Annotated in this window: 53 protein-coding genes (1 of these 53 running past the window's edge); 22 read left to right on the top strand and 31 right to left on the bottom strand. The window is 71.7% G+C overall.

The features are described 5' to 3' along the window. The 11 genes from AW271_RS17955 to AW271_RS17905 all read right to left on the bottom strand — a co-directional run. On the bottom strand, positions 1 to 1283 hold the 5' portion of the coding sequence (locus AW271_RS17955) for a xylulokinase (protein WP_157554315.1). 28 nt of this gene lie to the left of the window's left edge; 1283 of the gene's 1311 nt are visible here — the first part of the coding sequence; its start codon is at positions 1281 to 1283; its stop codon lies off the left edge, out of view. A 15-nt stretch (positions 1284 to 1298) separates the two neighbouring features. Further along, complete coding sequence (locus AW271_RS17950; RefSeq protein ID WP_062338199.1) at positions 1299 to 2342, bottom strand: zinc-dependent alcohol dehydrogenase; 1044 nt, start codon at positions 2340 to 2342, stop codon at positions 1299 to 1301. 15 nt (positions 2343 to 2357) lie between these two features. Then, positions 2358 to 3131 (bottom strand): class I fructose-bisphosphate aldolase, encoded by a 774-nt coding sequence (locus AW271_RS17945; protein WP_063818015.1) that lies wholly within the window; start codon positions 3129 to 3131, stop codon positions 2358 to 2360. Then, the gene (locus tag AW271_RS17940; RefSeq protein ID WP_062338195.1) at positions 3128 to 4144 is read right to left on the bottom strand and encodes an alcohol dehydrogenase catalytic domain-containing protein; all 1017 of its coding nucleotides are present in this window, start codon (positions 4142 to 4144) and stop codon (positions 3128 to 3130) included. Before AW271_RS17940 ends, AW271_RS17945 begins: the two co-directional genes overlap by 4 nt. Before the next feature lie 108 nt (positions 4145 to 4252). Further along, positions 4253 to 5206, bottom strand: coding sequence for an acetylxylan esterase (locus AW271_RS17935; protein ID WP_062338193.1), 954 nt, complete (start codon positions 5204 to 5206; stop codon positions 4253 to 4255). 4 nt (positions 5207 to 5210) lie between these two features. Further along, positions 5211 to 6146, bottom strand: a complete 936-nt coding sequence (locus AW271_RS17930) for an amidohydrolase family protein (RefSeq protein ID WP_062338191.1) — start codon at positions 6144 to 6146, stop codon at positions 5211 to 5213. A gap of 2 nt (positions 6147 to 6148) precedes the next feature. Then, a complete protein-coding gene (locus tag AW271_RS17925; RefSeq protein ID WP_157554311.1) occupies positions 6149 to 6814 on the bottom strand; it encodes a type 1 glutamine amidotransferase domain-containing protein in 666 nt (221 codons plus the stop codon). Positions 6815 to 6822: 8 nt separating this feature from the next. Continuing rightward, the gene (locus AW271_RS17920) at positions 6823 to 7863 is read right to left on the bottom strand and encodes a phosphotriesterase family protein (RefSeq protein ID WP_062338189.1); all 1041 of its coding nucleotides are present in this window, start codon (positions 7861 to 7863) and stop codon (positions 6823 to 6825) included. 5 nt (positions 7864 to 7868) lie between these two features. Beyond that, positions 7869 to 8294, bottom strand: coding sequence for a DJ-1/PfpI family protein (locus AW271_RS17915; protein ID WP_062338180.1), 426 nt, complete (start codon positions 8292 to 8294; stop codon positions 7869 to 7871). 12 nt (positions 8295 to 8306) lie between these two features. After that, a complete protein-coding gene (locus AW271_RS17910; RefSeq protein ID WP_062338178.1) occupies positions 8307 to 8753 on the bottom strand; it encodes a GlcG/HbpS family heme-binding protein in 447 nt (148 codons plus the stop codon). 60 nt (positions 8754 to 8813) lie between these two features. Beyond that, on the bottom strand, positions 8814 to 9566 hold the full coding sequence (locus tag AW271_RS17905; RefSeq protein WP_063818028.1) for an SDR family NAD(P)-dependent oxidoreductase: 753 nt from the start codon (positions 9564 to 9566) through the stop codon (positions 8814 to 8816). Positions 9567 to 9747: 181 nt separating this feature from the next. On the opposite strand from AW271_RS17905, the gene AW271_RS17900 reads away from it, so the two are divergent. Continuing rightward, entirely contained in the window at positions 9748 to 10845 is a 1098-nt protein-coding gene (locus tag AW271_RS17900) for a C45 family autoproteolytic acyltransferase/hydrolase (protein WP_063818014.1), read from the top strand. A 17-nt stretch (positions 10846 to 10862) separates the two neighbouring features. Beyond that, positions 10863 to 11537: a FadR/GntR family transcriptional regulator gene (locus AW271_RS17895; RefSeq protein ID WP_062338167.1), complete on the top strand. Its 675-nt coding sequence runs from the start codon at positions 10863 to 10865 to the stop codon at positions 11535 to 11537. Here the strand turns inward: AW271_RS17895 and AW271_RS17890 are convergent. Both AW271_RS17890 and AW271_RS17885 read right to left on the bottom strand, forming a co-directional pair. Beyond that, positions 11524 to 13029: a serine/threonine-protein kinase gene (locus tag AW271_RS17890; protein ID WP_062338165.1), complete on the bottom strand. Its 1506-nt coding sequence runs from the start codon at positions 13027 to 13029 to the stop codon at positions 11524 to 11526. The two genes, AW271_RS17895 and AW271_RS17890, sit on opposite strands and share 14 nt — an antisense overlap. Before the next feature lie 41 nt (positions 13030 to 13070). Beyond that, positions 13071 to 13763, bottom strand: a complete 693-nt coding sequence (locus tag AW271_RS17885; RefSeq protein ID WP_062338163.1) for a Clp protease N-terminal domain-containing protein — start codon at positions 13761 to 13763, stop codon at positions 13071 to 13073. A 141-nt stretch (positions 13764 to 13904) separates the two neighbouring features. On the opposite strand from AW271_RS17885, the gene AW271_RS17880 reads away from it, so the two are divergent. Further along, entirely contained in the window at positions 13905 to 20348 is a 6444-nt protein-coding gene (locus AW271_RS17880) for a PxKF domain-containing protein (protein ID WP_157554309.1), read from the top strand. A 10-nt stretch (positions 20349 to 20358) separates the two neighbouring features. Here the strand turns inward: AW271_RS17880 and AW271_RS17875 are convergent, their stop codons facing one another. Together AW271_RS17875 and AW271_RS17870 are read right to left on the bottom strand one after the other, a co-directional pair. Further along, a complete protein-coding gene (locus AW271_RS17875) occupies positions 20359 to 20790 on the bottom strand; it encodes an SRPBCC family protein (protein WP_062338159.1) in 432 nt (143 codons plus the stop codon). Further along, the gene (locus AW271_RS17870) at positions 20787 to 21365 is read right to left on the bottom strand and encodes a TetR/AcrR family transcriptional regulator (RefSeq protein WP_062338157.1); all 579 of its coding nucleotides are present in this window, start codon (positions 21363 to 21365) and stop codon (positions 20787 to 20789) included. Before AW271_RS17870 ends, AW271_RS17875 begins: the two co-directional genes overlap by 4 nt. 98 nt (positions 21366 to 21463) lie before the next feature. Between AW271_RS17870 and AW271_RS17865 the strand changes: the two genes are divergently transcribed. Next, positions 21464 to 22552 (top strand): winged helix DNA-binding domain-containing protein, encoded by a 1089-nt coding sequence (locus tag AW271_RS17865; RefSeq protein ID WP_062338594.1) that lies wholly within the window; start codon positions 21464 to 21466, stop codon positions 22550 to 22552. A gap of 3 nt (positions 22553 to 22555) precedes the next feature. Here the strand turns inward: AW271_RS17865 and AW271_RS17860 are convergent, their stop codons facing one another. After that, entirely contained in the window at positions 22556 to 23260 is a 705-nt protein-coding gene (locus AW271_RS17860; protein ID WP_157554307.1) for a calcium-binding protein, read from the bottom strand. A 95-nt stretch (positions 23261 to 23355) separates the two neighbouring features. Between AW271_RS17860 and AW271_RS17855 the strand changes: the two genes are divergently transcribed. Continuing rightward, positions 23356 to 24117 (top strand): helix-turn-helix transcriptional regulator, encoded by a 762-nt coding sequence (locus AW271_RS17855; protein WP_062338153.1) that lies wholly within the window; start codon positions 23356 to 23358, stop codon positions 24115 to 24117. Between the two features lie 69 nt (positions 24118 to 24186). Next, positions 24187 to 24939, top strand: coding sequence for an SDR family NAD(P)-dependent oxidoreductase (locus AW271_RS17850; RefSeq protein WP_062338151.1), 753 nt, complete (start codon positions 24187 to 24189; stop codon positions 24937 to 24939). Here AW271_RS17850 and AW271_RS40755 read toward each other — a convergent pair. From AW271_RS40755 to AW271_RS17840, 3 genes are all read right to left on the bottom strand, one after another. Next, a complete protein-coding gene (locus AW271_RS40755) occupies positions 24825 to 25376 on the bottom strand; it encodes a flavin reductase family protein (protein ID WP_169806359.1) in 552 nt (183 codons plus the stop codon). The two genes, AW271_RS17850 and AW271_RS40755, sit on opposite strands and share 115 nt — an antisense overlap. Then, complete coding sequence (locus tag AW271_RS17845; protein ID WP_062338149.1) at positions 25373 to 26596, bottom strand: styrene monooxygenase/indole monooxygenase family protein; 1224 nt, start codon at positions 26594 to 26596, stop codon at positions 25373 to 25375. The genes AW271_RS40755 and AW271_RS17845 overlap by 4 nt, the downstream gene beginning before the upstream one ends. A 101-nt stretch (positions 26597 to 26697) precedes the next feature. Beyond that, positions 26698 to 27681 carry an AraC family transcriptional regulator gene (locus AW271_RS17840; protein ID WP_245653084.1) on the bottom strand — a complete coding sequence of 328 codons (984 nt, stop codon included), beginning with the start codon at positions 27679 to 27681 and terminating at the stop codon, positions 26698 to 26700. Between the two features lie 292 nt (positions 27682 to 27973). Here AW271_RS17840 and AW271_RS17835 point away from each other — a divergent pair, with 292 nt between their 5' ends. The 4 genes from AW271_RS17835 to AW271_RS43145 all read left to right on the top strand — a co-directional run bounded on the left by AW271_RS17835 (position 27974) and on the right by AW271_RS43145 (position 29462). Continuing rightward, the gene (locus tag AW271_RS17835) at positions 27974 to 28297 is read left to right on the top strand and encodes a hypothetical protein (RefSeq protein WP_157554305.1); all 324 of its coding nucleotides are present in this window, start codon (positions 27974 to 27976) and stop codon (positions 28295 to 28297) included. A gap of 169 nt (positions 28298 to 28466) precedes the next feature. After that, positions 28467 to 29063 carry a cadmium resistance transporter gene (locus AW271_RS17830; protein WP_062338143.1) on the top strand — a complete coding sequence of 199 codons (597 nt, stop codon included), beginning with the start codon at positions 28467 to 28469 and terminating at the stop codon, positions 29061 to 29063. Between the two features lie 29 nt (positions 29064 to 29092). Further along, on the top strand, positions 29093 to 29266 hold the full coding sequence (locus AW271_RS39770) for a hypothetical protein (protein WP_157554303.1): 174 nt from the start codon (positions 29093 to 29095) through the stop codon (positions 29264 to 29266). A gap of 55 nt (positions 29267 to 29321) precedes the next feature. Beyond that, a complete protein-coding gene (locus AW271_RS43145) occupies positions 29322 to 29462 on the top strand; it encodes a LuxR C-terminal-related transcriptional regulator (protein WP_218008097.1) in 141 nt (46 codons plus the stop codon). On the opposite strand, the gene AW271_RS17825 is transcribed toward AW271_RS43145, so the two are convergent. Beyond that, entirely contained in the window at positions 29440 to 30063 is a 624-nt protein-coding gene (locus AW271_RS17825) for a hypothetical protein (protein ID WP_062338141.1), read from the bottom strand. The genes AW271_RS43145 and AW271_RS17825 overlap by 23 nt on opposite strands. 32 nt (positions 30064 to 30095) lie before the next feature. Here AW271_RS17825 and AW271_RS17820 point away from each other — a divergent pair, with 32 nt between their 5' ends. Next, positions 30096 to 30515 carry a DUF1877 family protein gene (locus AW271_RS17820; protein ID WP_062338139.1) on the top strand — a complete coding sequence of 140 codons (420 nt, stop codon included), beginning with the start codon at positions 30096 to 30098 and terminating at the stop codon, positions 30513 to 30515. On the opposite strand, the gene AW271_RS17815 is transcribed toward AW271_RS17820, so the two are convergent. Then, positions 30443 to 33286, bottom strand: coding sequence for an AfsR/SARP family transcriptional regulator (locus AW271_RS17815; protein ID WP_062338137.1), 2844 nt, complete (start codon positions 33284 to 33286; stop codon positions 30443 to 30445). The genes AW271_RS17820 and AW271_RS17815 overlap by 73 nt on opposite strands. A 50-nt stretch (positions 33287 to 33336) precedes the next feature. Further along, positions 33337 to 33861, bottom strand: coding sequence for a TetR/AcrR family transcriptional regulator (locus AW271_RS17810; protein WP_062338134.1), 525 nt, complete (start codon positions 33859 to 33861; stop codon positions 33337 to 33339). A gap of 67 nt (positions 33862 to 33928) precedes the next feature. Here AW271_RS17810 and AW271_RS17805 point away from each other — a divergent pair, with 67 nt between their 5' ends. Then, entirely contained in the window at positions 33929 to 35113 is a 1185-nt protein-coding gene (locus tag AW271_RS17805; RefSeq protein WP_062338132.1) for an FAD-dependent monooxygenase, read from the top strand. On the opposite strand, the gene AW271_RS17800 is transcribed toward AW271_RS17805, so the two are convergent. Further along, positions 35110 to 35673 (bottom strand): hypothetical protein, encoded by a 564-nt coding sequence (locus AW271_RS17800; RefSeq protein WP_062338130.1) that lies wholly within the window; start codon positions 35671 to 35673, stop codon positions 35110 to 35112. The genes AW271_RS17805 and AW271_RS17800 overlap by 4 nt on opposite strands. Positions 35674 to 35798: 125 nt before the next feature. Here AW271_RS17800 and AW271_RS17795 point away from each other — a divergent pair, with 125 nt between their 5' ends. Together AW271_RS17795 and AW271_RS17790 are read left to right on the top strand one after the other, a co-directional pair. Continuing rightward, positions 35799 to 36083 carry a ribbon-helix-helix domain-containing protein gene (locus tag AW271_RS17795; RefSeq protein ID WP_062338128.1) on the top strand — a complete coding sequence of 95 codons (285 nt, stop codon included), beginning with the start codon at positions 35799 to 35801 and terminating at the stop codon, positions 36081 to 36083. After that, the gene (locus AW271_RS17790; protein WP_157554301.1) at positions 36080 to 36511 is read left to right on the top strand and encodes a hypothetical protein; all 432 of its coding nucleotides are present in this window, start codon (positions 36080 to 36082) and stop codon (positions 36509 to 36511) included. The genes AW271_RS17795 and AW271_RS17790 overlap by 4 nt, the downstream gene beginning before the upstream one ends. A 44-nt stretch (positions 36512 to 36555) precedes the next feature. On the opposite strand, the gene AW271_RS17785 is transcribed toward AW271_RS17790, so the two are convergent. Beyond that, positions 36556 to 39288 carry a discoidin domain-containing protein gene (locus tag AW271_RS17785; RefSeq protein WP_083976787.1) on the bottom strand — a complete coding sequence of 911 codons (2733 nt, stop codon included), beginning with the start codon at positions 39286 to 39288 and terminating at the stop codon, positions 36556 to 36558. A gap of 334 nt (positions 39289 to 39622) precedes the next feature. Between AW271_RS17785 and AW271_RS17780 the strand changes: the two genes are divergently transcribed. Next, entirely contained in the window at positions 39623 to 42235 is a 2613-nt protein-coding gene (locus tag AW271_RS17780) for a glycoside hydrolase family 3 protein (RefSeq protein WP_157554299.1), read from the top strand. Positions 42236 to 42324: 89 nt separating this feature from the next. Here AW271_RS17780 and AW271_RS17775 read toward each other — a convergent pair whose 3' ends face one another. Further along, positions 42325 to 43056, bottom strand: coding sequence for a hypothetical protein (locus AW271_RS17775; protein ID WP_157554297.1), 732 nt, complete (start codon positions 43054 to 43056; stop codon positions 42325 to 42327). A gap of 213 nt (positions 43057 to 43269) precedes the next feature. On the opposite strand from AW271_RS17775, the gene AW271_RS17770 reads away from it, so the two are divergent. Both AW271_RS17770 and AW271_RS17765 read left to right on the top strand, forming a co-directional pair. Continuing rightward, positions 43270 to 44016, top strand: a complete 747-nt coding sequence (locus AW271_RS17770) for an NAD(P)H-binding protein (protein WP_062338118.1) — start codon at positions 43270 to 43272, stop codon at positions 44014 to 44016. A 42-nt stretch (positions 44017 to 44058) separates the two neighbouring features. After that, positions 44059 to 44385: a DUF1877 family protein gene (locus AW271_RS17765; RefSeq protein WP_157554295.1), complete on the top strand. Its 327-nt coding sequence runs from the start codon at positions 44059 to 44061 to the stop codon at positions 44383 to 44385. On the opposite strand, the gene AW271_RS17760 is transcribed toward AW271_RS17765, so the two are convergent. Then, positions 44369 to 45238: a 3-methyladenine DNA glycosylase gene (locus AW271_RS17760; protein WP_245653098.1), complete on the bottom strand. Its 870-nt coding sequence runs from the start codon at positions 45236 to 45238 to the stop codon at positions 44369 to 44371. The two genes, AW271_RS17765 and AW271_RS17760, sit on opposite strands and share 17 nt — an antisense overlap. Before the next feature lie 10 nt (positions 45239 to 45248). On the opposite strand from AW271_RS17760, the gene AW271_RS17755 reads away from it, so the two are divergent. Beyond that, complete coding sequence (locus AW271_RS17755; protein WP_062338112.1) at positions 45249 to 45962, top strand: SDR family NAD(P)-dependent oxidoreductase; 714 nt, start codon at positions 45249 to 45251, stop codon at positions 45960 to 45962. Here AW271_RS17755 and AW271_RS17750 read toward each other — a convergent pair. From AW271_RS17750 to AW271_RS17740, 3 genes are all read right to left on the bottom strand, one after another. Beyond that, entirely contained in the window at positions 45959 to 46519 is a 561-nt protein-coding gene (locus AW271_RS17750) for an SRPBCC family protein (protein WP_062338111.1), read from the bottom strand. The genes AW271_RS17755 and AW271_RS17750 overlap by 4 nt on opposite strands. Then, positions 46516 to 46839 carry an ArsR/SmtB family transcription factor gene (locus AW271_RS17745; protein ID WP_062338109.1) on the bottom strand — a complete coding sequence of 108 codons (324 nt, stop codon included), beginning with the start codon at positions 46837 to 46839 and terminating at the stop codon, positions 46516 to 46518. Before AW271_RS17745 ends, AW271_RS17750 begins: the two co-directional genes overlap by 4 nt. Positions 46840 to 47031: 192 nt before the next feature. Next, on the bottom strand, positions 47032 to 50232 hold the full coding sequence (locus tag AW271_RS17740; RefSeq protein WP_062338107.1) for an amidase family protein: 3201 nt from the start codon (positions 50230 to 50232) through the stop codon (positions 47032 to 47034). A 110-nt stretch (positions 50233 to 50342) separates the two neighbouring features. On the opposite strand from AW271_RS17740, the gene AW271_RS17735 reads away from it, so the two are divergent. Continuing rightward, on the top strand, positions 50343 to 50972 hold the full coding sequence (locus AW271_RS17735; RefSeq protein WP_083976785.1) for an NUDIX domain-containing protein: 630 nt from the start codon (positions 50343 to 50345) through the stop codon (positions 50970 to 50972). Between the two features lie 41 nt (positions 50973 to 51013). Beyond that, positions 51014 to 51229, top strand: a complete 216-nt coding sequence (locus AW271_RS17730; RefSeq protein ID WP_062338105.1) for a hypothetical protein — start codon at positions 51014 to 51016, stop codon at positions 51227 to 51229. Positions 51230 to 51578: 349 nt separating this feature from the next. Here AW271_RS17730 and AW271_RS17720 read toward each other — a convergent pair whose 3' ends face one another. Continuing rightward, positions 51579 to 53426: an AMP-binding protein gene (locus tag AW271_RS17720; protein WP_062338590.1), complete on the bottom strand. Its 1848-nt coding sequence runs from the start codon at positions 53424 to 53426 to the stop codon at positions 51579 to 51581. Positions 53427 to 53471: 45 nt separating this feature from the next. Here AW271_RS17720 and AW271_RS17715 point away from each other — a divergent pair, with 45 nt between their 5' ends. Then, positions 53472 to 54227 carry an inositol monophosphatase family protein gene (locus tag AW271_RS17715; RefSeq protein ID WP_062338101.1) on the top strand — a complete coding sequence of 252 codons (756 nt, stop codon included), beginning with the start codon at positions 53472 to 53474 and terminating at the stop codon, positions 54225 to 54227. Between the two features lie 54 nt (positions 54228 to 54281). On the opposite strand, the gene AW271_RS17710 is transcribed toward AW271_RS17715, so the two are convergent. Then, positions 54282 to 54833, bottom strand: a complete 552-nt coding sequence (locus tag AW271_RS17710) for a hypothetical protein (protein ID WP_062338099.1) — start codon at positions 54831 to 54833, stop codon at positions 54282 to 54284. A 211-nt stretch (positions 54834 to 55044) separates the two neighbouring features. On the opposite strand from AW271_RS17710, the gene AW271_RS40750 reads away from it, so the two are divergent. After that, positions 55045 to 56341: glucuronyl esterase domain-containing protein (locus AW271_RS40750; protein ID WP_218008081.1), on the top strand; the 1297-nt coding region annotated here is incomplete at its 3' end.

Raw genomic sequence — 56341 nt, 5'->3', positions numbered from 1 at the left:
AACTCCTCGAAGAGCGGTTCGTACACGTTCGCCAGGTTCGGATCGGCGGGCACGGTCCTGGCGACCCGTGTCCACCGCTCGTGGGACGCCTGACCGGTCAGCGCCCGGTGGGCGATCATGGCCGTGCCGAGGAGCCCGGCCTCGGTCGTCTCGGGGACCGTCAGGTCGCGCTTCAGCACGGCCGCGAGGACGCGCAACCAGAGGTCGCTGCGGGCGCCGCCGCCGACCGCGACCAGTTCCGCCTCGCCGTGCTGGTCCAGCGCCGCGCCGGCGATCACTCTCAGCCAGTAGGAGGTTCCTTCGATGACGGCTCTCGCCAGATCGGGGGCGCCATGGGCCAGGGTCAGACCGTGCACCGACCCCCGCGCCGAGGGGTCGTGACCCAGGCCGCGTTCACCCATCAGGTGGGGCAGGAACACCACCCCGCGTGATCCGGGCGGCGCCGACTCCGCCGCCGCGACCGCTTCGGGGGCTCCTCTGCCGGTCAGCCCGCCGATCCAGTCGAGCGCCGACCCCGTCGAGGTCGCGGCGGCGAAACACCGGGGCTCGGTCAGCGCGGCGGCGGATTCGGCGGAGGCGAAGCCGCCGACCGCGCCGGCCGTGCCGAGATAGACGCAGACCCTGTGCGGCAGCACGGCCGACGCGCCGAGCAGGGTGGCCATCCAGTCGCCGGTGCCCATGACGACGGGGGTGCCTTCGGCGAGCCCGGTCGCGGCGGCGGCCTCCTTCGTGACCGTCCCGGCGATGTCGAGCGGTTCGCCGATCGGCGGGAGTTTCGCCACGGAGACGCCGGCGTCGTAGGCGACCGCCGGAGACCAGCCGCCGTCGCGCAGGAAGCCGGTGCCGCTCGCCTCGTAGCGGTCGGTGCCGAACTCGCCGGTGAGCCGCATCCGCAGGAAGTCCTTGACCGGCAGGTACCACCTGGTCAGCAGGGCCAGCGGGTCGTGCCCGGCCCACCACGCCACCCGGTCGGCCGCGCTCGGCCCGGCCGGACGCTGGTCGGGCCACAGCAGCGCGGGCCCGGTGACCTTGCCCTCGTCGGTGACCGGCACGACCGTGTGCATGAACCCGGAGATCGCGACCGCTCGTACGTTTTCGAGCGGCAGCCGGGAGACGCACCAGACCAGCGCCCGCCACCACATCTCGGGGTCGGCCTGCACGGCGGTCGTCTCGGGGTGGTCGACCGGCGTGCGCCGCGAGGTCATGGCGACGATGCGGCCCTCGCCGTCGACGACGGCGGCCTTCGCGCCGCTCGACCCCTGGTCGATCGCCAGGACGTGCATGCCGGTCACCTCCTTCTAGGGCTCGATCAGGACCTTCATGGCCAGCGACCGCTCCTTCTCGTCGGCGGCGGTGAACGCCTCGACGATCCGGTCGAGCGGGAACCGGTGGGTGATGAGCGGATCGGCCGCGACCCGGCCCTCGGCCACCAGCCGCAGCGCCTCGGCGTACGCGCCGGGGCCGTAGCTGTTGGACCAGTGGATGGACGCCTCCTTCACGTAGGCGACGTGGGGCTCGACACGCGGCGGGGTCGGGTAGACGCCGAGCACGCAGATCGGGGAGCCCTCGGCGACCGACTCGACCGCCTGCTGGAGCGTCACGTTCGGGATGGCGACGGCGTCGACGACCAGGTCGGCGCCCTTGCCCTGGGTGAAGTCCTCGATCTTTCCGCGCGCGTCGTGGGCGAAGGCCACCTCGTCGGCGGCGCCCGCCTCCAGCGCCAGGTCGAGGAACTCCTTGGCGGTGCCGGTGAGCAGGACCTCGATCCCGTGGGCGCGCAGCACCTGGCCCATGGTCAGGCCCATCGTGCCGCTGCCCAGCACGACCGCCCTGCTCCCGGCGGGCGTCCGCACCAGGTTGTGGGTGTGCACGCCGCACGCGTAGCAGTCGAGGACGGCCCCCGCCGCGAGGGAGACCGCGTCCGGCAACACGTGGACACGCTCGGCGGGGGCCAGGTCGTATTCGGCGAAGCCCTCGCTGGTCACGTGGACGTCGCCGACGTAGCCCCGTCGGCGGCACAGGTGCGACCGGCCGTTGCGGCAGGGCGGGCACTGGCCGCAGGCGATGAGGTGCTTCGGTTCGACGGCGACCCGCTGGCCGACGGCCAGGCCGGTGACCTCCGAACCGAGCGCGGCGATCTCGCCGGCCAGCTCGTGACCGTCCCGGCCGGGCTTCTCGGGGTTGTGCTGCCACGGGCCCTGGCCGCGGAAGGCCAGCACGTCGCTGCCGCAGACCCCGGCCGCGCCCACCCGCACCAGCACCTCACGGGGGCCGGGCAGCGGGATCGGCATCTCCTCGATCCGGATGTCCCGGCCGCCGTGGAAGACGGCGGCACGCATCATCTCGTCGGCTCCTTCTCAGAGAGGGATGTTGAGGTGCTTGGCGGCCACGTCGACGCTCGCGCCGCCGTGCACGATCTCGACCAGGGCCGCGACCATGCGGTCGGGGCGTTCGGCTTCGACGATGTTGCGGCCGTAGACGACGCCGCTCGCCCCGGCCTGGATCGCGTCGTGGGCCATCTGCAGCGCGTGCAGCGGGGTCGGCTTCATCGGGCCGCCGAGCGCGAGCACCGGGACCAAGCAGCCCTCGACGACCTCGCGGTACTCCTCGGGGGTGCCGGTGTACTGGGCCTTCACGAAGTCGGCGCCCGCCTCGGCCGACACCCGCGCGCCGTGGGCGATGTTGGCCAGCGTGTGGGCCTCCAGCGCCTTGAAGCCGACGGGGATCGGCTCGGCCATCACCGGCATGCCCCACTTGTCGCCCTCGGCGCAGAGTTCGCGCAGCTCGCCCATCTTGGTGACCTCGGGGTTGCCCGGGAACACCTTGAGCTCCAGCGCGTCGGCCCCCCACCGGACGGCCTGCTCGACGCCGTACCGCGCCGAGGGGATCTCGCTGTCGAGGGCCAGGATGAGGCCGGTGCCGCCGAGCTCGTCGGCCGCCGCGCGGGCCAGGCCGATGGTGGCCAGGATCGCGTCGACGCCGCCGTCGACGATGCGCTTGACCGCGGCGCGGCCCCGCTCAAGGCCGGGGGCGACGCCCTTGGTGATCCCGGCGTCCATGGCGGCGATCACGGCCCGCCCGTCGGGGGCGAAGACGTGGTGCATACGACGGCGGGGCCAGTGGGTGCTCATTTCTCTCCTTCTGCGACAACCAGGGACTTCAGGCCCAGTTGCTGTTTCGTCGTTTCGAAGGCCTCGGCGACCGCGTCGAGCGGGAACCGGTGGCTGATCAGCGGGGCGACGTCGACGTGGCCGAACCGGAGCAGGCGCAGGGCGGTCGCGAAGTCGTTGGGGATGAAGTCGTGGCTGCCGTTGACGGAGACCTGGTCGTAGTGGGGCACGTCGGGGTTGAGGGCGATGGCCCCCTTCGGGTGGGTGCCGGCGAACAGGTTGACCACGCCGTTCTTGGCCACCAGGCCGAACGCGGCCTCGATGACCGCCGGGACGCCGACCGTGACGATCACGACGTCGGCGCCGCGTCCGCCGGTGAGGTCGAGCACCGCCTCCCGCTGGTTCGCGGCCTCGGCGACGTCGTGCGCGCCGAGTTGCTGGGCGACCTTCAGCCGGTCGGCCTTCAGGTCGGTGACGATGACCCGGCCGCCCCGCGCCCGGGCGACCTGGGTGTGCAGCAGGCCGATCGGGCCGGCCCCGACGACCAGCACGTTCTCGGTCAGCGGCAGCGGCAGCGCGCGGTGGGCGTTGACGACGCAGGCCAGCGGTTCGGCGAAGCTGGCCGACTCGAAGCCGACGCCGTCGGGGAGCTTGCTGAGCTGCTCCACCGGCATGACGGTCGCCTCGGCGAAACCGGCGATCGGGTACTTGATCAGGTTCTCGCAGAAGTTGGCCGCGCCCCTGACGCACTGGTGGCAGCGGCCGCAGACGCCGCGCCAGTCGACCGCGACCCGGTCGCCGACCTGGAGGTCTCCGGTGTCGCCGCCGCCGAGTTCCGTCACGACGCCGGCGATCTCGTGGCCGGGCGTCCACGGGTCGCGCTTGGCGGCCGTCGCGGCGGTGTAGCTGCGGATGTCGCTGGGGCAGACGCCCGAGGCGTGAATCCTGATGACGGCCTGGCCCTCGCCCGCCTTCGGGTCGGGCCGGTTCTCTACACGCAGGTCGTTGTGGCCGTACAGCAGAGCTGATTTCACGCCGACCCCTTTCCCAGCAGCCGGTCAGGCTGCCTGCTTGTCTGGCAGGTTTGAAATGTTGCCTCGTGTTACAGAGCCGAACAAGGCTCCGTTTGTCACGATTTGGTGTTATCGGAAGAGTTCGCGGAGCACCCGGACGGTTCTGAGCTGGTCCTCGGGGCCGCCGCCCTCGTGGTTGTTGTACGGCCACACCGTGATGTCCTTCGGGCCCTGGTAGGCGTTGAAGGCGGCGTACACGGTGGAAGGCGGGCAGACGCCGTCCATCAGCGCGACCGAGAACGAACCACGGCAGGTCGCCCGCGCCGCGAAGGCGGTGGCGTCGAAGTAGGCGAGCGTGGCGAACGCCCGCTCCCACTTCGTGCGGTGGATCGAGCACCAGCGCACGATCTCGGCGTAGGGCTCCCGTTCGGTGATCGCGGTGCCCCGGCGGAACGCCGACAGGAACGGCACGTGCGGGATCGCTCCGGCGACGTCGTCGCGCAGACCGGCCACGACCAGCGACAACGCGCCGCCCTGGGATCTGCCGGTGACGGCCACCTCGGCCACGCCGGGGTGCTCCCTGACCGCGTCGACGGCTCTCACGGCGTCGGTGTAGAGGCGGCGGTAGTAGTAGTCGTCCGGGTCGAGGATGCCCCGTGTCATATAGCCGGGCACGGCCGGGCCAGTCGCCGACGGGTCGCCGGTGTCGCCGGCCCGCCACGAGCTGCCCTGACCCCGGGTGTCCATGACGAAGTGGCCGAAACCCGACGACACATAGGCCAGGGACTCGATCGGGAGGCCGCGCCCCGAGCCGTACCCGAGATATTCGACCGCCGTCGGGACGGGGCCGGTCCTGTTCGCGGGCAGCAGCAGCCACGCCTTGATGGGGTCGCCGCCGTAGCCGGTGAACGTGACGTCCCAGGTGTCGACCGTGGTCAGGCCCGCGTCGTGGGGCTCGAAGGTGACGTCCACGGACGGCTGTTCGGCGAGGGTGCGGGCCCAGAAGGCGTCGAAGTCGGCCGGTTCCGGTTCCGGGTAGCGGTATTCGCGCAGCTGCGGGAGCGGGAGGTCGAACTGCGGCACTGTCTCACCCCTTCAGGTTCGGGAAGAGCCGGGCGGGATTGTTCTCGGCGACGGTGGTCAGGTCTGGGCCCAGCAGGTCGGCCGCTTCGCGCAGGCAGGCCGCGACCGTCTTCTCGTCGACGAACGGGAAGTCCGAGCCGATCAGGAACCGTTCCGGACCGGCCAGCTTCAGCGCCGAGCCGAGCGCGTAGGGCGTGGTGGCCAGGGCGAAGTCGTAGTGGAACCGCCGGAGCGCCCGGTGGACGCCGCCCTCGCCGACCTGCTCCAGCTCCGGCAGCGGTTCGGCGATGGCGAGACGTCCGGCCAGGTAGGGGGCGGTGCCGCCGCAATGGGAGAAGATCCAGGTGATGCCCGGATAACGGTCGTGGGCGCCGTTCAGCAGCAGGTTGACGACGGCCCGGGTGGTGTCGAAGACGTACTCGATCAGCGACGGCCGCAGCTGGAGCTCGGCGGCCGGGTAGTGCACCGGCAGCTGGGGGTGGACGTGCACCACCGCCTGCCGCCGGTCGAGCTCGGCCAGCACGGGCTCGAAGGCCGGATCGCCCAGATACCGGCCCGCGTAGTTGGTCAGCAGGCCGACGCCGACGAACGCGTCATGACCGGCCCACCGCTCGATCGTGTGCAGCGCGTCGCCCACCGACGGCAGCGGCACCGCGACGAACGCCCGGAACCGGGTGGGGTGCGCGGCGACCGTCGCGGCCAGGTCGGCGTTGGTGCTCTCGCAGAGCTCCCGGGCGAGCGCCTGGTCGCCGTCGAAGAAGAACCCGGGCGACCCGGCGGACAACACCGCCAGGTCGAGGCCCAGGTCGTCCATCATCGAGAGCGACGCGCCGACCGACCATCCGGGCAGGCCGACGCCCGGCTGGGCCCCGATCCCGAGCCCCCGCAGCACCTCGGCGTAGGCCGGGAAGATCGCGTGGTGATGGACGTCGACGCGCATGGTCACGCGTCCAGGACCGCGTAGGCCCGGTAGTTGGACGAGCCGGGGCCCGCCGCGCGGTTCTTCATGATCGCGGTCGCCGTGTAGGCGGGGGAGGAGTTCGGCGGCTCGTTGAGGGCCGGGAGCGGGCCGCCCTTGGCCGGCTCCCGCGCTTCGAGCGCGTCCTTGATCGCCGCGCAGAACTCCGGCAGGTCGTTGGGCAGCCGGGAGGTGATCAGGTTGCCGTCCACGACGACCGGTTCGTCCCTGAAGTTCGCGCCGGCGTTGATGACGTCGTCCTTGATGGTCGCCACGCACGTCGCGTCGCGCCCGGCCACGATCCCGGCCGTGGCCAGCATCCAGCCCGCGTGGCAGATGGCCGCCACGACCAGGTTGCCGGCGTCGGCGTCCCTGACCAGCTTCACCATGGCGGGGTTGCGCCGCAGGTACTCGGGCGAGAAGCCGCCCGGGATGATCACGGCGTCGACCGAGTCGAGGTCGACGTCGGCCACGGTGAGGTCGGCGCGGGCGGGGTAGCCGATCTTGCTGGCGTACACCTCGTCCGTCGACGGGCCCACCACCCGCACCTGCGCGCCGTCCTCGCGGAAACGCAGGACCGGATACCAGAGCTCCAGCTCCTGGTAGAGGTTTTCGACCAGCACGACGATGCGTGCCTGGGAGAGTTCCACGTTGTTCCTCAGACCTTGATGGAGAAGATGCGGGCGGCGTTGTCGCGGGTGATCGCGTCGATCTGCGCGTCGGTCACGCCCTTGCTCTTCAGGCGCGGGATGAACGAGGTCCACATGTAACCGAGGTCGACGCGCTCGTTGGCGAGCTGCGGGTCCGACTCCGTGACGTCGGAGCGCGGGTTGTAGAACCAGCGGTCGTACGAGAGCACGAGCTGGCTGGTGAAGCCCTCGTTGATCAGGCCCACGAACGCGTTGGCCATGCGCTCGTCGAGCTCCTCGACGGTGTCGACGCGCCACGGGATGCCGATGTGGTCGAGCTGGAGGTTGGCGCCCCGGTTGAGGATCTCGTGCAGCTGGCCCTCGTCGGGCTCGACGAAGGCGTGCCCGATGATCACCTTGGCCGGGTCGGCGCCCTCCTCCTCAAGGATGTCGAGCTGCTCGATGCCGGGGTTGGTGACGCGGTAGTCCATCGGGTCGGTGTGCGTGTTGATCGCGCAGCCGACGATGCGGGAGGCCCGCCCGGCGGCCCGGATGACCTTGTCCTCGACCTCGTGGATGCGGCGGCCGTTCGGCCCGATCGGGCTCGGCTGCGGCGTGACGCTCTCCTGCCCGGTCGCGATCTTGATGGCGCCGGCCTTGTACGGCGTCTGCTGCCAGGCGAAGACCATGCCCTCGGTGAGGTCCTTCACGAAGAAGTCGGTCAGCTCCTCGACCGTCTGCCGCCGCCAGTAGTAGGGCACGCCCATCCGCTCGGGGAAGAAGCCGGTGATCGCGATGACGTTCATGCCGGTCCGGCGGGCGACCTCGGCCATCAGCTCGGGGTGGCGGCCGACCTCCGGCGGGGTCATGTCGACGAGCGTGCCGAAGCCCCAGTCCGTCATGCCGTCGGCGACCTGCTTGGCGATGAACGCGACGTTGTTCTCGTAGTCGAGCACGGTCCGGTGGTCGAGCTCCGCGCCCGGGTAGCCGTAGAGGAGGTGCTCGTGGGTGAGGAACCGGCCGGACGTCTCGGGTGAGACGTCGCCCAGAACGGTCCTGAAGACTTCCATCGGATTCAGACTCCTCTGCGGATGGTGGCGAACAACTCGGCGAGGTCGTTGGTGCCGTCGGCGGACACGACCCGTTCGGCCTGCTCGCCGATGGCCTGGGCGACCACCGACGCGCCGTTGCCGACCGAGGCGACCCGCCCGCCGGCCGCGTGCACGGCGGTGACCAGGGCGACCTGCGCGCCGCTCGGCTGGGGGAGGTCCCACGGCGCGACGCCGGGGGCGATGATCACGTCGACCGAGGCGGGGTCGAGGTCGGCGGCGTCGGTGTCGGGGATGACGGGGTAGCCGAGGATGCTCTCCGCCCCCGCGGCGGCGGCCACGATGTGGACGGTCGCGCCCTCCTCGCGGCCGCGCAGCACCGGATACCAGAAGTCGAGCTCCTGGTATCCGGAGTAGGCGAGGACCACGACCTTTTGCTGGGCCAGCGACATTCTTCGGGCTCCTTAAACGGCGGGATGGGACGAGGCGAAGGAGTCGACGACCTCGGCGCACGACCGCAGCGCGTGCAGGGCGACCGAGTTGTCGACGTGGGGGGCGGCGCCGCTCACCCCGATGGCGCCGATCAGCTCACCGTCGCTCCGCAGCGGGAACCCGCCGGCCAGGATGACGATGCGACCGGCGAGTGCCGAGGTGAGGCCCCAGTCGGCCGCGCCGGGCTTGGTGACCTCGCCCCACGCGTCGGTGGGCGCGTTGAACGCGGCGGCGGTGAACGCCTTGTCGACGGCGAGGGTGAGGGCGACGTGCGAGGCCCCGTCCATGCGCGCGGCGGCGACGACGTGGCCGTGCCGGTCGGTGACGGCGATGGCCATCGGCTTGCCCGCGCCGTCCTGGGCGGCCCTGATGAGGCGGTCGGCGAGTTCGAGGGTGACGACGGATTCGGTGCGGATCATGTGGACGACCTCCCGAGGCGAGCGGACGGCCGGGGACTGGTGGAGATCATGTGCCTGGCCTCATGAGGCGAGCAGGCCGCCGTCGACGACGAGGGCCTGGCCGGTCAGATAACGGGAGCCGGGGGAGACGAGGAACTCGACGACGGCGGCGACGTCGTCCGGAACGCCCTGGCCGCCCAGGGGGATGCGCGACTCCAGCGCGGCGACGTTCCCGCCGTCCTTGCCGCCCACGCGCCGCCAGTAGGGGTCGTTGAACGGGGTGTCGATCCAGCCGGGGCAGACGCAGGTGACGCAGACCCCGTCGGGGCCCATCGCGACCGCGAGTGACCTGGTCAGCGCGACGAGACCGCCCTTGGAGGCGGCGTAGGCGAAGCTCCCGCCGCCGCCCCGGAAGGCGGCGGTCGAGCCCGTGAGCACCACCCGGCCGTGCGGCGACGCCGCCAGGTGGGGGGCCGCGGCCTGGGTCAGGAAGAAGGGGGCCCGGAGGTTGAGCGCCATGGTCCGGTCCCATTCGGACGCGGAGAAATTTGCCAATTCGGTCTCGACGAGAAGGCCCGCGCAGAAGACGATGGCATCCAGGCGGCCGTGCGCCTCGACGGCGTCGGCGACCGCCTGGGCGGGTCCGTCGGCGGTGGCCAGGTCGACGTGGCTCGCCGTCCCGGAACCGGGGTGGGCGTCGAGGGCCTTGACGACCTCGGCCGCGCCGGCCGCGTCGAGGTCGGCCACGTGCACGTCGGCGCCCGCCGCGCGCAGCCGGGCCGCCGTGGCGGCCCCGATGCCGCTCGCGCCGCCGGCTATCAGCACAGATGTCACCACAACTCCAACCTGTAGGGCTGCCTGACATCATGAACCTGAGTTTTGAGTTCTGGCAAGGCGTTATGCCCGAAAAACCGGCGAGTTGACACTTTTGGGCCGAGGCTCCCACAATCAACATGTCTGACAGCCAGGCACCCTGGACGGTTGTCCAGCCTCACGTGAGGGAGCGGCCTGTTCCATGCACTTTCCTGGGGAGTTCCCTGTGGTCCGCGTGGCCGGACCTCCCGCCGAGCGCGGCAGGCGGTACGGCGCGCTGGCCCGCACCCGGATCCACCGTTCGATAGCCGCCTACCAGCGGGTCTTCGAGCACTACGCCGGATGGGACTGGGCCACCGTGCGCGCCCACGCCGCGCAGTACCGCGACGTCGTCGGCGACTTCGCGCCCGCGTCGCTGACCGAGATGCGGGGCATCGCCGAGGGCGCCGGCCTCGACGTGGACGAGATCCTCGCGCTCAACACCCGCAGCGAGATCATGTTCCACGCCGGCAGCCGGGAGATGCCCCACGAGTGCACGTCGCTGACGCTGCTGCCCGACCGCTCGGCCACCGGCACCACGCTCATCGCGCAGAACTGGGACTGGCTGCTCCACTCGATGGACACCGCGATGCTCCTGGAGGTCACCCGCGACGACGGCCCCTCGTTCGTCACGCTGGTCGAGGCCGGGCTGCTCGCCAAGGTCGGCATGAACGACGCGGGCGTCGGACTGTGCACCAACACCCTGATCAGCGACGGCGACGAGGGCCGGATCGGGGTGCCCTACCACGTCCTGCTGCGCGCGGCCCTCGACAGCGAGTCGGGCGCGGCGGCGGCCGAGACGATCGCCGGGGCCGAGCGCGCCCTGTCGGCCAACTACCTGCTGGCCGACGACACCGGCTTCGCCGCCGACCTCGAAACGGCCCCCCGCCCCGGCGGTGTGCGCATTCTCACCCCCGAAGACGGCCAGATCACGCACGCCAACCACTTCCGGTCCGCCGACCTGACAGGCGAGGATCTGTACGCGCGCCGCAAGCCCCACACGTTCACGCGGCTGCGCAACGTCACCGAGAGCCTGGGCGAACGGCCCAGCCTGTCGGTCGACGACCTCAAGAAGGTGCTCGCCGACCACCAGGACAGCCCGTCGAGCGTCTGCCAGCACCCCGACGAGAATGTGCACGAACGTGAGCGCACCGCGACGATCGCCGGTGTGATCATGGACGTGTCCGGCCGTACGATGCATCTCGCCGCGGGGCGACCCTGCGTGGCACGGTGGGAGACGAGAACCCTGGCCCCGAGATGAAGAAGGACCTACCCGGAATGAAGGTCGTCCCTGTCGAGCAGAAGAGCGCGGCGGAGCACGTTCGTACGCAGCTCATCGAACTGATCGAGTCGCGTCACTTCGCGGTCGACGACCGTCTCCCATCGGAGGCGGAACTCGCGGCGTCGTTCGGGGTCAGCCGCTCGGTCATCAGGGAGGCCCTGCACAGCCTGAACGCCCTGGGCCTGACCAAGTCCTACGCCGGCAAGGGCACCTTCGTGGCCGCCACCCGCGTGCAGTCGCACCTGCTCAGCGGCCAGTACCTGCCGTCGCAGCTGAACGAGGTGCGCCGCTACCTGGAGGTGCCGGCGGCCCGGCTGGCGGCCGAACGGCGCACCCAGGAGGACCTCGACGGCCTGGCCGAACTGGTCGCCGCGTTCGAGGACAACGACGACCCGGCCGAGCGCAACAAGATCGACGCCCGGTTCCACATCGCCATCGCGCAGGCCACCGGCAACCCGCTGTTCTCCCGCCTGGTCGAAGACCTGCGCGCGGTCCTGCAGGACCAGGCGCTCGCCGTGTCGGCCTCGCCGGGCCGGGCCGCGCAGGCCCGCGCCGAGCACCGGGCCATCTACGAGGCCATCAAGGACGGCGACGCCGAGATGGCCGCCCTGGCGATGCGCCGCCACCTCCAGGCGGTCGTCGCGACCTCGGCCGCGCTCACCGACTCCTGAAGTCGGTGTACGCCGACCGGAAGGTCGTCGTGAACAACCCCGCGTCCCCGAGCGGCCGGCCGACGTCGAGCACGAACGAGACCGGCCGGTCGGCCTCGTCGATCGTCAGCGTGTAGGTGACCAGCGATCGGTCGACGGCCTCGCCGGCGTACTCGACGAGCAGCAGTTTCAGCGCGTCGCCCGTCAGGTTGCCCGGGACGATGCCCCGGTAGACCCGGCCGTCGCGCTCGAACGTCGCGTTGCCCTGGACGATCAGCGACCGGATCACGGTGAGCCCCGCCGTCGCCGTCACCAGGATCGGCGGCTCGTTGCCCCCGTCGCCGAACTCGCCGAGCGACGCCCCGGTCTCCACCACCCGCCGGTCCCTGATCGTGTAGCGGCGGGTCTGCTCGCTCCCGTACGTGATGTCGGCGACGAAGTCGTCGTGGGGCAGGCTCGGGTCTCCGGCGATCGTGACGGTGCCCCGCGACCGGGCGAGGTTGTCGCCCTGGCCCATGCCGCCCTCGCTGGTGAAGGTGGCGGTCGGGGTCTTCCGGTAGACCTCCGACAGCGCCGCCGCGAGCTCGGCCTGCGTCTCGGGCGGCCGGTCGCCGTGCGGCCAGAACACGACGGCCGTCGCGATCACCGCCACGCCGGCCAGCACCGCGAGCCCGGCTCGCCACGGGACCGGCTTGCCCGCGACCGGCCGGGTGGCCTCGATCCGGCCCGACTCCAGCACGTCGAGGTCGTCTTCGCCGTCGTGCCCGAGCAGGCTGAGCAGCACCTCCTTCGAGGTGGGGCGCTCGGTGGGCGACTTGGCGAGGCACCGGCGTACCAGAGGCAACAACACGCGCGGCACCCCGGTCAGGTCGGGTTCGGCGTGCAGCACCCGGTAGGCGACGGCCGCGATGTTGTCGCCGTCGAACGGCACCCGCCCGGTCGCCGCGAACACCATGGTCGCGCCCCACGCGAACACGTCGGCGGCGGCCGTGACCCGCTCCCCGGAGTACTGCTCGGGGGCCATGTAGGGCGGGCTGCCGATGGCCCGCCCGGTGGTCTCGCTGTGGCTGAGCCGCGAGATGCCGAAGTCGATGACGCGCGGGCCGTCGGGGGCCAGCAGCACGTTGCCCGGCTTGAAGTCGCGGTGGATCACCCCCGCCCGGTGGATCGCCACCAGCGCCGTGGCGGTCCCGATGGCGATCCGCTGCAACTCCGCGCCTTTGCGGGGCGGCACCCGGTCGAGAGGGGTGCCGGCGACGTACTCGCTGACGATGTAGGGCGGATCGTGGTCGAGCGCGACGTCGACGATGCGCGCGGTGCAGAACCCCGCGACCTGCCGGGTGGAGTTCACCTCCCGGATCACCGCGTCGTCGGCGCCGTGCCGCAGCACCTTGACCGCGACCGGCTCCCCGTCCCGTTCGCCCAGGTAGACGACGCCCTGGCCACCTTCTCCGAGCCGGGAGACCACCATGTAGGGCCCGATCGACCGGGGATCGCCGGCCCGCAACGCCATGTCCACAATCCCATTGGACGCCATCACCCCCCACCGGGGTTCTACTTCGGCGCGTATCCCTTGAGGAAGGCGAGCACCGCCTCCTGGAACCGCTCCCGGGTCACCCCGAGCGCGACCAGGACCGGGTTCTCCGCACTCAGCAGGGCGAGCACCATGTGCTCGGTGCCGATGTAGTTGTGCCCGAGCCGCAGCGCCTCTTGGAAGGTGAGCTCCAGGAGGCGCTTGTTGTCCTCCCCGAGTTCGGCGTTCCCGGGCAGCGCCTCGCCGGTCTCCGGCAGCGCCGCGCGCGCCGCCCCCCGGGCCTCGTCGAGGTCGAGGCCGATCTCGACCAGGGCCTTCACGGCGAGGCCGTCGGCGTCGGCGAGCATCGCGACCAGCAGGTGCGCCTGCCCGGCCATGGGATGGCCCAGCTCCTTGGCGAGCCGCTGCGCCTCGCCGATGGCCGTCTTCGCGCGCGGGGTGAACCGGGAGAACTGCTGCTGGCCTTCGTCGAGCTTGGGCACGAACCGCTTCTGGGCCGCCTGCTTGGTGACGCCCATGCTGCGGCCGATGTCGGTCCAGGACGCGCCCGACTTGCGGGCCTGGTCGACGAAGTGGCCGATGAGGTGGTCGGCGACGTCGCCCATGTGCTCGGCCATGAGCACGGCGCCGGAGAGTTGTTCGAGGACGTTGGGGTTGGCCGCCTTGATCCCGTTGATGAGATCGTCCAGCCGTACGACGGGAGAATCGCTCATACCGTCAACAGTAGGTTGACGATTTGGATGCCGTCAACCCTTTGTTGACGGTGTGCTTGAGTCGGTCCCAAGTCGCATCCAATCGGGTCCCAAGGGCCGCTTGACATCGTCCGGGTGATCGCCGATCACAAGGAGATTCTCGTGCGAACACCCTTTCTCGTCGGAGCGCTGGTGCTCAGCCTCGCCGTCCAGCTGGGAACGGTCCCGCAGGCGGCCATGGCGGCCGGAGCCGCCGACCCGCTGCCGAGGGCCTACCGGGTCGACAGCCGGGCCGAGGTGCCCGATTTAACCGTCCAGGCCGGGCAGCTGGCGCTGTCGGCCGACGGCGTCACGGCCTTACACCTGTCTCCACGGGGAGACGACCCACCGGTCCTGGCGGCCACCGACGTGAGCGGCGGCGGCGAGGAGGTCGTCGGCCTCGACCCCGAAGGGCGGCCCGTGCCGCAGGTGCTCGACGCCGCGATCAGCGGCGACGGCCGGACGGTCGCCTTCACGGCCGCCGGGTCGAGCGCCGCCGACCTCGGGCTGCCGGCCTCGGCCGACCCCGATCTCCAGCAGGCGATCTTCGTCCGGGACCGGCTCACCGACGCCACCGTCTGGATCCCGCTTCCCGACCTCGGCGTGCCGTCCTACGAGCACCGGCTCCGGAGCCTCGCCCTGAGCGCGGACGGCCGGCGGCTGGCCGTGGGCCTCTCGCTGCCGCTGCCCGAGTACGACGACCTCCCCTCGCCCGAGGGCGTGCTGCTGGTCACCCGGCCGGCCGACGCCGCGCCGGTGCCGCACGTCGTCCGCCCGGAGGACCTCGTGGTGCCGGAGCCCGACGTGCGGAGCTTCGCCCTGTCCGGTGACGGGAAGGTGCTCGCGGTCAACGTGGCCGACGGCGACGAGCGCCTGCTCCTGCGCTTCGACGCCGCGTCCGGTGACCGGCTGGCCGGGGAGCGGGCGCTGACCCAGGCCCAGCACGCCGCCTGGGCCCCCCACCTCGACCAGGCCGGACGCCGGACCGCCTTCGGCGGCGACGGCCCCGCGGTCGTCGTCGCCGACCTGGTCACCGGCCCTTCGGCCGACGTGACGCTGGCGGCCTCGGCCAAGGCCCCTCATGTCTCCGGCGAGGTCGCCTTCGCCTCCGACGACCTGCCCGTCGCCGCGCGGCTGAGCGCCGACGGCTCGACCGTCGCGTTCCGCCGCTCGGGCGCCGTGTGGGCGCAACCGGCCGAGCCCGGCCGCGCTCCCGCGCTGGTCAGCTCCGGTCTGGACGGCCGGATCGCCGACCCCGTCCCCGGCGAGATGGTGATCTACCCCGACTTCGTGAACGCCTTCGCGCTGAGCGGGACCGGCTCCACCCTGGCCTTCCTGTCGGCGAGCACGGCGTTCACGGCCCCCCGCACCGACACGCCGCAACCCTCGCACCTCTACCGCGCCGTCCCGGCCGACGCCCCCGCGCCGACCTGGCCGGCGGACGCCGCGCTGACCGCCGAACCCGGCACCACCAGCGTCGCCCTCTCCTGGCCGGCCGCGAGCGCCACGGCCACGACCTACGAGGTGAGCGTCGACGGCACGAAGGTCGCCACCGTGACCGCGCCCCTCACCCGGGCCACGCCGTCGGGGCTCACCCCCGGCTCGACCGTCGAGGTCGCCGTCGTCGCCAAGGACGCGGACGGCCGGACGTCGGCGCCGCTGACCAGGAGCGTCACCCTGCTGGGCGACGTGCCGCCCGGGGAGGCCCCGCTCTCGGCGGTGGCCGGGCCCGGCGCGCGGGTGCGCCTCCAGTGGGAGGCGTCCAACGCCACCGGCCTGACCGGCTACCGGGTGCTGCGCGACGGCGTGAAGCTGGCCGACCTGGCCCCCAACGCGACGGCCCACGACGACACCACGGTCGCCGCCGGGACCGAGTACACCTACGCGGTCGCCGTGCTGCGCGGCGCCGAGCAGCTCCGGCTGACCAAGGACGCCACGGTGCGCGTCGACGACCTGGCCGTCACCGAGGCCGCCGCCAACCTGCCCAAGGTGGGCGGGTCGACGGTGCTCGCACTCGGCCGCGAGGCCACCTTCGCGGTGGTCGGCGCGGCGGGCTTCACCGCCACCGCCGCCCTCGTCGTGCGCACCGCCGACGACCCGGCGAAGCCGGTCACCGTGCCGCTCGCGGAGGAGCGGGCCGGGCAGTACAAGGGCGCCTGGCCGCTGCCCGAGGGCGTGACCGAGATCGTGTCGGGCACGCTGCGGCTCGCCGACGGCGCGGGGCACGCGCTCTCGCGGCCGGTCGCCGGGCTGCCCGCCACGGTCGGCGGCCTGATCAGGATCGGCGTCACCGTCCCGGGCGGCGAGCCCGACGGCGTGCGCCTCCAGGTCTGGAGCGACACCACCGGCACCGGGCACGTCACCCAGCTGAAGGCCAACGGCACGCTCTCCGTGCCGGTCGTGCCGGCGCCCGACTACCGGATCACCACCCGCCGCTCCGACGGCCTCGACGGCACCCCGCCGGCGACGGTGGCGGTCGCCGCCGGCCAGGCGGTCGACGCGACCGTCGCGCCGCACGCCCCCGCGTCGCTGACCCTGACGCTGAACCGGACCGGCGGCGCGGCGCTGGCCGACGTCCCGGTCGTGCTCACCACCCGGACCGGGGCCCGGTCGGCCCGGACCGACGAGAACGGGCGGGTCGCCTTCGGCACCCTCGACGCGGGCACCGAGGTGACCGCGAAGATCACCGTGCCCGGGCAGACGCTCGCGACCTACGGCCTGGCCGCCGTACCGGAGAAGAAGCTGACCCTGACGGCCGGGGCCAACGCGGTCGTGGTGACCGCCGAGGCGCTGCCCAAGGTGACCGTGCGCGGCACGGTCGCCGACGAGGACGGCCGCCCGCTCCGGGCGGCGGTCACGATCCGGCAGACGGTCGGCGGGGTCGGCGTGTCCGGCCGCGTCGAGTCGGCCGCCGACGGCACCTGGTCGGCCCAGGTGTTCGGCGGCGGCACCCGCACCGCCGTGTTCGCCACCCGCGCCAGGCAGACCACACCCGAGGTGGCGGCGAGCGCCGACGCCCCGGTGGCGCTGGTCTTCCCGGGCGTGTCCGGCTACGTCGTGCGGCCCAAGGTGGTCGTGGTCTCGATGGACGGCGACCGCACCGAGCAGGAGCTCGACGTCATGACGGCCGGCACCGTCAGCCCCGAGGTCGTGGCCGGCGGCCGCCGGATCGCCGTCTGGACCGGCGAGGTCCCGGTCGAGGTGTCCCCGGGCTCGACGGTGAGCTTCTGCGCCGACGGCGGCGTCCGGGGCCTGAGCAAGGGCTGCGCCGAGGCCGTCGCGGGGGAGTCGCCCGACATCCCGCTGACGGTGGAGCTCCACGAGACGTCCAGGATCGTCGCGCGCGTCCTCGAACCCGACGGCACCCCCCGCACCGGCCGCACCTGCGCGAGGATCGACGGCCCGGCCACCTCGGCGGCCGCCGACTTCGCCGGTCCGGGGCTGCGGGTCTCCGCGCCCGCCGCGGGCACCTACGTGCTCACCGTGGTCGCGTGCCGCGACCAGCAGACCGGTTCGGTCCAGCGGCTCGTGACGGTCGGGGCGGGCGAGGAGCTCGACCTCGGCGACCTGCGGCTCGGCGCGCCGTCGACGCTGGTCCGCGGCGATCGCAGCGGCTTCGACGCCGTCACCGACGCCGTGCTGCCCGGCGCGCTGGCCCACCTGCGCGCCGACGTCGAATTCCAGAACACCACCCGCAGCGGCAGCGCCACGCTGACGCTTCCCCCGGGCGTCACGGTGCCCGACGACGCGGTCCTGCGGGACGGCAAGCCGGTGGCGTTCACCCGTGAGGCGAACGCCGTGGTGATCCCGCTCCCGGCCGCGCGGGCGCGCACGCTCGACGTGTACGTCCGCACGCCCGCGACGCCCGGAACGGAGTTGCCGTTCTCCCTGTCGGTCTCCTCCGGTGACCTCACCGAAGCCCTGGGATCGGCCGGGGTCCGGGTGGGCACGGTCACGCTGGGCGCGCCGTCGTCGAGCCGGACCGGCCGGTTCACCGTCTCGGGGCTGGCCCCCGCCGGTGCCCATGTCGCCGTCCGCGACGGCGACACCGTGATCGCCGAGGCCGACGCCGGGGCTGGCGGGCGCTGGCACGCCGTCGTCGACCTCGGCGCCGGAGACGAGGCGGCGCGGCACGTCCTGCTGGCCTCCGCCGCCGTCGGCGCGGCAGAGCTCGTGTCCGAGCCGGTGACCGTGGTCGTCGACCCGCACGCCGGCGTGCTGGAGTCGGTGACCATGTCCCAGCCGGGCATGAGCAGGACCTTCCGCCCGGTCGACGGCGTGGCCCGTTTCCCGTGGGTGTGGAACCCGGCCCTGGAGGTCACGGTCCGGGCCACGTTCAGCGGCCCGGTCGGCGACCCGCGCGCCCGGCTCGGCTCGCTGGACCTGCCCCTCACGCCCGTGGCGGGTCAGGACGACGTCTACAGCGTGACGACCAAGCCGAAGGCCCAGGAGGTCGGCGACCTGACGATCACCTACGCGGCGCGCCAGGACCGGCCGCCGCTGCCGCTCCCGCCCGCCCCCGACCCGGCCGACGGGCTCTTCGACCCGCGAACCGCGGTCCTCTCGGAGCCGGTGACCGACGGAGACGCCGTCAGCCAGGAGTTCACCGTCCCGATGCCGAAGCTCGGCCCGGCCGCGCAGGGGCGCGTGAAGCTGCTCATCGAGCCGCTGCCCGGCTACGAGCCGGACGCCGCCGCCGTCGTGGCGGCCCGCGCCTCGGGTGTGCCCGTCTACGAGCCCGTCCTGTCGGGCAGCGACCCCCTGACGGTCGCCACGACCGGGCGGTACACCAGTGAGGCGGCGGCGATCGTCGACGTCGGCGCGCTGGCGCGCCAGGCGCCCGGTTCGCCGCTGGTCAGGTCGCTGAACGCGGCCGGGTTCGTCGCCGGACCGGCGCGGGCGATCTTCCAGACGTCCTTCTGGAACATCACCAACTGGGACTCCATCAACTCGATGGAGAGCGCCGACGAGAAGTACACCGAGCTCAACAAGATGATGGACATGGCCAACCGGTGCCGGGACGGCTCGCTGGGCGACGTCCACCGCCACCACCTCCAGCAGCTGATGCGGCGGGCCGTGATGCTCGACGTCTACACCGGCGTGTCGGGCGCCATCGGCCTGGCGCTCGCCCCGGCGACGTTCGGCCTGGGCACCGTCGCGGTCTGGGCGGTCAGCTGGGGCGTCGGCAAGGCCCTGGAGATCCCGCTCAACAACGACATCGCGGCGCTGCGCCGCGAGATGAACAGCGCCGAGGAGTGCCGCTGGTCCGAGCGGGACACCTCCTACCGCGACCCGAACCGCCCCCAGCCCGACGCCGACATCGACTACCGCTTCGACCCGTCCGGCTACCTCTACGAGGGCCTGGACGCCCGCCGCGTCGAAGGCGTCACCGCGACGCTGCTGCGCGCCCCGGCGCCGGAAGGACCGTGGCAGCCGTGGGACGCGGCGGTCTACGGCGACCTGAATCCGCAGGTCACCGACGCCGACGGCCGCTACGGCTGGGACGTGCCGGAAGGCTGGTGGAAGGTCGTCTACACCAAGGACGGCTACCTGCCGGCCGAGTCGCGGGTGCTGAAGGTGCTGCCCCCGCACACCGACGTCGACGTCAACCTGTTCCGCGCCGAACCGGCCGAGGTCGAGAAGGTCGAGGCCGACGGCGAGGGCCTCACGGTCACCATGAGCCAGCCGACCCGGGTGGCCCAGGCGCTTTCGGGCGCGCTCGCGGTCACCACCCCCGACGGCGCGGCCGTGGGCGGCCAGTGGACGGCGGTCTCCCCGCAGCTCCCGCCCGCCGGTCACCCCTACCCGGCCGAGAAGCTGGCCATGGCGTTCCGGTTCACCGGGGAGCGGCGCTCCGGCGAGGTGAAGGTCACCGTCGACCCGCTGCTCCAGGACCACGGCGGCCGCGCCGTCGCCAAGGGTGTCGAGAAGACCCTCACGGTCAGCTGGACCGGCCCCGACACGGCCGGACCGCAGGTCAGCGTCACCGGCGTGGCCGACGGCGCGACCTACCGGCTGCGCGCCGCGCCCACGCCCGGCTGCGCGACCGTCGACCGGGGCTCCGGCGTGGCGACCAAGGCCACGCTGACGCTCACCGGCGGAACACCCGCCGGGGTCGGGGTCTACACCGCCACGTGCGCCGGGGCGAAGGACAACGAGGGCAACCTCACCCCGCCGGTGTCGGCGACCTACTCGGTGGCGTACGTCTTCACGGGCTTCGCCGCGCCGATCCGCAACGACGGCGTGGTCAACGTGGCCAAGGCCGGCCAGGGCATCCAGGTGAAGTGGCGGCTGACCGACGCGACCGGCGCCCCGGTCAACGGCCTCACCACGGCGGCCCTGACCGTCAGCCCCTTCGACTGCCGGACGGGCCTGCCCACCGGCCAGCCGACGCCCGCCGAGGGCGCCGCCGAGCTGCAGGTGCTCGGATACGGCAGTTACCAGGTGGTCTGGCGCACGCCGCAGACGTACCTGGACAAGTGCCTGACGCTGCACGTCGACACGGGTGAGGGGGCGGCGGCCTCGCACACCGCGCTGTTCCGCTTCACCCGCAACGAATCCCTCTGATGAACCGGTGTCAGGCGGCGAAGCGGCGGGCCAGTTCCCGCCCCCTCGCCGCCTGCACCTTCTTCGCCTGGCCGACCGAGAACCGCAGCAGCCCGAACGGCGCCGACAGCCGGTAGTGGTCGACCACCTGTGTCCCGCCGGGCGCCGCGTCGATGCGGTAGCCGTACGCCACCCGCACGCCGCCCGGGCTGACCACGTCACCCGTGATCGAGCCGTCGCCCAGGCGCAGCACGACCTCGATGACGTTGTCGTGGCGCAGCGGGCCGAAGGCGAACCGCTCGACCGCCGTGAAGCGCACCGCGCCCGGTTCGTGGCGGATGTCGCGGACCTCGACGACCAGCGGCGACAGGCCCACGTGGTTGCCGGGGTCGGCCAGGTGCTCGAAGACCCGCTCGGGGGCGGCGGGCAGGGTGGTCGTGGTGCTGAACTCGACGCTCTTCACGCGATGTCCTCTGTGTTCGGGGGGAGCAGCCGGTCGAGGACGGCGTCGAGGTCGACGGCGTCCGGGCCGAGGAGCAGGCAGTCGGTCCGCATGCCCTCGACGGCCTGCGCCAGGATCGTGGCGGCGGCCGTGGGGTCGGGGGCGCCCGCGCGGCCGAACTGCTCGCCGAGCAGGCCGTGCAGGATCTCGCGCTGGGCGCGGTAGTGGGCGGCGAAGCCCTGATCGGTCGCGGCCCGCGACACGAACGCCCTGGCCACGCTCGCCTCGGCGGCGCGGTCGTCGTCGAGCGGGAGCAGCTCCGTCACGATCGCCGCCAGCGCCTGGCGCGCGGAGCGCGGGCCCTCGGCCGACCGGGCTCTCAGCCGGTCGGCGCAGCGGCGGCAGTGGTGGTCGAGCGCGAACAGCAGCAGGTCGTCCTTGGTGGCGAAGTGGTGCTGCAGCGCGCCGGTCGTCACCCCGGCCTCGGCGGCGATCTCCCGCATGCCCGGGAAGGTGCCGTGGCCGCGGTTCAGCAACCGGCCCACCGCGTCGGCGACGGCGTTGCGGCGCGCGTCCGGTACCCATCGTTCTCGCATGTCCCACCTCCATTACGACTGTAATGTAACAGTGGTCCAGCTTGTCCGAGAAGAGGACACTTTCTGGCCGCTATTGCTGAGATCGTGGGCGTATGCCGATGACCGTTCTGGACAACCGGGCCCTCAACCGCGCCACCCTCGCCCGGCAGCTGCTGCTCGACCGGGCCGATCTGCCGGTCCTCGACGCCGTCGCGCACCTGTGCGGGATGCAGGCGCAGGAGCCGCAGGAGCCGTTCATCGGGCTCTGGTCGCGGCTGCGCGGCTTCGACCCGGCGGCGCTCTCCGGCCTGCTGGTCGGCCGGGACGTCGTGCGCACCCATCTCATGCGCCGGACCGTCCACCTGGTCACGGCCGACGACGTCGTGGCCTGGCGGGCCCGGCACGACGCCATGCTGCGCCAGCGGGTGCTCGGCGTCTACCGGCGCGACCTGGCCGACGTCGACCTCGACGAGCTCGCGGCGGCCGGCCGGGCCCTGATGGCCGACGGCGAGCCGCGCACGATGGGCGAGCTGGCCCGGACGATGGCCGAGCGGTGGCCGCTGCCCGAACCCCGGCCGCTGGGCGAGATGCTGGTCTCCGCCCTGATCCCGATGGCGCAGCTGCCGCCGCGCGGGGTGTGGCGGGCCAAGGCGGGGGTGCGCAACGTGCCGATCTCGACGTGGCTGGGCCGGGAGCTCGACCCGCCCGCGCCGAACGGCTGCGATCCGGTCGGCGAGACGCTGGTGCGGCGCTACCTGGCCGCCTACGGGCCCGCCGCCACGGCCGACCTGCGCTCCTGGTGCGGGCTGGCCGGGCTGCCGGCCGCGGTCGCCGCGGTACGCGGGGAGCTGGTCTCCTTCCGCGACGAGCGGGGCCGCGAGCTGCTCGACCTGCCCGACGCGCCGCGCCCCGACCCCGGCACCCCCGCGCCGGTGCGGTTCCTGCCCGCCTTCGACAACGCGCTCCTCGGGTACGACGACCGCACCCGGATCGTCGACGACGCCCACCGGGGCGTGTCGATCGCGGGCACCCGGGTCGTCCTGGTCGACGGCCGGGTCTCCGCCACCTGGACGGTGAGGGACGGCACGGTGGTCGTCGAGCCGCTGCGCGACCTCTCCCGGGCCGACCGCGACGCGGTGGCCGAGGAGGGGGAGGCGCTCGCGTCGTTCCTCTCCGACGGCGAGAAGGCCGCCGTCGAGATCGCCTGACGGCTACTCGCAGCGGGTGGTGGTGTCGGCGCCCGGGCCGCCGTTGCAGGAGTCGGCGCCCGCGCCGCCGTTCAGTTCGTCGGCGCCGGTGCCCCCGTTGAGCTCGTCGGCGTCGGCGTCGCCGCTGCCGCCGTTGAGCTCGTCGGGGCCCGCGCCGCCGCTCAGGTCGTCGCTGCCCGTGCCGCCCTGGAGCTCGTCGGCCCCGACGCCGCCGCGCAGCTCGTCCTCGCCCGCCTCGCCGCGCAGGGAGTCGTCGCCGCCGTTGCCCCGGAGGGTGTCGTCGCCCTTGCCGCCGCGCAGGTCGTCGGCGTTCCCGCTGCCGCGCAGCTCGTCGTCGCCGTCGCCGCCGAGGACGACCACCCGCTGCCCCTGCGGCAGCACGTTCACCACGACGACGTCGTCGCCGTCGCCGAGCACGACCTTGATCTTCCTGGCGAGCGCGGTCACCACGGTGGTCGGGCTCTCCGCCGTGCAGCCCTTGATCGTGCCGGCTTCGTCCTCCAGCCGGAGGATCCCGTTGTCCTGGGTGATGGTGAGGTCGTTGGCGACGCCGGGCTCCGCCGTGTAAGTGAGCTGTCCGCCGGTTCCCTCGGCGCAGGTCCCGGCGGTGACCGCGGCGGCCGTGGCGGCGGCGGGGGTCGCGAGGACGGGCACGACCGACAACGTGGCCGCCGCTAAGAGGACCGATCTTCTGAGGCTGATTGTCATGGCTTCACGCTAGGAAAACGGGGGTCCGCGAGCTGCGGAGCAGTCCCTAGAGACGGGGAGGGGCAGCCCTCCTGCGCGGATGCCTACCATGACATATGGCCCGCCGCGAGCAGCTCAGCGATTTCCTGCGCACCCGCCGGGCCCGGCTCACCCCCGCCGACGTCGGCATGGCGGTGGCCGGCCGCCGCCGGACGCCGGGCCTGCGCCGCGAGGAGGTCGCCGTGCTGGCCGGGGTCGGCGTGTCCTGGTACACCTGGCTGGAGCAGGGCCGCGACATCAACGTCTCGGCCGAGGTCCTCGACGCGATCGGCTGTGCGCTGCGCCTGACCGAGCCCGAGCGCGCCCACGTCTACCTGCTGGCCGGCCTCAACCCGCCCCGCGCCGGGGCGGCCCGCGCCGCCGAGGTCACCCCCGGGTTGCGCCGCCTGCTCGACACCTGGACGCCGCCCGCCATGCTGCGCGACCGCTACTGGAACCTGGTCGCCGTCAACGACGCGGCGCAGCGCACCTTCCGCTACGGCGACACCGACCACAACTGCCTGGTCGCGTTCTTCACCAACGCCCGCTACCGGGCCATGCACGTCGAGTGGGAGTCGGTCGCGCCGGCCGTCGTGGCCGCCTACCGCGCCGACGCCGCGCACGCCCCCGACGACCCCGGGTTCGCTCGGGTGGTCGCCGACCTGAGCGCGGTGAGCCCGGAGTTCGCCGAGCTCTGGGGCCGCCACGACGTGGGGCCGCCGGTCCAGGCGATCAAGGCGATCCGGCACCCCGAAGCGGGCGACCTGTTCTTCGACATGACGACCCTCGTGGTGGCCGACCACCCGTCGTGGTACCTGGAGCTCTACACCCCCCGCTGAGGGTGGTGGCGCCACACCCATGATCACTGCGCACTGTCGCCCCCGCGCGCCCGTCGGCACGCTGGACGCATGACCCACACGTTCCACGACAAGATCGCGCTCGTCACCGGCGGCACCAGCGGCATCGGCCTGGCCACGGCCGGGAGGCTGCTGGCCGGCGGCGCCCACGTGGTCGTCACCGGCCGGGACCAGACCCGGCTCGACGCCGCCGTCGATCACCTGGCGGCCGGCGACCGCGTCCTGCCCGTGCTCGGCGACGTCACCCGCCTGCCCGACCTCGACCGGCTGGCGGCCGTGATCGGGAGCCGGTTCGGGCGGCTGGACGTCGTCTTCGCCAACGCCGGCACCGCCCTGTTCCAGCCGCTCGGCGAGGTCACCGAGGCCGGCTTCGACCACGTCATGACGACCAACGTCAAAGGCGTCTTCTTCACGATCCAGAAGACCCTCCCTCTGCTGGCCGAGGGCGCGTCGATCGTGGTCAACGCCTCCTGGGCGCTGCACCGCGGCCTGTCCGGCGCGGCCCTGTACGCCGCCTCGAAGGCCGCCGTCCACAACCTGACCCGCACCCTCGCGGCCGAGCTGGGCCCGAGGGGCGTGCGCGTCAACTCGGTGAGCCCCGGCTACATCGAGACCCCGATGTTCCACGAGCACATCTCCGCCGAGGCCGCCGCCGTCGCGCTGGCCTCGGTGGCCTCGGGCCGGCTCGGCTACCCGGACGACGTGGCCGACGCGGTCGCCTTCCTCGCCTCCGCCGCCGCGTCGTACGTCAACGGCCAGGACCTGGTCGTCGACGGCGGCCTGGTCGCCGCGATCTCCCGGTAACGGCCCGAGTGGAAGACGAGCGGCTCCCCTTCGGCGCGCTGGTAGTGCTCCACCGCCCCGACGAAGATGTGGTGGTCGCCGCCGTCGTGCACGCGTTCGGTCCGGCAGACGAAGGCGGCCAGCGTCCCGGCCAGGATCGGCAGGGGAGAACCGAGCAGGTCGACCCCGGCGAACTTGTCGGCCGAAGGGGTGGCGAACCGCCGCGACAGGTGGTCCTGGTCGGCGGCCAGCACGTTGACGGCGAACCGGCCGGCCTTCAGGAAGACCGGCGCGCTGGGCGCCCGGTTCGACAGGCACCAGAGCACCAGCGGCGGATCGAGCGAGACCGAGGTGAAGGAGTTGACGGTCACCCCGGCCCGCTCGCCCTCGCCGGTCGCCGTGGTGATCACCGCCACCCCGGTGGCGAACTGCCCGAGGGCCTCACGGAGCGATCTCATGCCGCGACCCTCCCCAGGTAGGCGCCGGCGCTGTCGGCGTCCATGAACCACTCGGCGTAGTCGGACGGGTCGTCGAAGCCGTTGACGAACCGGTGGGCGACCTCGGGGTGCTGCTGGGCCGCGCCCAGCAGGGCGAGGTGGTGGGGTTCGGCCGGGGCCAGCAGGGCGTTGGTCCAGGCGGTGACGTGCTTGGCCTGCGTCCAGAAGCCCTCGAAGGTGGCCCGCATCCAGTCGGCGTCGAACGGCTTGCCGCCCCGCTCGACGATGGCCTTCAGGTAGGCGGCGGCGCACTTGGCGGCGTTGTTGCTGCCCTGCCCGGTGATCGGGTCGTTCAGCACCACGACGTCGGCGACGCCGAGGATCGGCGCGCCCGAGGGCAACACGGCGACGGGGTGGCGGACCGTCGGGGCGAAGCGGCCGGTCAGGACGGCGTTGTCGTCGGTGAGCTCGACCGCGCCGCAGCGCTCGGCCTCCCACGGGAAGAAGGTCTCCAGGATCCGGCGGCCGCGCGCCAGGTGCTCGGCGGGGGTGCGCACGTCGCCCCAGCAGTCCATGGGACCGCCGGGCACGCCCTCGAAGACCATGATCTCGCAGGGGCCGGTGTGGGTGAGGGCGGGGAAGACGAAGTACTCGCCCACGCCCGGGAGCAGGTTGAAGCAGACCGCCGAGTGGTCGGGGCGGGGGGTCAGGCCGTTGACGTAGGTGACCGCGAGGGCGCGCTGCGGCGCGGCGTACGGGGAGCGGGCCGGGTCGCGCTCGAAGAGCGAGGCGATCTGCCCCTTCCCGGCGGCGACGAGGACGAGGTCGTAGCGGGCGGCGTAACTCTCCAGGTCCTCGGGGGTGGCGTCGTGGATCACGAGCTTGCCGCCGAGCCGTTCGAACTCGCCCAGCCAGACGGGCATCTTCACCCGCTGGTCGACCGAGCGGGCCGGGACGTCGAGGCGTCCGGCCCAGTCGAGTAACTTGCCGCCCTCCGGGCTCGGGACGGTGAGCGCGATGCCCTCGATGGGCGGGCAGTCGTCGGCCCACCGGTCGAGGCCGAGTTCGCGCTCGTGGCCGAGCGCGGTGCCGAACATGCACTGGCCGGACATGACCCGCCCGTCGCGGATGTCCTCGGGGGTGCGGTTGGAGATCACGGTGACGTCGTAGCCCTGCTTGAGCAGGCCGATGGCCAGGTGGAGACCGGCCTGACCGGCGCCGACGACAAGAATGTCCCGCATGGTGGTGTGTCCCTTCGATGTCAGGAGTGGAGTTGCGATCGGCGCCTGACAAGAACGGTACGTTCGGCCCGCCGGGCCGGGCCATCCGCTGAGCGCGGATGTCATCCACCTGACGCGGGCCCTCTCCGCAGCGTCTCCGACGGCGGCAGCCCATAACGTTCGCGGTACTGGGCGGCGAACCGTCCCTGGTGCAGGAAGCCCCACCGCGCGGCCACCGTGGTGACCGTGGCCCGCGCCGGGTCGGCGGCCTTGAGCTCCTCGTGCACCTTCGCCATCCGCACCCGCCGCAGGTAGGCCATCGGGGTCAGCCCGAGGTGGGCGCGGAACCCCTCCTGGAGGGATCGCCCGCTCACCGCGACCGCGCCCGCGATGTCGGCGGTGGTCAGCGGCAGGTGCGCGTGCCCGTCGACGAACTCCATCGCCCGGCGCACCACCTTCGGCAGCGCGGCCTGCCGGGGCGCGGTCAGCCGCTCGCGGTAGTTGGACGGCTGCATCGTCAGCAACAGGCTGACCAGCGCGTTCTCCAGATGGGCGATGGCCAGCGGATGGCCGGTCAGCCCGTCGTCGCGTTCGCCCTCCCTGACCAGCAGGTCGGCCATGTCCCGCCACGACCGGGTCCAGCCGGTCGTCAGGTCCATGCCGAGGTCGAAGACGAGCGGGTCGGCGACCGGCTCGCCGAGCAGCTGCTCCAGCGAGCGCTCGACGGAGGCGCGCTCGAACTTGATGACCAGCTGGGGGCAGCCGGCCGCCCAGCGCATGTCGAGGTGGCGGGTCGGCGAGGGCAGCGCGGCCAGCGCGGGGGTCGAGACGATCTCCCGGTCGCCGGCGCGGATCAGGCTCCGCCCGGCGAGCGGGATCATGACGAGGAAGAAGGTGCCGAGCTCGCCCGGCTCGATGTGCACGTCGCCCCCGTAGTCGAGGTAGCTGACGCGGACCGAGCCGAGCTGGACCGAGTTGAACCGGGCCGACAGCAGGTTCGCATGCTCGGCCAGGTCCAGCCGGTGGGGGCAGAACACCTTGGCGACCTCGCCGCGAACCTCGTCGAGGTCGGAGCTGGCGAAGACGGCACGATTGCTGAGGAGCACACCAGATGATCGGTCCTCTCCGGCGTGTCGTTCCATGGAAAAGGACGCACAGCTGGCGTCCCATTTCCGGCAGGATGGGCAGCCGTGAGCATTGTCGGCCCCGTTTCGCCGGGCACGGTGGCTGTGGCGGTCTTTCGCTAGGAAGCCTCGAAGCTTCCTCCCGTACGACGCTGTGCGATCGTCGGCGGCAGGCTGCGATGGGACGGGCACGGCAGACCTGGAGACTTCGGTGAAGCGACGGAGGTGGGCAGTCCTCGTACTGCATGCCCTGGCGCTTCTGGTGTACCTCGTCATGCCCGACGTGTTCGTGTCCTCCGCGAGTGCGGCGGTTTTCCCTTCCGCCGGCATCCATGCGGAGCAGGCGGTCAGTTCTGATCTGGCTCGCGATGACTCCGAGCAGCCGGTGGTCTGTTCTGACGAGGTGGCCATGCCGCCGCGAGGCTGGGCGGCCATGCCTCCTGCGTCCGCTGATCAGGACGGCCGTTGGCTGTTCTGCCTGTCGGACGTCACCCGGTCGGGCCTGGGCGCTGGGCAGGGTGGTCGGCTGATGGTGATGGGCGGCGTCTTGGCCGGGCTGCGGCCTTCTCTGTCCGCCTTGCAGGTTCTTCGACGGTGACGCGCTCGCCGTGCCGTCCGGCCGGGTGGCACGTCCGCCGCGTACCGACTGTCTGAAGCGCTTGAAGGTTGATCATGCATTCACGTTCCGAGTTCCGCCGTGCCCGGCACAAGGGCACCTGCGGCTGTTCCTCCGACTCTGCCCGCAACGCCTGGAGGGTGGGGCGGTCGTGAACGTCGGCGTCATTCCCCAGGCGGTGGGCCTGTTCGCCGTCACCAACATCGACGACATCATGATTCTGGCCCTGTTCTTCGCCCAGGGGGCCGGGCACAAGGGGGCGACGCGCAGCATCGCGACCGGCCAATACCTGGGCTTCGCCGCCATCTTGGGTGCGGCGGTGGCGGCTGCGTTCGGGGCGACGTTCCTGCCGGATGCCGCGATTCCCTACCTCGGTCTGCTGCCTCTCGCGCTGGGCGTGAAGGCGGGCGTCCAGGCTTGGCGGCACCGCGACGATCCGGAGGAGGACAGGGACAAGCGGCGGGGCCGGCCGAAGGTCTTGGAGGTGGCCGCTGTCACCTTCGCCAACGGCGGCGACAACATCGGCGTCTACGTCCCGGTCTTCGCCACGGCCGGGCTGGGCGGCATGAGCGTCTACGTGATCGTGTTCTTGATCCTGCTGGCGGTGTGGATCGCCGCCGGTTGGTTCTTCGCCACCCGCCCGGTCATCGCCAGGGCGCTGAGCCGGTGGGGCCACATCCTGTTGCCGGTGGTCCTGATCGGCATCGGTGTGGTCATCCTCGTGGAAGGCGGCGCGTTCGGCCTGTGAGCCGGGCGCGTCGACGAACAGGAACGACCATGAAGAGGAAGCGTGGCCCGTGGCTCACCCTGTTGCTGCGCCTGCCGGTCTGGCTGCTGGCCTGGCTGCATCGCCATGGTCTAAGCGGGCTGGCCGGTCAGCGGTTCCTGCCGCTGGCCACGGTCGGCCGCCGTACAGGGAGTCGTCGAAGTCACGTGATGCCACTGAAGTAGCAAAGATCCGCGTCGTTGCGTTCCAGCCCCCACCCTCACCCCGCAGGAGCAGACCATCGCCCGGCCGGCCCGGGGCGGCGCGAACACGGTCGACTACCACCTGCGCAAGATCTTCCGGAAACTCGGCGTCACCTCCCGCAGGCAGCTCGCCAAGGCCCTCGACGAGCGGGCGGTCACGACCCCGGCGGAGTGGTGAACTCGTCGGCCCACTGGAGCACGCGGTGGGCGCCCGCCCGTTCCGCCGTCTCCCGCGCCTCGGCGATCAGGTCGGCCGCGTCGCCGTCGCGGCCCTCGTCGCGCGCCAGGTAGGCCAGCCCGACCAGGTTCGCCGCCACCCCCGGCAGGAACCCGAGCTCACGGCGCAGCCGGGTCGACTCCTCCAGCAGTTCCCGGGCCTCCGGGGTGCCCTTCGAGGCGAAGGCCAGATGCCGCAGTGTGTACGCCAGCGTCTCGCGGTCGCCCGCCCCGGTCGCCAGGTCGCGGGCGCGCTCGAAGAAGGGCCGGGCCACGTCGTCCTCGCCCGCCACGACCTGGTGGTAGATGCCGACCCAGAACAGCGCCTCGGCCTCGCCCCGGGTGTCGCCGAGGGAGTTGTAGAGGTCGACGGCCCGCTCGAACGCGGTGACGTCGCCGTCGCCCTCGCCGGAGAGGTAGCGGGCGTGGGTGATCCGCCCGCGGGCCAGCATGAGATCGGCCTCCAGGCTGTCGAGCGCCAGGTCGGCCATGTCGAGGGCGCCCTCGGTCCCGATGAAGACGGCCTGCTCGTACAGTGTCTTGGCGTTCTCGATACGTCCCATCCGCCGACCCTACGCCCGGGAGCCCGAACCGCATGGGAATCACGTGCCAGTACCTCAACGTGCGGCCGGAGGAGATCGACCCCCTCCTCACGCACCCCCAGCGGCTCGACGAGCTGATGGAGGACGTCGAACGCGGCCTCGACGTCGACAAGGCGTGGGACGGGCTGGCCGCCCTCCTGAAGGACCTGCCGGTCGACGTCGTCTTCGGCGGCACGCCCCTGGAGACCGGCCACGAGTTCCCCTACGGCCCGCCGCGTTACCTGTCGCCCGAGCAGGTGGCCGTCGCCGCCGAGTCGCTCCCGGGCGTGCTGCGCTACGACGGCGCGGCGATGACCGGCGTCTACCCGGGCGTCGACGACGAGGACTACTACCGCCGCCACTACGCCGGGCTCTGGGACTTCTTCACCGCCTGCGCCAAGAACGGCGACGCCGTGGTGGTCGTGCTCGTGTGACGCCGCAGCCGGTCGAGGGTGAAGCGGTGGAGGTCTCCCACCGGTTCCCCGGGCGGCGTGCCCGCCGCGCGGGCCCGGAGTTCGCGCAGGCGGTCGGCGTCGGCGCCGTACAGGGGCGTGGCGCCCTTCTGGGCGGCGACGGCGTCGAGCACGGCCAGCGCCGAGGCGAGGTCGCCGCGCTGGGCCAGCAGGAACGCCGCGCCCCGGATCGTGGCCCACTGCTGGAGCCGGTTCCCGTGGTGTTCCCAGTGGGTGATGACCTCGACGTAGAGGTCGACGGCCGCGTCCGGGTCGCCGTGGCGGGCGGTCACCGACGCCAGCGAGGTCAGCGCGACGCCCTCGCAGTAGCGGTCGCCCGTGGCGACGGCCTGTGACCTGGCCTCGGCGAGCAGCCTCCCGGCCCGGCCGGGGTCGGTGTCGAGGAGTGACTCGCCCAGGACGTACAGGGCCCAGCCCCTGACCACCGGAGACCGGCACGTGTCGAGCATCGCGGTGGCGTCGGCGACCGCCTGTTCCGGACGGCCGCCGTAGGCGGACACCAGCACCAGCGAGGCGCGGACGTAACCGGCCCGCAGTTCGTCGTCGGCCGTCTCGGCCCAGCGCAGCACGTCGAGGCCGAGCCGCCGCGCCTCGTCGAGGTCGCCGCTCAGCAGGGCCAGTTCGGCCCGCACGAACACGGCGAACCGGCGGAACGGGTCGTCGGGGCCGAGCAGCCGCAGCGACAACCGGGCCAGCCGCTTGGCCTCCTCGTAGTCGCTGCGGAACCGGGCGCAGCCCGCGGCCACCCCCAGCGCGAGGGCGGCGAGGGGTTCGTCGTCGGCGTGGCCGGTCTCCGACCAGCGGCGGGCCGCCGCCTTGGCCCAGTCTTCGAGCTCGGCCGGCATGCGCAGCTCGGCCCAGTCGGCCAGTTCGCCGATCAGCCACAGGTCGAGCGTCAGGTCGTGGTCGAGCGCCCACAGGTGCGCGGCGCGGATGTCGCCGAACCGCCGGTCGACCTCGGCCACCCACGCGCCGTCGATGCGCTCGGCCCCGCGCCGCACCAGTTCCAGCAGGTCCCGCGCGTGCGCCTGCCGGAGGCCGGCTTCCTCGCCGCTCTCGGCGAGCCGCTCGCGCGCGAACGCGCGCAGGGTCTCCAGCATCGTGTACGCCGTCACGTCGCCCCCCGCGACCGCCACCACCATCGACCGGTCGACCAGGTCGCCGATCCGGTCGAGCGCGGCCACCGGGTCGAGCCCGCAGACCCGGGCCGCGTCGTGGGCGGTGAACACGCCCGGGAAGACCGAGAGCCGGGCGAACAACCGCCGGTCGTCGTCGTCGAGGAGGCGGTAGGACCAGTCGATCACCGCGTCGAGCGTGCGATGGCGGTCGGCCGCCTGTCGGTAGGAGGTGCGCAGCAGGCCGCCCGACGCCAGGATCTCGGCCGGGCTCATCACCCGCAGCCGCCCGGCCGCCAGTTCGATGGCCAGCGGGATCCCGTCGAGACGGCGGCACAACTCCTCGGCCGCGTCGCCCGCGACGTCGACCCCGGGCGCGAGCGCCGCCGCCCGCAGCCGGAACAGCTCGACCGCCTCCGCGCCGAGCGGCGGCACCGGCACGATCTGCTCGACCGGCAGCCCGAGCGGCAGGCGCGAGGTGGCCAGGATCCGCACCGCCGGGCACGCCGCCGCGATGGCCTGGGCGGCCGCGGCGGCCGACTCGACGACGTGCTCGCAGTTGTCCAGCACGAGCAGCGTGTCGCGGGAGCGCAGGTAGTCGACCAGCCGGTCGAGCGGCGCCGATCCGTCGACCAGGTGCACGCCGAGCGTGGTCAGCATCGCCCCGGCGACCTCGGCCCCCGTCGGCAACGACGACAGGTCGACCAGCGCGCCGCCCTCCGACGCCTCCGCCGCGAGCCGCGTCTTGCCGACCCCGCCCGGCCCGGTCAGCGTCACGACCCGGGCCCGGCCCAGCCGGTCGCGCAGGTCGGCGAGCAGGTGGTCGCGCCCGACCAGTGACGTGGCCGGTGGTTCGGCGGGCTCGCGGGGGTGCAGCGCGGGGTCGTGGCGCAGGATGCGGGTCTCCAGGTCGCGCAGCGCCTGCTGCGGTTCCAGGCCGAGTTCCTCGTCGAGCATGGTCCGGTACGCCCGGTAGGCGGCCAGCGCCTCGACCTGCCGTCCGAGCCGATAGAGGGCGAGCATGAGCTGACCCCGGGACCGTTCCCGCATCGGCGACTCGGCGATCACCGTGTCGAGCGTGGCCAGCGCGTCTTCCGGCCGGTTCAGCCGCAGCGCGGCCTCGGCGCGGTCCTCCCGGGCCGACGACCGCAACTCGGTCAGCCGGGCGACCTCGGCCATCGCGAAGTCCTCGTGGGCGTATTCGGCGTACGCGCCGCCCCGCCAGAGCGCCAGCCCTTCGTCGAGCAGCGCGAGCGCCTCGCGCGGACGGGTCGCGAGCAGGCCGCGCCCGCGTTCGGCCAGGTCTTCGAAGGCGGTGACGTCGAACCAGGCGGGGTCGACGACGAGGGCGTAGCCGGGGTGGCGGGTGTGCAGCACGTCGTCGAGGCCGGCCGCGCGCAGTTGCGAGCGCAGCCGGGACACGACCGTCTGGAGCGCCGCGTCGGCCCGCGCGGGCGGGACGCCCTGCCAGACGACGTCGGCGAGGGTGTCGGCGGCGACCACGCCGGGGGAGCGCACGAGCAGCGCGGCCAGCAGCCGCCGGGGGTTGCCCGACCGGGTCAGCGCCTCGGCGCCGGGCACGTCCAGCGGCCCCAGGGCCCTGATGCGAAGTGTCACGACGGCTCCCGGCGCTGAATCTTCCGGAAGGAACTATAAGTCGGGGATGTTCACCCGCGCAGCGCCATAATCGCGGCCGCCACGGCGGCCTGCCTGACCTGCTCGTACGGCTCCCGGGGGAACATCACCACGGTGTCGGAGAGCCCGCCGACGGCGACCGTGGCGCGGATCCGCGCGCCGAGCTCCGGCGCGCCGCCCATCAGGATCGTGGTGAGCCCTTCGCGGAAGGCCAGCATGCGGGCGATCAGGTCGAGCTCGTGCAGCACGGAGAGGTCGGACAGGATCATCACCAGCGTGTCGCGCCGCCGCCAGGCCAGGTCGAAGTAGGCCCCCAGCAGCTCCTCGGCCGTGGCTCCGGCCTGCTCGGCCAGGAACGCCTCCAGCTCCTCGAACATCGGCGTGACGATCGTGCGCAGCAGGTCGTCGCGGGAGGAGAAGTGGTAGTAGAGCGCCGGTTTGGTGATCCCGAGCCGGTCGGCGATGTGCTGCAGGCTGGTGTCGCGCACCCCCTTCTCCAGGAAGAGCTCCCGGGCGGTGGCCAGGATGCGGTCGCGGGTGTCGGTCGGCCTCCCCATGGAACTCACAGTGGCTTACCATCCGTTAAGTCAGCAACTTACCTACTGTTAAGTAAGGAGCTTTCCGATGCGAATCCTGATCTCCGGCGCGAGCGTGGCGGGCCCGCTCGCCGCCTACTGGCTCGCCCGCCGAGGCCATGCCGTCACCGTCGTCGAGAAGCACCCCGCGCTGCGCAAGGCCGGCGGGCACGCGGTCGACCTGTTCCGCCCCGCACTGGAGATCGCCCGCCGCATGGGCGTACACGACCAGATCAGGGATCGCCGCACCGGCGTCGAACTGCTCTCGTTCCGCCGCCCCGGCGACGCGCGCCCGGCCGAGATCCGCATCGGCGCCCTGATGGCGAAGTCGGCCGGCGACCACGTCGAGATCATGCGCGACGACCTCAGCGAGATCCTCTACGAAGCGGGCCGCGACCACGTCGAATACCTCTTCGGCGACTCGATCGTGTCCGTCGACGACCGGCTGGTGACCTTCGAGCAGGGCCCGCCGCGCGAGTTCGACCTCGTCATCGGCGCCGACGGCCTCCACTCGAACGTGCGGCGGCTGACCTTCGGCCCCGAGTCCGCCTACTCGGCCTGGATCGGCGCCTACCTCGCGGTGCTGACGCTGACCGACCATCACGGCACACCCGGCCGGGTCGACGGGATCGTCGCGGTGAACCGGATGGCGGCGATCTACCACCACCACGAGAACGTGCGCGGCCTGTTCATGTTCCGCACCTCCGCCCCGCTCGACTACCACCACCGCGACGCGGCCAGGCAGAAGACCCTGCTCAAGGAGCACTTCGCCGACCTCGGCGGCGAGGCGGCCCAGCTGCTCGACCGCCTCGACGACACCCCCGCGTTCTACTTCGACTCGGTGACCCAGTTACGCATGGACACCTGGTCGAAGGGCCGCGTCACCCTGGTCGGCGACGCCGGCTACTGCCCCGGCCCGGCCGTCGGCGGCAGCACCAGCCTGGCCATGGTCGGCGCCTACGTCATGGCCGGCGAACTGGCGCGATTCCCCGACCACAACCACGCCTTCGCCTCCTACGAGCACGAGCTGGCCGGCTACGTACGGAGAAGCAGGGCCTTCGCGATCGGCGCGGCCAAACGGCTGGTGCCCGGCACCGACCGGGCCCTGCGCAATCTCGTGTACGGGATGCGGGTCCTCAACCGCCTGCCCGCTCCGGCCGTCAGGCTGCTGACGGCGTCGAGCGTGGGCCTGCGGGTGCACACCTCGTTCCGGCTCCCGGACTACCCCGGCTAGAGCCGGCGGCACTGGTCCTCCTTGTTGCCGCCGGCCTTGTTGCCGCCGCCCGTCGGCCGGGGCGAGTTCTCCTTGCACTGGAGGTTGCCCTTCATGGTGTTGCCCTTGATCTGCGCGCCGCCCCGGTTCCCGACGACCTGGATCGACCCGCCGACCCGGTTGGAGTTCACCCTCAGGTAGCGCTTGTTGGCGTCGAGCTGGATGTCGGAGTCGATCCGCGACGAGGTGACGGTCGCCGCGCCGCCCTGCTTGACCTGCACGCTGCCCTTGACGTGAGACCCGGCGAGCACGCTGACGGCCTTGGCGTTCTCGCCCTGGACGTTGCCCTCGACCCGGATCCCCCGGGCGACCAGCGTGGCCCCCCGCTCGACCTTGAGCGTGCCCTTGATCTTCGTGCCGGCCAGCGTGCACGTGGCCCCCGAGGGCACCCGCAGGTTGTCGACCGTGACGGCCCGCAGCGTCCCTCGGCACGCCCGCTCCTCGGCACTGGCCGGCGCGGCGACCCCGGCCCCCAGCAGCACACCCAGCACGACCCCGCCCAGCAGAACGTTCTTCCTCATCGGAACCCCTCCCGTAGGGGCGGGCGACGCGCCCGCCTGAGAAGAGCTTCGAAGCCGGGCGTGAGCACTCCATGAGCCGCCGATGAGCGCCTTCTCATGGAGCCGGAGAGCGGTAGGATAAAAGTATGACCGAAGGCAAGAAAAAGATCAGCCTGACGCTCGACCGCGATCTGGCCGCCTTCGCCGACCGTCTCGTCGAGAGTGGGTTCGCCCCCTCGGTGTCGGCGGTCGTGACGGCCGCGATGGAGTCGCTGCACGCCCGTGACCTCGCCGCCCGGGCCGCCTGGCAGGCCAAACTCGACGAGGCCGACGCCGACCCCGCCGTGGGCGCGCGCGTCGAAAGGATGAGGGCGCACATCGCCCGGCAGCTCAGAGACAAGGGACTCGCCGCTCCCGGTGGTGCCACGTGAGTCACGTCCCCACGCCCATGATCCTCGACACCGGCACGATCGAGGAGATGGCCCGTGGAGACGTCGGGCTGATCAAGCTCCTGCAGGGCTACGACGCGATCGGTCAGCCTCTGGTCGTCCCGGTGCTCGCGATGGCCGGCGTCGCGAGCGCCTTACCCGGTGACGCCGACGCCCAGGCCCTTCTCGGGGGCCTCGCCCGGCTCACCCATGTCATGGTCGCGTCCCTCAACGGCGTCGACCAGGCGGTCATGCTCGCGAAGGTCATGAACAAAACCGGCCTCGCGCCGTGGGACGCCCACGTGGCGGCGATCGCGGACGCGAGCGTCTGCCCGATCCTCACGGTCTCCGCCGCCAAATGGGAGGGCCCGTCGGCGGCCCTCGACAACCCCCTCCACATCATCGAGATCGCCGACCCTGACGAGGAATGAGAAGGCCCGGCGCGGTCCGCGCCGGGCCTTCCTGGTTCAGCCGCCTACTGGGCGGGCGTGAACGTGTAGGTCGTGCCCTTCGCCGCGTTGACGCGCAGGGTGGACTTCCCGGCGCCGACGTTGCTCGCCGTGCCGTCGTCGGCCGTGACGTCGACCTTCGTGCCGAACCAGGGGTTCTTGACCTCGAACACCCCGCCCTGCTCGCTCTTCACGGTGACGTACTCCACCGCGTCCCCGGTCCGGGACGCGCTCACGACCAGGCCGCCCTTCTCACGCAGGTTGTGGAACGCCCCGCTCTTGCCGGCCGGCCACACCGGGAAGACCGTGACCAGGCCGTCCCAGCTCTGCAGCAGCAGGTTGTTCAGCGCCTCGATCGCACCGGCCTTCTCCAGGCCGTGGTTGCCGTCGGAGATGCGCAGGTTGGCCACCGCGTGCTGGTTGATCTGCTGCTTGAGGCGGTCGATGATCGTCTGGCCGGGGTAGCCGACCCGGGCGGCCTGGGTGAAGACCTTCGGGAAGCTGTTGTCCTGGCCCCACGAGTTCATCGCGTTGATCGTGTCGATGGCGGTCTGCCGCTCCGCGGCGGGGGAGCCGATGCCGATCTGTCCGCCCGGGTGGACGAACTCCAGGTTGACCGTGTTGTCGCCGGGGCGGATCGCCCGGTTGTCGCTGATGGTGCCGGGCTCGCCGAGGGCGTAGACCGTCTTGCCCTGGTAGGTCGTCGTGGGGATCGGGGGCAGGTTGCGCAACATCTTGCCCCACACCCAGCGGTGGCCGGCGTCGAGGCCGAGCCGGGTGCTGGTCTCCTCCAGCGTGGTCAGCAGCAGCTTCAGCATGCCGAGGTCGGCGCTGGGGTTCTTGGCCCAGGTGATCTCGTGCGGGCCGCCCCAGAACGACAGGGCGCCGGTGGCCGGGTCCTCCTCGACCCAGTTCTCGAAGAACGCGGCGACGTCCTTCATGAAGGGGTAGCCGGTCTCGCGCAGCCACTGCTCGTCGCGGGTGTACTGCCAGTACTCGATGTGCTGGGTCACCGTGAACAGGGCGTTGGCCACCTGGTTGTGGTAGTTGTCGTCGCTCGTGGTGCCGAACGGGCTGATGCCCACGGGGAACAGCACGCCGCTCTGCACGCCGCCGCTCGGGAAACGGGCGTCGACGTAGTCGGGCTTCACCCGGCGCAGGTCCTCGGCGGCGCGGCGGCGGGCCTCCGGCACGAAGGCGTCGACCGCGTCGAAGTAGGGCAGCGCCAGCTCCGGCCGGTTGGAGCTGTAGACGCCGTAGTAGTTGGCCTGCCAGTTGTAGTTGAGGTGGAAGTCGCCGCCCCACTGCGGGAAGTCGGTGGTGGCCCAGATGCCGTACAGGCCCGAAGCGGTCTTGCCCTCGCGCAGCGAGCTGCCGAGGAAGTACAGCGAGCTGTAGTAGAAGCGCTCCAGCACGTCGTCGTCGAGGTCGACGTAGGAGCGCAGCCAGTAGTTCTTCCACCAGTCGAGGTGAGCGGCGTAGAGGTCGTCGACCGACGCGGCGGTCTGGGCCCCCGCCAGGGCGATCGCGGCCGGGCCCGGGTCGGCCGGGTTGACGCCGCCGCCCGCGACGGCCGTCACGACGTCGACGGTCTGGCCGGGGGCCAGCTCGAAGTCGACGCGGCCGTTCGAGACCGCCGGGTTCCCGCCGATCACCCGGGTGGCCAGCGACGCCCGGGAGACGCCCCGGCTGCTCGCGGGGGTCTGGCGGGTGGCCCACAGGGTGTCGCCCTGGACGCCGGAGGTCTGCACCATGCCGCCACGCGCGTCGGGGGTGCCGACGACGGTCTGGGCGCGCAGCCGGACCGGCCGGTCGCCCCGGGAGGTGATGGAGGTGACGACCACGTTGCTGTCGGCGCCGGTGAAGGTCTTCATCGTCACGGGCACGCCGCCGAGCTGCATGGACGTGTCGACGTCGCCCTTGAGGACGTTCTGCTCCTCCAGGAAGTCGCCGGTCGGCTGGGTGGGGCCCTCGGCGTCGTACAGCTCGAAGGTGCCGACGCGGGCACGCGGGTTGTTGATCGAGTCGCCGGTGGTGCCCTGGGTCGGCTCGGTCAGGTTCAGGCGCAGATAGCGCGCGGTCACCGGGGCGAACGTGCGGTCGGTCGTGGCCGCCGTGTTGCCGGTGACGGTGTCGATCGTGGTCCAGGTCTGGCCGTCGGTGCTGGCTTCGAGCGTCCAGTTCTTGCCGTTGTTGGCGGCCTCGCCGGGGCGGGCGGCCTGGTCGTGCCTGAGGATGTAGCGGCGGAAGGTCTTCGCCGAGCCCAGGTCGAGGCGCAGCCACTGCGGCTTGCCCACGTTGGAGACCCAGCCCTCGTAACCGGAGCCCCAGGCGCCCGAGACCGCGCGCGACGGCGGGAACGACGGATGGTTGCTGGACGCCGTCGCGGTCGAGCCCAGCGCCAGGTTCGTGGCGGTGATCGTGGTGTCGGCCTGGATCGTCACGTTGCCGAGCGCCACCAGGGAGGGGCTGCCGGCGGACGTCCAGAAGTCGCCCTTGGAGATGTAGAAGGTCTTGCTCCCCTGGCTGCCGCCGGAGGTCACGCCGATGTCGCCGTTGCCGAGGAGGGCCGTGTCGGGCATGGTGCGGTTGACCGCGCCGGAGTAGTTCTGGGTCGTCCAGCGGCCCTTGACCGCGCCGACGAGCTGCTGGATCTCGGCCCACTGCTGGTCGGCGGTCGGGACCGCCGCCTCGGCGGGGAGCGCCGTCAGGAGGGAAGCGGCCACGGCCGCCGCCAGGATGCCTCGGGTTGTTCTCATGGGGGGTGCCTTTCTGCCCCTGCCTGAGCAGGCAAAAGACCTCTACCGGCCGCGCCTGGACCGGTCGAGATAACGTTATCTCAAAACCATAGAGTGTTTCCCGCAGGTTTCTGAAGACGTTCGTCCATAACGGCTTCATCACGCGTCCCAGTGGTCGAAACTTATGCCGATGTCAGCCCGACCTGCAGGAGAACGCTCTCCCAATGACTTAATTCATAACGTGGGAATTCCGCGATCAAGGCGATGTGCTGCGACTTCTCTCTGAGAGAGCGCTCTTGTGAACATATTGACTCGGTCCAGTAACACGGTCAGGATTTCGCGTGTGCAGCCCTCCATGCGAAAGAGACGCTTCGCCGTCCTCAGTGGTTTGTCCCTGCTGTTAAGCGCCGTCGTCGCCTCACCGGGGCCCGCGACGGCCGCCGAACCCCCGGTCGCCGGTCCGCCCGCCCTCGAGAACGGGTGCGCGAAGATCGAGGAAACCCTCCCGACCTACAGCGACTGGCCGAAGGTCGAGAGCAAGATCGAGAAAGACCCGGCCATCGAGCGCAAGGTCGCCCGGCTCGTCGCCGACATGACCCTGGCCGAGAAGGTCGGCCAGATGACCCAGCCCGAGATCAACGCGATCACCCCGGCCGAGGTCAAGCAGTACTTCATCGGGTCGGTCCTCAACGGCGGCGGCTCCTGGCCCGGGGGGAACAAGCACGCCCCGGCCGGCAGCTGGCTCGACCTCGCCGACGCCTTCTACGACGCCTCCGTGACGACCCGCACCAAGGTCCCGGTGATCTGGGGCATCGACGCCGTCCACGGCAACAACAACGTCTTCGGCGCGACGCTCTTCCCGCACAACATCGGCCTGGGCGCCGCCGCCGACCCCTGCCTCATCCGCAAGATCAGCGAGGCCACGGCCGAGCAGCTCCGCGTGACGGGCCAGGACTGGGCCTTCGCGCCCACCCTCGCCGTCGTCCGCGACGACCGCTGGGGCCGCACCTACGAGGGGTACGCCGAAGACCCCAACCTCGCCCGCGCCTACGGCTACGAAGCCGTCCAGGGGCTGCAGGACTCCAGCTGGCGCCGGATGGGCAACCGCGGCGTCATCGCCACCGCCAAGCACTTCATCGGCGACGGCGGCACCCGCCTCGGCGCCGACCAGGGCGTCAACCCCTCGTCCGAAGCCGAGATGATCAACGTCCACGGCCAGGGCTACTACGGCGCGCTCGCGGCCGGCGCCCAGTCGGTCATGGTGTCGTTCAACAGCTGGACCAACGAGGACCTCGGGATCAACGAGGGCAAGCTGCACGGCAGCAAGAAGGCCATCACCGACATCCTCAAGGGCAAGATGGGCTTCGACGGCCTGGTCGTGTCCGACTGGAACGGCATCGGCCAGGTGGCCGGCTGCACCAACGCCAGCTGCGCCCAGGCGATCAACGCCGGCATGGACATCGTGATGGTGCCCAACGAGTGGAAGGCGTTCATCGCCAACACCATCGCCCAGGTCGAGTCGGGCGAGATCGCCATGTCCCGCATCGACGACGCCGTCACCCGCATCCTGCGCGTCAAGTACCGCGCCGGCATCTTCGACGGCCGCCGCCCCTCCGACCGCGTGCTGGCCGGCGACGAGTCGCGCCTCCAGGCCACGAAGCTGGCCCGCGAGGCCGTGCGCAAGTCGCAGGTGCTGCTGAAGAACAACGGCGGCGTGCTGCCGCTGGCCAAGAACGCGAAGGTGCTGGTCGTCGGCAAGAGCGCCGACAACCTGCAGAACCAGACCGGCGGCTGGTCGCTGACCTGGCAGGGCACCGGCAACACCAACGCCGACTTCCCCAACGGCACGACCATCCTCGCCGGCCTCCGCCAGGCCCTCGGCACGGCCAACGTGACCTTCAGCGAGACCGCCGACGGGGTCGACCCGGCGCAGTTCGACGCCGTGGTCGCCGTGCTCGGCGAGACCCCCTACGCCGAAGGCGTCGGCGACCTGACCAGGCGCACCCTCGAAGCGGCCAAGCTCTACCCCGGCGACCTGGCCGTCCTCGACAAGGTGGCCGGCAAGGGCGCCCCCGTCGTGACCGTCTACGTCACCGGCCGTCCCCTGTACGTCAACAAGGAGCTCAACCGCTCCGACGCCTTCGTCGCGGCCTGGCTCCCCGGCACCGAGGGCGGCGGCGTCGCCGACGTGCTGGTCGGGCGGCACGACTTCACCGGCAAGCTCTCCTACTCCTGGCCCAAGAGCGCCTGCCAGTCGCCGCTCAACCCCGGCGACCCCGGCTACGACCCGCTGTTCCCGGCCGGATACGGCCTCTCGAACGGCCAGACCGGCGACGTCGGCACCCTCGACGAGAGCTCCCACGAGTTCCCCTCGTGCACCTCGACGGGCGGCGGCGGCACGGCCACCGAAGACCTGGAGGTCTTCGTCCGGACCGACGTCGCGCCGTACCGCAGCTTCATCGGCTCCCCCGAGAACTGGGGCGGCACCGAGATCGGCCCCGACGGCGCCGCCGCCCACGCCAACATCAACACGGTGCCCGCCGACGTCAACGTCCAGGGCGACGCGCTGAAGACCACCTGGGCCGGCACCGGCCCCGGCCAGATCTACTACCAGAACCCGGCGGGCGGCTCCGACCTGCGCGGATACCTGAACGCCGACGCCGCGCTGGTCTTCGACACCATCGTCCACTCGGCCCCCGCGGCCCGGACGGTGATCAGCGCCCACTGCGTCTACCCGTGCTTCGCCGAGGTGGTCGCGACCAACCTGTTCACCGGCCTGGCCGGCGACGGCAAGTCGACCGTGAAGATCCCGGTGTCCTGCTTCGCGAACGGCCTCGACTTCGAGAACGTGAACACGCCCTTCCTGGTCTACACGGAAGGGGCGTTCTCGGCGTCGTTCGCCAACGTGCGCTGGGTCCCGCAGGCGGCCGACGACCCTGACGCGCTGGCCTGCTCCGACCTGTCGTAGAACCCCGAGCCGGGCCGTCACCGCGACCGGCCCGGCTCTTCTTTTTCGTTACGGCTCCCGCCCACCCTGAGACGCCACGACCGCTCCGCTCACCGGGGCAGGAGACGGCGGCGCAGCGCCAGCCCGCCCAGCGCGGCGGCGAACACCGTCGCCCCGACGAGCACGATGACCCGCCCATCGGGCCCCGCCGCCCCGCCGCCACCGGTAGCGACCCCGCCTTCTGGGGTCTCCAGGCCGGTCTCCTCGTCGACCGGCTCGTCGTCGACGGGTTCGTCGGTGACGGTCTCGGTGACCGTCGCGGCCGGCGTGGGGGTGTCGCTCGCGCCTGACTCGGCGACGACCAGGTCGTAGGTGGTGAGAGCGTCGGAGTTCTGCGGCTCGCAGTCGATCAGCCGCTCCTGCGGTGTCGTGCCGAAGGTGATGTCGCCGGGCCGCACGGTCCCGGTCCCGGCCGTGCTCGGCGTCGAGCGCACCGCCGTGGCGGTCGTCGGCAGGGTGATCGTGTTCCCGGCGGTCACCGGCCCGACCACGTCGCCCACCCCGGTGCCCGAGGTGAGGTTCGACGGGAAGCCGCTGATCGAGACGTAGGCGTACATCTTCGCGTCGGCGGGCAGATCCGCGGTGGCCTGGATCGCCGTCGAGTCGGCGTAGGTGGCCCGGTGGGTGATGGAGAACTGCTCACCGGGGCGCGCGGTGGCGGGCATGGTGAGCTCGACCTTGATCCGCACCGTCTGCGCGGTCCCGTCCTTGGGCGTGCACGAGTATTCGACGACGTCGGTCGCCGCATGAGCCGGCGGGCAGAGCGCCACAAATCCGATCAAGCCGATTGACGCGTATAAAGCCCGTCGAATGCGCACCGCAACTCCTCGTTCCACGAAGGCGTATAGGGAGACGGCCCTGTCGGCCCCGTGGTTGACGGCGACTCCGAATCGTCACCGGCCTCAATGAGCTCGTCTGTCCCGCGGAAAACCAGTGGCGCCCGTCGGAGGGGATCGATTCACTGTCCGGCGGGTTTCCGCACACCGAGGAGTTCCATGTACGCAGTCACCGCCGCCACCGGCCAGCTCGGCCGCCTGGTTCTCGACCGGCTCAAAGGTGACGTGGTCGCCATAGCGCGCGATGTCTCCCGCCTCCCGGCGGGGATCGAGGCGCGGCACGGCGACTACGACGACCCTCACAGCCTGGAGGCGGCGTTCGCCGGGGTCGACCGGCTGCTGCTGATCTCCTCACCGGAACTCGACGCCGCCCGCCGGATCGCCCAGCACCGCAACGTGATCGACGCCGCCGTGGCGGCGGGCGTGACCGCCGTCGTCTACACGAGCTTCCTGGACGCCGACACGGTCGCCACCGGAATGACCGAGGCCCACCACGCCACCGAACAGGCCATCTTCGCGAGCGGCCTGGCCTGCACCATCCTGCGCAACCCCTTCTACGGCGACGCCTTCCTGCCCCGGGTCACCGAGGGCGTCATCCGGAGCAGCACCGGCGGCCGGGGCCTGAACACCGCCTTCCGCGAAGACCTGGCCCAGGCGGCGGCGAACGCCCTGACCGGCGAGGGCCACCTCGGCCGCGCCTACGACCTGACCGGCCCGCTGTGGACCTACCCGGAGGTCGCCGAGGCTCTCGGCGTCGCCTACGAGGAGGTGCCCGACGCGGGGCCCGGCCCGATGGCCTGGCTGAACGGGCTGGTCAGAGGGGGCGCCCTCGAACGCCAGACCGGCGACCTGGAGTCGCTGCTGGGCCGGCCCGCCGAGACGGTGGTCGAGCGGATGCGGTCCTGAGCCACTTCCCGCCCCGGCGGGTGGTCTTCTAGGGTGCGGCCGGTGGGAGTCGTCAACGCCTATGCCTGCGTCCCGGCCGATCGGCTCGACGCCGAGCCGCCGGAGCCGGAGTTCGACATCGACAAGGCCGGCGACGACCTCGCCGACCTGCTGGCCGACGCTCCCTACGACGTCATCGACGGCGACCGGCTCACCCCCGACCAGGTCAGGGCCTCGGCCGGCTACCTGGCGGCCACGCCCTGGGAGTCGCTCGACCACGACCTGCCCGACGACGAGGCCGACTACGTCAGAGACCACTACGAGCGGTTGCGGGCCTTCTTCGCGGCGGCGGCCGCGAAGGGGCACGGCGTCGTCATCGTGCAGAGCTGAGTGCGGCGCTGAGCCGGTCGCACCAGGCGATCAGTTCGGCGCGCAGCGGGGCCGCCCGGCCGGCGAACTCCCGCTGCGTCGCCGCGTAGACCGTGCGGCCCTCGGGCGTCTCGATCGGGATCGGCTCGTAGCCCAGGTGCCGCAGGTCATAAGGGCTGGCGCGCATGTCGACCGCTCTGATGTCCCAGGCCAGTTCGAAGCAGTCGGCCACCAGTTCGCCGGGCACCAGGGGCGAGAGCTTGACCGCCCACTTGTAGAGGTCCATGTTCGCGTGCAGGCAGCCGGGTTGTTCCGTCGCGGGCTGGAGTTCGCGCGAGAGCGGCAGCGTGTTCAGGGGCCGGGCGGGTTCGGTGAAGAAGCGGTAGGCGTCGAAGTGGGTGCACTTCAGCGGGCGTTCCTCGACGGCCGCGGCGACCCGTTGCGGTGACAGGCGGAGCGGCTGGGAGGAGTGGCGGATCTCCTCGGTCCGGTAGACCATGGCCCATTCGTGCATGCCGAAGCAGCCGAACTGGCCGGCCCGGGAGGCGGTGCGCCGCAGCAGGTCGGCGATCCAGGTGATCGAGTCGAGGCGGCGGGCGACCAGGTCGGCGACGTCGAGGGTCTGGCCGCCGGGCACGTCGACGTAGCCGGTGCCGAAGTCGGCGGCCCCGTCCAGGACGGTGAACGCGCCGGGATGCCAGCGCCGCAACCGGCTGGGGCGGTAGCCGTAGTAGCTGAACAGGAAGTCCTCGACCGGGTGGGCCCGGGATCGTCTGCGGCGTTCGAGGTGGGGCTCGATCCACACGTCCACCCGGGTGTGGTGGGCCTCCTGGCGGGCCCGCCACTCTCGCTCGTCCAGCCTTGTCACGCGCATCATGCTAGGCATGCGACGTACCTATGTGGTCACCGGAGGAGGCCGGGGGATCGGCCGGGCCATCGCCGAGCGGTTGTCACGCGACGGCCGGGTGGTGGTGGTCGACCTCGATCCCGGGCCGGTCGGCATCCCCGTGGAAGGCGACGCGGCCGATCCGGCCGTCGCCGAGAGGGCCGCCGACCTGGCCGAGGAGCACGGCGAGCTGGTCGGCTGGGTCAACAACGCGGCCGTGTTCCGTGACGTGTCCCTGCACGCCGACCCGCCGCGCGAGGTCATCGACGTGATCGGGCGGAACCTCGACCCCGTCGTCGTCGGCTGCACGACGGCGATCAGGAGGTTCCTCCCGAAGCACCGGGGCGCGATCGTCAACGTCTCCTCCCACCAGGCGCAGCGCCCGGTCCGGGGAGCCATGGCCTACGCGACGGCGAAGGCCGCCACCGAGGGGCTGACGAAGGCGCTCGCCGTCGACTACGGACCCTGCGGCATCAGGGTCAACGCGGTCGCGCTGGGCTCGATCTGGACGGAGCGCTACGCGGCGTACACGAACGATCGGGTGGAGGAGGAGATGCGCCGCCTCCACCCGATCGGCCGGGTCGGCCGGCCGGAGGAGGTCGCCGAAGCCGTCGCCTACCTGCTCTCGGACGCCGCCTCGTTCGTCAGCGGCGCCGTGCTCCCCGTGGACGGCGGTCGCGCGGCGCTGGGCCATGATCCCGAGGAGGTCTAGGACGCGTACTGCTGCAGGGCCATCTGCCGGGCCGTCTCGATCTCCTCGGCCGTCGCGGTGCCGGACGCCTCGATCGCGGCGGCCCAGGCCGCCACGGTGGCCTGCCCGTATTCGGGGGTGACCTGGCCCCGGGCCTCCTTGCCGGTGAGGAAGAGCTCCAGCGCCAGGAACGCCTCGTCCCAGCCGGGGCCGACCCAGAGCGCGCCCGCGCCGCTCTGGGCCATCGCGACCGGGACCGAATGGGTCAGTTCGAGGGTGGTCGCGTCGTCCTTGCCGGTCAGGGTGACCGTGACGATGCTCGTCTCGTCGCCGTAGGTGACCTTGAGCAGCGGCTTCTCGCAGGTCAGGATGGTTCCCCCGGCCCCGCCCTCGGTGGCGAACACGCCGCCGGGCCGCAGGTCGCCGCTGACCGGGAGGAACCAGCGCTTGAGGCGTTCGGGGTCGGTCAGGGCGTCCCAGACGTCGTCGACGGGGGAGCCGAAGTCGCGGCGCAGCACGACGGCGACGGTCTCGTCGTCGCGGGTGACCTCGCGGGAGGTCCAGCCGATGTCGATCATTTCTTCCTCCTCGTGCGAGCCAGCTCGGTCTCCAGGGCGTCGAGGCGCTGGGACCAGAAGCGGCGAAACGGTTCGAGCCACACGTCGACCTCCCGGAGGGGGGTGGAATCGACGACGTAGAGGCGTCGGGTGCCCTCGGCGCGCACGGTCGCGAAGCCGCTCTCGCGGAGCACCCGCAGGTGCTGCGCGACGGCCGAATGAGAGATCCCGAACTCCGCCCGCACGGTCGCGGTGATCGCACCCGAGGTCAGCTCGCCTTCGCTGAGGAGCTCGATGATGCGGCGGCGCACGGGATCGCCCAGCACGTCGAAGGCGTTCACGTGCCCGACTATGTCAGTTCTAGGTTATATAAGTCAATGCCGACATAGTTCGGCCGCGCGGAGGTGCGGGCCCGTCAAAGAGCACTTTTCTTTACGGCTCCGCCCACCCTGAGACCGGGGCGAGTGGCTCACGACGTACACAGAAAAAGAAGGGCCTGCGCGGGGAACGCGGGCCCTTCTCGGTTCAGGTGGTCAGCCCTTGTAGCGGGGCGCCTGGCGGTCGCCCGGCAGGCAGAACTCCCCGGTGAAGAAGGTGCTCTCCGGCACGCAGCGCCACATGCTGGGGTTGGTGTAGCTGGGCGCGAGGCGGTCGTCGATCGCCTGCTCCAGCGCGTGGCCGCCCGCCAGCAGCTTCGCCTCGGAGAAGGCGCCGCCGATGAGGGTCACCCCGATGGGGTTGCGGCCCGCCGAGCTGGCCTGCGCGCCATACCCGGCCGGGATGGTGAGCGCGGGGTAGCCGGCCCGGTCGGCGTAGCCGATCACGTTGCTGCCGCTCGGGACCATGATCAGGTCGTAGCCACCGAGGACCGTGTCCAGGACCGCCTTGTTGGCGGCCTTGCCGTTCGCGAGGTCGGCCGTGTACTTGGCGCTGGTCGCGGGGTCGGACAGGTCGACCGCGTTGGCGGCCAGCAGCTGGCCCTGCTGGTACTTCAGGCCCTCGACCGGGTTGGCGACGTTGTAGTCGATGATGCTCTGCAGCGTCGTCCCGGGCTTGGTCGCGGCCAGGTAGGCGTTGACGTCACGCTTGAACTCGGTGCCGACGATGCTGTCGGTCGCGGCCGGCGTGGCGACGTTCACCTGGGTCACGGTCGCGCCGAGGCCCTGGAGCTTGGCGATCGCGTCCTGGTAGGGCGCGCTCGTGCTGGACACCACGGCGATCTTCTTGCCGGCGAGGGCGTCGGCCTTCAGATCCTTGGTGTAGTCGGCGTCGGAGTCGTCGATCACGTTGAGGATCGTCGCGGCGTCGCCGACGCTGCGGGTGATCGGGCCGAGCGCGTCCTGCGACTTGGCGACCGGCAGGACACCGGAGGTGCTGACCAGGCCGACGGTCGGCTTGAGGCCCACCACGCCGGCCGCGTCGGCCGGGGCGAGGAGCTGCGCCGAGTCGGGCGAGGTCTCCATGCCGATCGTGATCGCGGCCAGACCCGAGGCGGTGGCCGCCGCGGCGCCGGCCGACGAACCCGCCGGGGTCTTGTCGGTGTCGTTCGGGAGCAGGACCTGACCGCCGAGCGAGCTGTAGCCCTTGGGCAGGTTGGCGTCGAAGACGCCGTTCAGCTCGGTGACGTTGGTCTTGCCCAGGATGATCGCGCCGGCCGCCTTCAGCTTGGCGACGAGGGCCGCGTCGGCGGCGGGCTTGGTGCCCTGGAGGGCGATCGAGCCGCCGGTGGTCGACAACGACGTGGCGTCAATGGTGTCGTTCAGCAGCACCGGCAGGCCCCAGAGGGCGGGCCGCGCGTCGGGGCTGCGGTACCTGCCGCGCTCGTGGTCGAGCTTGCGGGCCTCCTTGATCGCGTCCACGTTGATCTCGCGCACGGCCTGCAGGGCCGGGCCCTCGGCGTTGGTCAGCGCGATGCGGTCGAGGTAGGCGCGGGTGAGCTCCTCGGCCGAGACCTCGTCGTTCCGGAGCTTCTTGATCAGGCTCTGCGCGGTCTCGGTCTCCAGCGAGAAGCCGAGGGCACGCGAGTCGTAGCCGGTCACCTTGAGGACCGCGTCGTAGTCGGGGTTGCAGCCGCCGCGCGCCGCGAACGGCGGGGCCGGGGTCGTCTTAGCGCAGCGGTACATGCTCGGGTTGACCAGCGAGGCCGGCTGCCGAAGCTTGGTGGCCTGCTCGATGACGTAGGCCACGCCGAGGAGGTCGAACTCGTCGTAGGCGCCGCCGTGGACCGCGACGTTCTGGGCCCGCCGCTGGGTCGCGGTGTAGCCCATCGGGATCGTGATCGTCGGGTAGCCGGCCTGCGGGGCGCTCGGCGTGCTGCCCAGGATGGCGATCACCGGGTCGGCGGGCTGCGCCGGGTCGGAGTTGGGGTAGGTCATCATGTCGTCGATGGCCTTGTGCCAGGCGGCCTTACGGATCGCCAGGTTGGTGCGGTAGAGCTGCTCGTTGGCCCCGCCCGGCGTCACGTCCGACAACGACGCGTTCAGGTGGGAGTTGTTGCCGAACTTCAGCGCCTGGTGCGCTTCGGCCTGGTTGACCTGGATCTCCTGGAGCAGCGACTTGATCGGCGCCTGCGGGCCGAGCCGCTCGTAGTAGGAGTCGATGCTCTTGTGCTGCTCGTAGCCGCTGGGCAGCGCGGGCAACGAGGGGACGGTCGCCGTCGGCCGGGGCACCATGATCGCTCCAGCGGCCACGAGGGCGTCGTACGCGATCTTGAGCGGGCTGCCCTCGGTGAGGTTGCCGTTGTAGCCGATCTTCTTCCCGGCCACGAAGTTCAGGTCGAGGGCCTTCATGTAGTCGGGCAGCGTGGCGGGGAGCGCCGGGATGATGCCCTTCTCGATGTAGTCGTCGCCGAACATGGCCTTGTACCCGGCGTCGGCCACCGGGTCGGGCCCGGCGATCGAGGCCAGCGTGAGCGCGGCGTCGGAGACGCTGCGGACCATCGGTCCGGCGATGTCCTGCGAGGCCGAGATGGGCGCGATGCCGTACCCGGGCACGAGGCCGACGGTGGGCCGCAGCCCCACGAGCGACTGCGCGTTCGACGGCGAGATGATCGAGCCGGAGGTCTCGGTCCCGATGCCCAGCGTCGACAGGGCCGCGGCCATGGCGGCGCCGGTGCCCGATGACGACCCGGAGGGGTTCTGGTCGGCGTCGATGCCGTTGATGACCTGGCCGCCGTAGTTCCCGAAACCGGAGGGCTGGTTGCCGAAACTGTTGGCGTATTCGGACAGGCCCACCTTGCCGAGGATCACGACACCGCGTTCCTTCAGCTTCTTGGTGATGCCGGCGTCGGAGGCCGGGAACGACTGCCGCAACGACCAGTTGTTCGCCGTCGTGGCCATGCCCTCGACGTCGATCAGGTCCTTGAGCAGGATCGGCAGCCCCATGGCGGGCCCGAGCGACTTGCCCTTCTTGCGGAGGCGGTCGTACGCCTCCGCTTCTCTTAAGGCGTTCGGATTGAGGTCGGTGACCGCGTTGAGCCCCGGCCCGCGCTTGTTCAGCGCGGTGATCCGGTCGATGTACGCCTTGGTCAGCTCGACCGAGGTGAGCTTGCCGGCGGCCATGAGGGAGATGGCCTCGGCGCCGGTCAGCGTTTCGAGGTCGAGCTCGACCTTGGCGGCTGCCGGTTGTGCGTGGAGGGTGACGAGGGTGAGGGAGAGGGAAGCGAGGGAGATCAGGACTTTGCGCACCACGTGCTCCTTGAGGAACCCGGTATTGCGCTGGACGCTATAGATCATCCGTTACGGTGATATGTCATATATGTTCCCTGGGGGAAACCGCCCGTACTGACGGGTTTAACGGACGTCCGAGACCCTGGACCCTTCCATCACGCTTAGGGTGAGTGGTCATGGACGACCAGCAGCGCCGTCGCTTGTCCCTCAGCGGCATCGGCGAGTCGGGCGACGGCTCCGTCTCAGAACGGGTCGAGGAGATCCTGGCGGAGCGCTTCTCCGGCCCGGTGATCACGACGATCTCGACCCGGGAGGTCTACCGGAACCCCTGGATGACCGTCCACGAAGACGAGATCGTCTACCCCGACGGCACCCCCGGCGTCTACGGTTACGTCGAACGCTCCGACTTCGTGCTGGTCATCCCCGAGGAGAACGGCGGCTTCCACCTGGTCGAGGAGTACCGCTACCCGATCAGGCGCCGCTCGTGGAGCTTCCCCCAGGGCGGGGCGAAGGCCCCCGACCGCGAAGCCGAGGCGCGGGTCGAACTCGCGGAGGAGACCGGGCTGCGGGCCGAGAACCTCCGGTTCCTCGGCCGGCTCGACAACTCCCACGGCCTCAGCACCCAGTCGATGCACGCCTTCGTGGCGACGGGCCTGACCACGGGCGAGACGGCCCGCGAGGTCACCGAACAGGACATGCGGCAGAAGTGGGTGTCACGCGCGGATTTCGAGCAGATGATCAGGCGCGGCGAGGTCACCGACGCGTCCTCCGTGGCGGCCTACGGCCTCTATCAGATGCGGCTCTAGAACCTCCCTGCCAGCCATTTGAGCCGGATTACACTGGCGCCGTGCCTGCCTACGAAGAGCTGCGCCACCTGATCGACAGACTCTCGCCCGGCCAGGCGCGTCGCGTGCTGCGACTGGTGCAGAACGAACTCGCCGACCCGGTGATCGCCGACAGGCCGCAGCGTCAGGTGTCGTTCATCGGCATCGGTGAGGGCGACGAGGATCTTTCGGAACGGGTGGAAGAGATCTTGGCGGAGCGGTTCATTCGCCCGGTTTGACCGTGGCGCATCTGGATACCGGCCCGATGGTGGCCGGTGCCAACCGCAAGAACAAACACCCCGTTTCTTGGGCACGTCTGCGGGAAGCTCGGCCCGGAGGCGCATGCCGGCTTCCTGGAGCCGGCGGTGGAGACCTTCGAGCCGGTCGAGCTGTTCCCGTCGATATGCGGCGGGCGGCTGACCTCGTCCGTCAGTACAAGGGCGCCGACCTCGACACGGTGGACGTCTCCGTCATGGCCGTCGCCGAGCGCCTTGGTGTCAGGCAGATAGCGACCTTGGATCGCCGGGATTTCGGTCTCGTTCGCCCACGTCACATCCCCGCATTCCATCTGCTGCCGGAGACCGTCCCCTAGGAGACCTCCGGTCGCAGCACCGCGCGCAGGTTCTCCAGCACCGACGGGTCTTCGATCGTCGACGGCACCGGTTCCTCGCGGCCGTCGGCCAGGGCGCGCATCGAGCGGCGGAGGATCTTGCCCGAGCGGGTCTTCGGCAGGGCCGGGACGACCGCCACGGCGCGGAAGGCCGCCACCGGGCCGATCTCGCGCCTGACCGCGTGGATCAGGTCGTCGGCGAGCCGCGCCGGGGTGATGTCGGCGCCCGCCTTGAGGACCACCAGCCCCAGTGGGATCTGGCCTTTGACCTGGTCGAACACGCCGATGACCGCGCATTCGGCCACGGCGGGGTGGGCCGCCAGGACCGCCTCCATGGTGCCGGTCGACAACCGGTGGCCGGCGACGTTGATCACGTCGTCGGTGCGGCCCATGACATACAGGTAGCCGTCGTCGTCGAGGTAGCCTCCGTCGCCCGTTAGGTAGTGGCCCGGGTGGCGGGTCAGGTATTCGCGGATGTAGCGCTCGTCGTCGTGCCACAGGGTCGGCAGGGAGCCGGGCGGCAGGGGGAGTTTGAGGGTGATCGCGCCGTCGGGCTGGATCCGGACGTCCCAACCCGGTAGCGGGACCGTCGCCGAGCCGGGCTTGGTGGGCAGGGGCTCCAGGCCGCGGGGGTTGGCGGCGATGGGCCAGCCGGTCTCGGTCTGCCACCAGTGGTCGACGACCGGCACGCCCAGGCGCTCGCCGGCCCAGTGGTAGGTGTCGGGGTCGAGGCGTTCCCCGGCCAGGTAGAGGGCGCGGAAGCTCTTCAGGTCGCCGATCAGCTTTCCGTCGGGGTCGACGCGCTTGATCGACCGCAGCGCCGTGGGCGCGGTGAACAACGTCACCACGCCGTGTTCGGCGACGACCCGCCAGAAGGCCCCGGCGTCGGGGGTGCCGACGGGTTTGCCCTCGTAGAGCACGGTGGTGGCGCCGATGAGGAGGGGGGCGTACACGATGTAGCTGTGGCCGACCACCCAGCCCACGTCGGAGGCGGTCCACCAGACCTCGCCGGGGGCGACGTCGTAGACGTTCAGCATCGACCAGGCCAGCGCGACCGCGTGGCCGCCGGTGTCGCGGACGATGCCCTTCGGGCGGCCGGTCGTGCCCGAGGTGTAGAGGATGTAGAGCGGGTCGGTCGCCTTCATCGGAACCGGCTCGGCCGGTGCCGCGGCCGACATGAGCTCGAACCAGTCGACGTCGCGTTCGTCCATGCGGGCGACCCCCTGGTCGCGCTGGAGCATCACGATGACGTCGGGGCGGTGCCGGGACAGGCCGAGGGCCTGGTCGATGATCGGGCGGTATTCGACGGTACGGTTCGGCTCCAGCCCACAAGAAGCGGCCACGATGGCCTTGGGGGCGGCGTCGTCGATGCGGGCGGCCAGCTCACGCGGCGCGAACCCGCCGAAGACGACCGAGTGGATCGCCCCGATCCGCGCGCAGGCCAGCATCGCGATCACGGCCTCGGGCACCATCGGCATGTAGATGATCACCCGGTCGCCTGTGCCGACGCCGAGCGACCGCAGCCCCCCGGCGAACCGGGCGACCTGATCGGTGAGCTGCTCGTAGGTGAACCGCCGGACCTGGCCGGTCATCGCGCTGTCCCAGATGAGCGCGGTCTGCCCGCCCCGGCCGGCCGCGACGTGCCGGTCGAGGCAGTTGTACGCCGTGTTCAGCTCCCCGTCGGGAAACCAGCGGTAGAGCGGGGCGGCCGAGTCGTCGAGCGCCCGTGAGGGCGGGGTGACCCAGTCGACCGCGCGGGCGGCCTCCAGCCAGAACGTCTCCGGATCGGCCAGGCTGCGCCGGTACACGTCTCGATAGTCGGCCATGAATTTCACAGTACGCCTGCCCATCTCGCGGGTCAGGATGGACATATGAGTCTTTCTGATGCCGAACTGGCCGTTGCCGCCGCCGAGACGGGCGCCGCCGTCGTCCGTTCCCTCTACGGAAAGCCGGTGCCCCGGTACGACAAGACGTCCGTCGACTTCGCCACCCAGGCCGACCTCGAGGCCGAGCAGGCCATCCTCGACCTGATCAGCGAGCACCGCCCCGATGACGCCTTCCTGGGCGAGGAGACCGGCCTGAGCGGCTCGTCCGACCGGACGTGGATGGTCGACCCCCTGTGCGGCACCCTGAACTTCGCCGCCCAGACCCCCTTGATCGCCGTGAACGTGGCCCTCCGGGTGGGCGGCCGGGACGTGGCCGCGGCGGCGGCCGACCCGATCAGCGGCGAGGTCTTCTGGACCGACGGCGTCCGGGCCCAGGTGGGCGACCAGCCGTTGACGCCGTCTCCCGACTCGAAGCTGGTCGACTTCAACCTCGACCCGCCTTATGGCGACCTGCTGTCGGTGATCGCGGCTCCCGGCTTCGCCGAGAGGTTCAGCCCCCGGGTCATGTCGACCTCGCTGGCCTGCTTCTGGGTGGCGGCCGGGCGGCGCGCGGCCTATCTGAGCGACGGAGACAAGCGGGACAGCGTGCACTTCGCGGCGGCGCTGGCGGTGTGCCGGACGGCCGGGTGCGTGGTGACCGACCTCAACGGGGGGCCGTTCGAGACGGGGGAGGGCCTTCTGGTGGCAGCCGACCGGGAGACGCATGAGGCGTTGCTGGGGATGATCCTGCACGGCCGATGAAAAGCCCGCTGCTCTTTTCCGGCAAAGCCGCAATCGCCTGACGCGGGAATTCCGTCAGAGGTGACCCAGGTCGGGCAGCGGTTCCCCGTCGCGGGGTGATCGTCGTTCGGTCAGCCAGAACAGGTAGTTCCGGAGGTATTCCTCCAGTTCTCCGTTGTCGATCGACGCGGCGAAATCCCGGAGTGCCGGCACCCGATCACGGTCCCAATCCCGGTCGCTCGTCGCGTACTCCGCAGCCAGGCTTTCGGCGAAGGCGCGAACCTGCCCGCGTCGGGCCCACCATTCGCGCACCGACTCGGGCGTCCAGCGGTCGTCTCCGTCGCGGGCGTAGTCGCCGAACGGCTCCTCCTCGATGGCGTCCAGAATCTCGCCGAGCCCGTCGCGGTCGCGCGCCTGCCGGTAGACGAACTCCTGTCCTTCGGCATCGCACAACACGTGCCGGGGCGCGACGATCGGTCCGGCTCCGCACGTGTCGGTGTCGGCGCCGTAGAAGGGGCCGGGGACGTTCAGCGGGTTCCGCCGTTCCCAGGTGCCGCGGAAATGGCCTGCCAGATGTCTTCGAACCGCGATCTGTTCGAGCGCCTCGGGGAGGGGGTCCCAGTACACAGAACGATCATAGTGCCTCGAAACTTTTCGATCCGAAGATCGTCTGAAACCTGATGATTTCAGCTACTTTCGCTGGACGCTGAAACGTACACGAGAATCGAAGCAGTTCACAGCCGTATCGCCGGTCGAAACGTTTCGTCGTGGCGTTGACGACTTTCGGAGCGCTCCCGACACTGGGCCCGCCACCCACCCCTCCCGAAGGGAGAGCCCAGTGTCCTTCCGCTCGATGGTCGTCGTGTTCACGACGGCCGTCCTCACGATCGCCGGAGCGGTCACTCTGTCACCCGCCTCGGCGGCCTCCACGGTCGAGAACGAGGGCGCCGACTGCGCCGTGACCCTGCCCGACGCCGGGTCGCTCCCGACGAACTCCCGCCTGCCCGACCCGTTCCGGCGGCTGAACAACACCCGGATCACCAGCAAGGCCGACTGGCGTTGCCGCCGTGAGGAGATCAAGCGCCTTTCCGAGCGCTTCATCTACGGCGAGAAGCCCGGCAAGCCGTCGAGCGTCACCGGCACCGTCTCCCGGACCAGCATCACCGTCAACGTCTCCCACCAGGGCCGCAGCTCCAGCTTCTCCGCCCCGGTCGAGGTGCCCAGCGGCAACGGGCCGTTCCCCGTCGTCGTCGTGTACGGGGGATTCGGCGCCGACATCAACGCCATCAAGGCCGCCGGGGTGGCCGTCATCAGGTACGACCCCTACACGGTCGGCCGTGAGGGCACCCCGCGCAACAACAAGCAGGGCGCCTTCTACAGCATCTACGGCGCGCAGAGCCAGACCGGCCTGCTGGTCGCCTGGGGCTGGGGCGTCTCCCGCATCATCGACGTCATCGAGTCGTCCGGGAGCTCGATCCTCAAGGCCGACGCGACCGGCGTGACCGGCTGTTCCCGCTTCGGCAAGGGCGCGTTCGTCGCGGGCGCGTTCGACCAGCGCATCGCGCTGACCATGCCGATCGAGTCGGGCACGGCCGGCGTGCCGATCCTTCGGGGTGTGCCGGGTGAAGGGGCGCAGAGCCTGAGCAGCGCCTACGGCGAGCAGCCGTGGTTCGGCGACGCGTTCGGCTCGTTCACCGGCAGCCCGACGCGGCTCCCCGTCGACACGCACTCGGTCGTCGCCATGATCGCTCCGCGCGGCCTGTACGTCATGGACAACCCGCACATCGCCAACCTCGGCCCGCGCTCGGCCAGCGTCGCGGCCCTGGCCGGAGCCGAGGTCTACAAGGCGCTCGGCGCGGGCGAGAACATCTCCTACTGGTCGGACGTCGCCGACGGCACCCACTGCGCCAACCGCGCGGAGTGGCGCGACCAGCTCAACAAGAACCTGCGCAAGCACCTGCTGAAGACGGGCAACGACGCGGGCGCGATCCGCGTCTCGTCGCGGGCGTCGGGCAACCTCGCCGAGTGGCGCGACTGGACCACCCCCACCCTGACCGACGGCCCGAACCCGACCCCCACGCCCACGCCGACCCCCAGCCCCACCCCCACCCCGAGTCCGACGCCCACGCCGACCC

This window comes from Herbidospora sakaeratensis, assembly GCF_001570525.1.
In the GTDB taxonomy this organism is placed as follows: Bacteria; Actinomycetota; Actinomycetes; order Streptosporangiales; family Streptosporangiaceae; genus Herbidospora; species Herbidospora sakaeratensis.
Note: the sequence above shows the minus strand (reverse complement) of the source record. Positions and strands in the feature narration are given on the sequence as shown.

Bases quoted from the DNA above. Each gene is read 5' to 3' on its own strand.
- AW271_RS17845 (WP_062338149.1), bottom strand. From the start codon at position 26,596: ATGCGGGACATTCTTGTCGTCGGCGCCGGTCAGGCCGGTCTCCACCTG.
- AW271_RS17890 (WP_062338165.1), bottom strand. From the start codon at position 13,029: ATGGCGTTGCGGGCCGGCGATCCCCGGTCGATCGGGCCCTACATGGTG.
- AW271_RS17820 (WP_062338139.1), top strand. From the start codon at position 30,096: ATGGGAATCACGTGCCAGTACCTCAACGTGCGGCCGGAGGAGATCGAC.
- AW271_RS17740 (WP_062338107.1), bottom strand. From the start codon at position 50,232: ATGATCTATAGCGTCCAGCGCAATACCGGGTTCCTCAAGGAGCACGTG.
- AW271_RS17770 (WP_062338118.1), top strand. From the start codon at position 43,270: ATGTACGCAGTCACCGCCGCCACCGGCCAGCTCGGCCGCCTGGTTCTC.
- AW271_RS17750 (WP_062338111.1), bottom strand. From the start codon at position 46,519: ATGATCGACATCGGCTGGACCTCCCGCGAGGTCACCCGCGACGACGAG.
- AW271_RS17720 (WP_062338590.1), bottom strand. From the start codon at position 53,426: ATGGCCGACTATCGAGACGTGTACCGGCGCAGCCTGGCCGATCCGGAG.
- AW271_RS17805 (WP_062338132.1), top strand. From the start codon at position 33,929: ATGCGAATCCTGATCTCCGGCGCGAGCGTGGCGGGCCCGCTCGCCGCC.
- AW271_RS17760 (WP_245653098.1), bottom strand. From the start codon at position 45,238: ATGCGCGTGACAAGGCTGGACGAGCGAGAGTGGCGGGCCCGCCAGGAG.
- AW271_RS17800 (WP_062338130.1), bottom strand. From the start codon at position 35,673: ATGAGGAAGAACGTTCTGCTGGGCGGGGTCGTGCTGGGTGTGCTGCTG.
- AW271_RS17715 (WP_062338101.1), top strand. From the start codon at position 53,472: ATGAGTCTTTCTGATGCCGAACTGGCCGTTGCCGCCGCCGAGACGGGC.
- AW271_RS17795 (WP_062338128.1), top strand. From the start codon at position 35,799: ATGACCGAAGGCAAGAAAAAGATCAGCCTGACGCTCGACCGCGATCTG.
- AW271_RS17850 (WP_062338151.1), top strand. From the start codon at position 24,187: ATGACCCACACGTTCCACGACAAGATCGCGCTCGTCACCGGCGGCACC.
- AW271_RS17885 (WP_062338163.1), bottom strand. From the start codon at position 13,763: ATGAGCGATTCTCCCGTCGTACGGCTGGACGATCTCATCAACGGGATC.
- AW271_RS17865 (WP_062338594.1), top strand. From the start codon at position 21,464: ATGACCGTTCTGGACAACCGGGCCCTCAACCGCGCCACCCTCGCCCGG.
- AW271_RS17910 (WP_062338178.1), bottom strand. From the start codon at position 8,753: ATGATCCGCACCGAATCCGTCGTCACCCTCGAACTCGCCGACCGCCTC.
- AW271_RS17920 (WP_062338189.1), bottom strand. From the start codon at position 7,863: ATGGAAGTCTTCAGGACCGTTCTGGGCGACGTCTCACCCGAGACGTCC.
- AW271_RS17900 (WP_063818014.1), top strand. From the start codon at position 9,748: ATGCACTTTCCTGGGGAGTTCCCTGTGGTCCGCGTGGCCGGACCTCCC.
- AW271_RS17915 (WP_062338180.1), bottom strand. From the start codon at position 8,294: ATGTCGCTGGCCCAGCAAAAGGTCGTGGTCCTCGCCTACTCCGGATAC.
- AW271_RS17835 (WP_157554305.1), top strand. From the start codon at position 27,974: ATGCCCGACGTGTTCGTGTCCTCCGCGAGTGCGGCGGTTTTCCCTTCC.
- AW271_RS17945 (WP_063818015.1), bottom strand. From the start codon at position 3,131: ATGAGCACCCACTGGCCCCGCCGTCGTATGCACCACGTCTTCGCCCCC.
- AW271_RS39770 (WP_157554303.1), top strand. From the start codon at position 29,093: ATGAAGAGGAAGCGTGGCCCGTGGCTCACCCTGTTGCTGCGCCTGCCG.
- AW271_RS17860 (WP_157554307.1), bottom strand. From the start codon at position 23,260: ATGACAATCAGCCTCAGAAGATCGGTCCTCTTAGCGGCGGCCACGTTG.
- AW271_RS17895 (WP_062338167.1), top strand. From the start codon at position 10,863: ATGAAGGTCGTCCCTGTCGAGCAGAAGAGCGCGGCGGAGCACGTTCGT.
- AW271_RS17755 (WP_062338112.1), top strand. From the start codon at position 45,249: ATGCGACGTACCTATGTGGTCACCGGAGGAGGCCGGGGGATCGGCCGG.
- AW271_RS17735 (WP_083976785.1), top strand. From the start codon at position 50,343: ATGGACGACCAGCAGCGCCGTCGCTTGTCCCTCAGCGGCATCGGCGAG.
- AW271_RS17785 (WP_083976787.1), bottom strand. From the start codon at position 39,288: ATGAGAACAACCCGAGGCATCCTGGCGGCGGCCGTGGCCGCTTCCCTC.
- AW271_RS40755 (WP_169806359.1), bottom strand. From the start codon at position 25,376: ATGAGATCGCTCCGTGAGGCCCTCGGGCAGTTCGCCACCGGGGTGGCG.
- AW271_RS17870 (WP_062338157.1), bottom strand. From the start codon at position 21,365: ATGCGAGAACGATGGGTACCGGACGCGCGCCGCAACGCCGTCGCCGAC.
- AW271_RS17825 (WP_062338141.1), bottom strand. From the start codon at position 30,063: ATGGGACGTATCGAGAACGCCAAGACACTGTACGAGCAGGCCGTCTTC.
- AW271_RS17930 (WP_062338191.1), bottom strand. From the start codon at position 6,146: ATGCGCGTCGACGTCCATCACCACGCGATCTTCCCGGCCTACGCCGAG.
- AW271_RS17780 (WP_157554299.1), top strand. From the start codon at position 39,623: ATGCGAAAGAGACGCTTCGCCGTCCTCAGTGGTTTGTCCCTGCTGTTA.
- AW271_RS17950 (WP_062338199.1), bottom strand. From the start codon at position 2,342: ATGATGCGTGCCGCCGTCTTCCACGGCGGCCGGGACATCCGGATCGAG.
- AW271_RS17810 (WP_062338134.1), bottom strand. From the start codon at position 33,861: ATGGGGAGGCCGACCGACACCCGCGACCGCATCCTGGCCACCGCCCGG.
- AW271_RS17855 (WP_062338153.1), top strand. From the start codon at position 23,356: ATGGCCCGCCGCGAGCAGCTCAGCGATTTCCTGCGCACCCGCCGGGCC.